The sequence below is a fragment of the Paenibacillus sp. 2TAB26 genome, assembly GCF_052115145.1.
GTDB lineage: Bacteria > Bacillota > Bacilli > Paenibacillales > Paenibacillaceae > Pristimantibacillus.
On the sequence record NZ_JBFRGC010000007.1, the window covers coordinates 57,129 to 114,799 of the forward strand.

The window sequence follows — 57,671 nt, forward strand, 5'->3', positions numbered from 1 at the left end:
GACACTGCTTATTGAACGTGATGAGGATGGGCAGGAGATGAACGATAATGATGAGGGGCTGCTTAAAGTAACATTTACGCCTATTCATCGTCGGGATAAGGGCATTACCGGAACGATTGCTGTCTTGCAGGATGTGACAGAACAAGAGAAACTTGAGCAATCGCGGCGTCAGTTTGTCGCGAATGTATCGCATGAGCTGCGTACACCGCTTACTACAATTAAGAGTTATGCAGAAGCACTTAATGACGGTGCACTGGATGAACGGGAGTTATCCGAGCGGTTTGTTGGCGTTATTCGCAATGAAACGGAGCGGATGATTCGGCTCGTCACAGATCTGCTGCATTTGTCGCGGCTCGATTCAAACCAAGCGCCGCTGCGCCGCAGACAGACAAATGTTCATGACATGCTTGATGAAGTGGCAGATCGTTTCTCATTTCAGCTTAGGCAGAAGTCGATTAAAGCCGCAGTGAGCGTTGATCAAGGGCTGGAGTCCGCTTGGCTGGATCGCGATCAGATTGATCAGGTGCTTGATAATTTATTCTCCAATGCAATCAAATATACGCTGGACGGTGGAACGATTGAATTAACGGCGAAGAAGCCGGCCGATTCGGCATCACTTTCAATTAGTGTGAAGGATACTGGCATTGGAATTCCGAAAAAGGATTTGAATCGTATTTTTGACCGCTTCTATCGTGTAGATAAAGCTCGCTCACGCAATATGGGCGGAACAGGCCTTGGGCTTTCGATTGCCCGGGAAATTGTGAAGGCACATAGCGGTACGATTTCACTTGATTCCGAGCTAAATGAAGGAACTACGGTTACATTTACTCTTCCACTTCTACAGGAAGGGGGCGAGCTGGCATGAAAGAAAAAATAAAGACAACAACGCTTATCCTGCTAGTCGTGCTTAGTCTCCTTCAAAGCTATTTGCTTGCATACAGCATGCCTGGTCTTGGCGCTACGGTAAGAAGCGATCAGGATTATGTTAATTCGGAGCCAATAGGAAAACCGACAAGCGTAGAGAGTGTTATTTTTCCAGAAGCGTTAGTTATCCACTTAGGCGGCAATAAGCATACCATCATCTATCCGGGGACACAGTTCTACGAGATGATTCTTAACCAGCGCATTCAGGGTAGAGAATTTAAAGGGTTCCAGCGAAGCCCTTCGGATGTGCTCAACTGGGAAGAAATTCGCAAAAATGATATCGGTATCGAGCTTCGCTTTGATAACGGCATTCCAGTAGAGCTGCTGCAGAAGCTGCTTAAGCTGGAAGGTGATTTGCTGTTCTTGAACGAAACGATTGACCGCATCTGGATCTTCAAGACGTCGGGCACCGAGGAAATTCGAACGTTCTTTTTTAGCGCTGATGGCGAGATGGTTTACGAGTCCGTTCGTGCGGATCTGACAGTACGCGATGTGCAGGACTATGTGGGGTTCGGTCAGTTCCAGCCTAAGTACACCATGACAGCAGACGGTCTTTATATACCGGTTGCGCCGATTCAGTCAACGGAAATCGTATTTCCTTACGAGACGTATTCGCCGGATTTGATGAAACGAAGCTTATTTTTCGATCAAAGCACAACAAGAGCAATTGAAGACCGAGGCGGTTCGCAAATTTATACAGACGGCAAGCGGGGATTGCAGGTAGAACAGAACGGCAAGTGGATCAGCTATACAGATCCAAGCGCTCCGCAAATTACGGAAAACTTGCTTAGCGACAATGTGTATGCCTCAGTAGATTTTGTCAATCAGCATGGCGGATGGGACGGCACACATCGTTTTGTGAATGCTATGCCAGGCAGCGAAGGCAAGGATATTAGATTTAAGCAATATGTCGAGCAGTATCCTGTTATGGACACGAAGCCGTTCCGCTATGGGTACATGAGATTGAGGCTTCAGCAAGGTGTCGTAACCGAATATTCGAGAACACTTATTACGCTTGGAGCGCAGTCGGAATCGAGGAATGTTCGTTGGTTGTCAGGCGGGGAAGAGCTGGAGAAAACGCTCAGTAATTACGATAGACGCAGTGAAGTGACAGCATTGTTCCCAGCGCTGCAAGCAGCTCCGATCGATGAGAACAGACTTCGGTTCATACCGGTATGGGCTGTTCGCTTGAAAGACGGTACGGAAGAAATATTGGTAGAGGCTTATCGAAGTGGATTTACACCGCCTGAGCAGAAGGATGAGGACGCTGTGCAAGGTGAGGCTGATGGCAATTCAGATAAGCCAAATGATACGACAGCTACAGCAGCTAATGCTGCAGGAGCCGTAAGCTTATCAGCAGGTGCGAGCCAGATTCGTTCGCTTAATGGACCATAGAAATAGGATACGAAAACAGGAGGTGAAGGCGATTGGATTGGGGACGAGCGAAAAACGTGCTTATTATTTCGTTTTTGCTGCTCAATGTATTACTTGGTTATCAGCTATGGCTGGATATCAGGGAACAGTTGAACATTAATGTAAATACGGCGGAGCTGCCGCAGGATAAGTTACTGCTCATGCAGCAGAAGCGTATTTCGTTAGAAGCCAATCTGTCGCTGGAAACACCTGAGCTCAAGGACTTAACTTATTTGCTCCACTCTGACAGCCGCAAAAATGCGGAGCCAGTTATATTGAAAGAGCCGGTGGATAGTACGATCATCTATTCCAAAAAAGAATTAATAAAGACACTGGGAGATCGTATTCCTGAGCTTGATCAATATGCATTTGATTTGCTGAACAGCAGTGTAGGCGAGTCTGTTTTTTATCGAGTAGTAGAAGGACGTCCGATGTTTGATGTGAAGCTGAAGCTTTTTATTAAAGATCAGAAGATTACTTCTTTTTTGCAGGATCGCGTAGAGCTGCTTGGATCAGGTGAAGCCAAGCAGGTACTGCCAGCTGCCAAGGTGGTAGCGAGCTTGATTGAAACTTATTTACCCGATGGTGCGGTCATTACCGATATCCAGCTTGGCTATAAAGGACAAATCTTTGATTCGGAGCGTCAAGTGTCGGTGCCGTCATGGCGTGTTATGCTGGAGGACGGCCATCTGTTTTACGTGCATGCCATCAGCGGCGAGGTTGCAACGGATGATGAGCAAGGGGAAGCGGCAGCGAACGGTTTACGTTAACGGGAGCAGGAGAAGGGACAGGAAAAAGCAATTATGGGACTTCGATTTACAGTACTAGGAAGCGGATCGACCGGCAATGCAACCATCGTGCAGGGGAATGACAAGATGGTCATTGTAGATGCCGGTATGAGCGCGAAGAAGCTGGATGAACTCATGCGCGAGCGCGGAGTAATGGGTCATCAATTGGACGGGCTGTTCGTCACACATGAGCATTCCGATCATATTAAGGGATTGGGAGCTTTTGCAAGGAAATATGATTTGCCCATTTATGCAAATGAGGCAACGTGGGCTGCAATGGAGAGGCATGTTGGCACGATTGCTCCAGAGAAGCGAGTGTTTATGGAAACAGGTGAAGAGGTCAACCTCGGTTCAATGGCCATTCAATCGTACCCGATCTCTCATGACGCGGCAGAGCCTGTAGGTTATTGCTTTGTAGAGAATGGCGAGAAGCTGAGCCTAGCTACTGACCTTGGGTATGTAAGTGAAAAGGTCAAACGTCAAATTATTGATTCCGATGTGCTTGTGCTTGAGGCCAATCACGATACGGAAATGCTTCGCATGGGGCGTTACCCGTGGAATACGAAGCGCCGGATATTGAGCGATGTTGGCCATTTATCCAATGTGGCTGCAGGCGAAGCGCTGCTAGAGCTTATGACAGATCGAACGAAACGCGTTTATTTGGCTCATTTGAGCCTTGACCATAATTTAATGGATTTGGCAATGCTGACCGTGAATACTATATTAGAGGACCATGGAATATTTTATAAGAAAGAAGAACACCCTCTACGCGCAACCTATCACGACCGACCTACGTCATGGGATGTAGTGAAGCAGAAATAAGGGATTCCAGCTGTGCATCAAGCGCATCCGCTTTAGCACTTAGCTCTTCTCTAGTAAGTATGCCCTTATCTATAAACAATTCTAGCATCGCACTTAAGGTGAGAACGGTACGGTAGTGATCATCCTTTAAATCTGCTAGCTTTGCAGCAAGCTGAACATGTTCCCAAGCGACAGGCGTTTTGGATTTCATATATCATTTCTCCTTTATTGGAACGACTTTTGAAGCGCAACAAAAAACTTCTGATAAGCATCGCATGATTCTATTATTATTTTAGTCATTTCTTCCGAAAACATTCCTAGATTCAAAAAAATAGTCTTGATGTCCGAGGCATTGAGAGGGGCGATAGTAATGAGCTTATTCGACGACGATTTTTATTCAACCAAAGTATCCAAGCGTGCTGCTCGCGAGAGTAAGAAAGGAGACTTTGCATTTCGATATAAGAGCGGTGGACGCAAGTGGTCCAACGTTCGTATTGCATTTGTATCTTCTATCACGAGCGCGGTAGCTGCAACGTTGTTGTTCGGTGCTGTGTTTGGCGGCGGAGGCAGTGGTACGACCAGCGGCGGCGGTGCTGCACCTGTAACGGGTGGTATACAAGTGATTGATCCGCTTGAGCGTCCTATACAGGCTTCAGCGAAAGTAAGACCGGCCGTCGTAAGCGTCATTAATCAGCAAATGTTCTCTCTTGGCATTGGAAAAGACAAATCGCAGCCGGAAAAAGAAGCAGGCAAAGGTACACTTCGTGAAGCGGGTGTTGGCTCAGGTGTAATCATTAGCAAGAAAGATGGCAAAGCGATTATTATTACGAATTACCACGTCATTGATCAGGCACAAGCGGTAAAGGTTGTACTGATGAATGGAGAAGCGCGAGAGGCACGTATTGTCGGTAAAGATCAAATTACGGATCTTGCTGTGCTGGAAATTGACGCAAAAGGAATCGAAGTCGTTGCAGAAATTGGCGATTCGTCGGCGCTTCGCCCTGCTGAATATATTATTGCGATCGGCAACCCGCTCGGACTCGGAGAGTCTGTCACAACGGGCAGCGTGAGCAAGACAAGACAAATTGTACCGGTATCACTTAATCAAGATGGTGTGTACGACTGGGAACAAGAGGTTATTCAGATTGATGCATCCATAAACCAAGGAAACAGCGGCGGACCGCTGATCGATTTAAATGGACGTGTAGTTGGCATCAACAGTATGAAAATAGCTGATCTTGGCGTAGAGGGCATTGGCTTTGCTATCCCAATCAATCTGGCTATGCCGATTGTTGAAAGCTTAATTAAGCTGGGCCATGTGCCGCGACCATATCTTGGCGTATACACGATGGATTTGGAGCAATATTGGGAGCAGCAGGACTTTGAGGATGCGTACAGCAACCCTGGCGAAGGCGGGATTTTGCCGGAGGGCGATGTTCCTCATGACGAAGAAGAGGCTGACCCAGGTGAAGATCAGATTCTTGAGGGCGGACAGAAGCTTACGCTGCCAGACGAGGTTTACGATGGTGTAATCGTGCTTGAAGCGGTTGGCCCTGCTAAGGATGCAGGTTTGCTGTTCAATGACGTGATCGTTAAGCTGGATCGTCATCCGATCAGCAGTACGATGGACCTTCGCAAATACTTGTACCAACAGAAGAAGATTGGTGACGAGATTGAGATTAGCTTTTACCGTGATGGGAAGCTGAAGGTTACGAAGTTTAAGCTGGCTGAGAAGACAGATGAGGAATAAGTTCGAGTGCATAAGCTGGATAAAGTTTAGTTAGTTGAAGCTTATTGAGCTGGAATTTTAGGATTAGCTCGAAGGAGCCGCGGTATGCAAATGGTAACCCATTTGTGTGCTGCGGTTTTTTTTGTGCGTGGATGTGGGGAGCATACTGGTAAGGGGATCGTGCGGAGATAATACGAAAATTGTCGTCTTCACATGGAGAGGCGTTTTCTGATATGCTGTGTATAGACAATAAGGACGACCATCAACTAGGGATAGGAAGCGTGCAGACGATGTATTGTGTATGTAAAGAGCATATTGAGAAAGCATTGGACCGTTTTGTAGATGAGTATGAGGATGCACCAGACGTAGTAGATCTGAAGGAAACACAATTCGCAGATTGGGATCCACCGCGCAAATGTGATTTTTGTGAAGAACCAGCTACTTTTTTGGTGGTTTAACTGACCGTAGAGCAGGATCTATAGGGTTATGTCCGTATAGCGTGAAGGTATGAAGAAAGACTCGAATATTGAGGAATAAAGGCTCTCATGTTCGGAGAGCATATCGGACTGAAGGGAATATCCGAGATATAGAGGATTTAAAGGACAAAAGCGCAGCGGACTGAAAAATAGATCCGAGATGATAAAGGGAAGTGTAAGGATTGCATATACAGATAGCTGCTGTTGGTAAGCTGAAGGAAAAGTACTTAGTGCTTGGCATAGCGGAATATGCCAAGCGGTTAGGGCCTTACGTGAAGCTTACGCTCACGGAAGTGCCCGATGAGAAGGCGCCGGAGACGATGAGTGCGGCGGAGGAAGCGATTGTGCGCGAGCGAGAGGGCGAGAGGCTTCTAGCGCAGCTGAAGCCTGATGCGCATGTTGTCGCGCTCGCGCTGGATGGCGAGCTCTGGTCAAGCGAGGATCTCGCGGGCCAGCTCGATAAATTAGCCACGTATGGGCGAAGCCACGTGGCTTTTGTTATTGGCGGGAGTACGGGATTGTCTCCCGCTGTGATGAAGCGCGCCCAGCAGAAGCTGAGCTTTGGGCGCATGACCTTGCCGCACCAGCTGATGCGTCTGGTGCTGATTGAGCAGATTTATCGCGGAGTGAAGATAAATCGGGGGGAACCGTATCATAAGTAAGCACAAAGTCGTCGTTAATTGAAGCGTCAAAGAACAATTCAATGTCTTTGACGCTTCTTTCGTCGGGGTTGTTCCCAACGTTAACAGTGATCTTGTTTATGATTGAGTGAAGTAAGTCTTTGTTGAAATATAGGTTTTGGGAAGAAAAGCATAGACGCATGACTTATATTGGGATTGTTTTCCCAGATGAATATAAATTAAACAATAGAGTATATCTCAAGGATATACTCTCCGAAAAGGATGGAGTTATGTATCGCATACTACAGTCTCAAATTGAAGTAGAGGACTAAAGTGTAAATATATCAATATAAAATTGAAAGAAGGATGAGCATAATGGATTTTGAAGGTTTGTTTATTAAGAAAATAACAGTAGAAAATAACTTCAGTTATAAGTCTCTATACAATGATGATAGAGGAGCAGTTTATAAAGACGAATATAAGTCATTGATAAGAGAAGCTATGACGAAAGGCATCATCACTGTTGAAAAATTTTTGATTGCTGAGGATGTTCAGGATGAATTATACCAAATTAGTGAGGATTCGAAGGGCTTAAAATATACTCTGGTTGAGTTGCTGAAAGATTACCATAGTGAGTCCAACTTTGTAATTTCTCCGCTGATATACTTATTGAAGAAATTAGACCCTAATTTCTCTCTAGCTATAAAAGAAGAAAAATTAGAAGTAGTCTCGGATGTGATTAGTATTGAAATTAGACCAAGAATTGATGGCATGAACGCAACACCTAGAATATACTTCCCAAAAGAGAAAGTTGCTATTGCAGTAACAAATGATAATATCGAAAACTTAGGAGATATATTGGCAGTAGAAGGTGTGAGTGTATATATAATTGGCACGGATGACCGTTCAAACGTTATTTATGCTTTTAAGGTGAATAGGGCTAGTAAATATTTTGAGGTGGCTAAAGGATATAAGCAAAGTGTAGTAACGGAGTTATTTAGTAAGGTAAGGGATATAGAAATATAAAGGGGAATATGAATATGGCTATCAACATCTTTGTAAGTAGACCTAATGCATTAGATAACAATCAAAGGTCTACTGTTCAAATACTACAAGAGTTACTAGAAACAAGAGGTATGAGTGCAAGAACAATAGGTGCAACAGATTTCCCGAATGTTTCTCCAATGAAGGCAGTTGAGCATTTAATGAAAGAATGTTCTGGAGCAGTAATTTTAGGTTTCCCACAATTAATAGTACAGAAGGGTATCTCTAAACCTAATACCCAACAGGAAACAAGCATTAAGAATAAATTTCTACCAACCCCTTGGAACCATATTGAATCTTCAATGGCTTTTATGTTACAGCTACCTATGTTGGTGATACGGAACCAAGGGGTTGAGGGCGGAATTTTTGATGTTGGAACAACGGGACACTTTATACATACATTTGACTTAAATAATCAAGACTGGGTAAAGGAGCATAGCTTCCTTCAGCCTTTTAACGAATGGCACAAGGAAGTTCTAAGGAAGTAGATAAAGTGAACATAGGTGGAAGAGGTTGAACATGGAAAAGCTATGGTCGTTGTATGAAGATATACTGAATAAGTATGGTTTAGTAATAACTGATGATATAAAAATACAATTTAAAGAGAAACTATGGGGTGCTGCGTACGAATATCATCCACAGTTAGTAGTTTGGAGCAATGGTAAGAATGACTTATTACTCGATTCAATAAAAACCAAGGAATTACCGTTTGATTTATTTCTATTTACATTAATGCGGTTTGGAAACTATCACGAACAATTCATTTATGCACGGCAAGTGACTGCACATCGAATTGTTGAATCCTTTCATTCTTTTTTGATTCTATTAAAAGAAGAGAAGTATTCATCTTTAGGTGGACTGTTACGAATGTTCTTAGAAAGCATAGCGATGTTCGAAAAAGCACTAAGGAAAACTCAATTTAATATTTCTAAAATTGAAAAATCTTTAAGTAGGGCAATTAATCAGAGGGGAAATTCAGATACAATTGATCTAGGCAGGAATCATCTATTAGAAGCCCAAAACCATTTTACTGAATTTGAAAATGATCTGAATAAAATAGTCACTGAAACCTATGTTGACTGGAAGCAATATAGTTTAAACGGGGACTTACAGGAATATCAAGTAAAAGAAGGTTTTTTTGACCCTAGCCCTCAAATGGGATACAGCGAGACAATAATTAAAATGGAAACAAAGTTAAAGCCTCATAAGGGAGAATCATGGGGGATGTTGTATACCTTCCTCTGTGATTTTACTCATCCGTCTGTTGGATCCAGAATTAGCGGTCTTGATTTTAATCGCTCAAAGATACATAAAAATGGTGATCTCTGGACCAGAGAAATGTACTTTAATAGTGTTTCAGTAGAAAATGAACTACTTTCTAGTGTAACGAAGGATCTCGTTTATTTTTCATATGACTTGCTAAAGCTTTATCTTGATATAAACAAGCAATTTGAGGGACTTTACAAACGAGTGAAAAACAGTTCGCAATTATTAGTCAGGAATACACTCTTTTATAAAAACAAACAAAATTCAAAAACTTATACTATGTTGAAGAAAAGAGTTAATCCATATAATAAATGTATTTGTTTTGGCGACAGCAGGTTTAAATTTTGTTGTGGCAATGAGGAGAATTGGTAGGATCTTTTTAACGATATGCCAGATGAAATTAATTAGTTATAAATTGAAGATACAAAACCACCCCCATGTTCGGGAGTGGTTTTGTCCTTAAATGCGAATATATATTTTGTGGTCAAACAGTACTTTGTGCTTAGATACATTACGCTGAACCGTATCACAAGTAGGGCGAATTGCTTAGGTATAGTTTATCGGAGGGCAAAAATTAATTGTAAGTAAATTGTCTTTTTACATCAACCGGTAAATTCGAATTACATTAAATTACCCAAATATGGTAATATAGATATACAATAAACCCGCGAAAGGTAGGTATAAAGGCATGGCAATAAGAGGAAGGAATTTTGCATTGCGGAATAGTCAAGGACAGTTCGAGTCTTTTTCCGCACACAACTTTACTGGAAAAAATGTATGCATCTTTTTATCGCATATTAGTGTTGATAAAGCTGCAGTAACCCAAATAGGAGACTATATACAGGATGCTGGCTTTAACATTTACTTGGATATTAATGATGAAAACCTTCAAAGAGCAGTAGCTGAAAACGATGCAGCTAGAATAACAGCTGCTATTGAGAAAGGTGTGTCAAATTCTAGTCATATGATGTGCATTGTTAGTGAAGCCACTAAAGATTCATGGTGGGTACCATACGAAGTTGGTTATGGAAAAAAGAGCAACAAGGAACTGTCTACCCTTGCACTTCGGAATGTAACCAGTCTTCCAGATTATTTGAAGATAACATATAAAATCGAAGGTGTTATTGGATTAAATAAATACCTCAATTCAATTAGGAAAGGATCAACTTCTTATGAGTATCTCACTGAATCTACAAACTATTATCACAGCTTAAACCCTTATTTAAAAACTGATAGGTAATGTTTACAAGAGGCAAGATATACAGGAGATAATTAAAACTGTTGTTAATTGGGCTGCTCCTACTTTAACTATTTAATCTGTCTAATTAAGAAATTATTCGAATTCATACTGATCTACTTGCATTTTTCAACAAATCAAAACTTATGCGTAACTTTGTCAATAAGATATTTGGTACTAGGAGTGAAGTTTATGAGTTATAAGCATCGAGTTTTTATTAGCTTCCATCATGGGGAAGAGAAAGACCCTTACAGCGGAGTACATTACAAAAACAAATTTATAAATATATTTCAAGATTATTCTGAAGTTATTATTTCACGTTCTGTAATGGAAGGTGATATTGATACTTCATTAAAAACAGAGTCAATTAGGCAGAAAATTAGAGATGAGTATTTGCGAAATACAACAGTTACAGTTGTTTTAATTGGTCCTGAAACATGGAAAAGGAAACATGTTGATTGGGAGATATCTTCAAGCCTTAGACATACTCAGTATAATAAAAGATCGGGTTTAATAGGTATTCTATTACCTACATATCCTGGGTATGCTGAAAATAAATATAATCCGTACACTATTCCACCGAGATTATATGATAATTTGGAGAATGGTTTTGCAAAGCTATACCTTTGGAATACTAAGCCTTCTTCAATACAAAAATGGGTACATGAGGCATATTTAAGAAAAGATCAAATTGAACCAGATAATTCTTACCCCAATTTTGTGAACAATAAATCTGCGGACAGGTGGAGTTATTAATGAGTAATAATATTATAGCTCCACTTAACATTTACATTATGTGGCATCCTGCTTTTGGTGATGGCATTAATTATGCACGTTCATTTTATACGCTTTTTAATCGAGACATTAATGACCCCCTCTCACGTGGAATCGGTATACCCCTTTATTTCAGAACAGGAAATGACCCGCTGGATATTGATATTTTAAAATCGGAACATACTGCCATAGTTTTATTAGTAAACGATGAAATGGTAATTGATGATACGTGGAAGGAATATATTAATGGGATTGCAGATAAGATACAAAATTCTAAGTCAATAATTTACCCAGTAGCCCTTACAGAAAACTCCTTTAATGTATCAAGTAGATTACCACAAAAAAACTTTATACGTCTATTCGCTGAAATAGAAGAACCACTGAGATATTTACAAAGTAGGATTACACATGAATTATGCCGATTACTATTTGACAGAGAACGTATTAATGATATTTCGGATAATGTTACCTTGCAAAGTCCTCCTCCGCTTAAATTGTTTATTAGCCACGCTAAGGAAGATGGTGTAGAAATTGCAAAACGACTAAGTGATTTTATACAAAGTAGCACCCCTTTAAAGACCTTTTTTGATGCTAATGATATTGCAATAGGTTATGATTTTCCTCAAGAAATAGAAGCTAATATTCAAAAATCTGTTTTGCTTGTTATTCACTCGGATAAATACTCCTCTAGGGAATGGTGTCGAAAAGAAGTTATTATTGCTAAAAGGTATAATAGGCCAATTATTATAATCAACTTTTTTGATGAAGGGGAAGATCGAAGTTTCCCTTATATGGCGAATCTAAAAAATATAAGAATAAAAAATATTTCAGATAACATGTTACAGGAATTTGAAAGAATACTTCATGTAACATTAAAGGAAACTCTGAGATTTAAGTACCATCAACTATATATAAAATATTTAGCATTGAAGTATAGATTGGATATTAGTGAACACGCAATTATGTCATACCCTCCTGAATTGTTGTCACTAGTGTTCATGAAGGATATTAAGCATAATCTTACAGTTTATCCAGACCCCCCTCTCGGCGATGAAGAAATTCAACTAATAAATTCTGCGAATAACGAATTACAATTCATAACACCAACATTTATTCCGCTTATTAACAAAATTGAAGAAGAAGAATTTCAACAAATCAATTTTCTAAGTGGAAAGACGGTCGGTTTATCGATATCAGAATCACAAGATATTAATAAATTTGGTTTAGAAAACTATCATTTACAAGATACATTGGTTGAGTTTACAAGATATCTGCTGGTAAGTGGAGCAACACTAGCTTATGGAGGAGATATTAATTACGATCCGCAATCAAATTTCACCAACATATTATTCGATCTTGCGAGAAATTATCTCAAGGAAAATAAGAGGCCGTCGGAGAAAATTTTTAACTACGTTTGTTACCCACTATATACTACGATTCCAGTTGGGTTAAAGGCTAAGTTAAATGAGATTGCAACTTTCATCGATGTTGTGCCTACTTTCAAAGTTCCAGATGACCCATCAATTGTATTGGCGGCTAAAGAAGTTGAGAATCAATATATTTGGGCAAAAAGTCTCACAGAAATGCGAGAAAAAATGAATAACAATATTCACGCTAGAATTATCGTTGGAGGGAAAGCAACAGGGTATAGAGGTATCCTTCCCGGATTAGTAGAAGAAGTTTATATAGGAATGAAAAATAACAAACCAATATATCTTATCGGAGCATTGGGAGGCGTGGCTAATAATATCATTGATGCCATAAAAGGCCTGGTTCCATATGAACTTACAGAAGAATATCAGACAGCAAATTCAAAATATCCATTATTAAAAGACTATTACAATTCAAGAACGAAAGATGAAGGCCTAGAAGCAATAGACTACAATAACATAATTACCTTCTTTAATGAACGAGGTATTGACGGGTTAAATAACGGATTAAGTTTGGCTGAGAACGAAATCCTTTTTAATACGACAAACACAACTGAAATGATAAGCCTTGTACTCAAGGGATTAAGGTCTAAATAAATCAGAAGTTTGTTGGCCTTAAACGAAAATAAACTGTGAAGAGGATGTTAGATGCGAAAAGACTTTATAATTGAGTTTGATTACTTTAAAAATAGAAATAAAACTATTAGTTTGCTCAATAAAATTGCACTTAGCCACAGCAGGGACGTATTAACAGGATTCAGTATATTCATTAATAACATACCGTCTAGTCTTGAATTTTATGTATTTTTATCTTATGAGTGTAATCCCAATAATGAAATAGAAGAAATGAAGGACCACCTTTTTTCAGTTGGTCTGTACAGGCCTGATATTTCTTTGGATACACTATTTAAAAGAATGAGTGATAGGGGGTTCAATAGTTACTCTGTCGACCCGAAAATGGATTCCATAATAAGGGAAAAAGGATTCCTATACAAGAAAGAAAAAGATGTTCCAACGTATCAGTTTTTTACGGAAAAATATAAAACCCGATTAGAAGGTGAAGGGTACAAGGCCTTCGAAAAATTGGGTAAAGGAACAAGTATATTTTTAAGTCACTCTTCAATACAAAAAGAAAGAGTGGAGGATTTGATTCCATATCTAAACTCAAAAAATGAACTAGTATGGATCGATAAATATCGGTTAAAACCAACTGAGGATTCAGTTATTGTAAAAAGGGAGATTGCTACGGGTTTAAACCTGGCGAATAAAGTTTTGTTTTATGTAACTGATGATTTCCTTAAATCTAACTGGTGTAATTATGAATTGGAATTGGCAGTTCGTATTAAAAAGGAAAAAACTGATTATTCTTTATATTTTATTATTGATTCTAATATAAATGAGCAATTCTTAAACCGTTACGCTAGTTTATTAACGAATATTTGTCAAAATAATATTGAAGTATTACGAGATAATGAAAGTTTGGAAAATGTTATTACAAATATATTGGATTAGTTCTTAGATTTGAATCATTAAGGTCGATAATATAAGTGACGAACGAAAGTTGTCTTATTTCATAAGACTTAGGTATAATTCACTTGCTGCTCAAAAAGAATAAACCCTCCGTTATTGACCCAATTTATTAATATTTTGCCACAGCAGAGCACCATGGAAAACAATTTATAGCAGGAGGAAGAAATGTATTTTTTCATTAGTTTTGCAAGCGAAGACGGTAGAGTTAAGGAAAAAGTATGCAGTATTCTTTACAATCTCAATATAAAATACTGGGTAGATAACTCAGAAATAGAAATTGGAGATAATATTGAGAGAAGAATCAACAACGCAATAAAGGATACATCAGCAGCAATTGTTATTATTTCTAATAAATATTTCAAGAATAACGAAGCATATCCATGGTGTAGACATGAACTTTCAATGATGATTGATAAATCTGCCAATAATGATTATTTAATATTACCGATATTCCTTGAAGCAATCGATGATATTCGGAAAGATCTCAGTACTGAAGACAAAGAACTACTTAATAAGTTGTCTAAGTATCATGGTTTAAAGGCATATGAATTTATGGGTGATTTAGCATACAAGCATCTTAAAGAGTATTTAATAAATAAAATACAAAACCATAATGGGATTATAGAAGATGAAAACGGATATTTCATTTTCTGGGGCACGGAATATGGGCAATTAAGTTACAATATCAATACTCCTATGAATTATCTTTTTATAGATACTGTTCACTCTGACAAAGGTAGAGGGTATGTTGTAATAGGTAAATTTGAACTTCATTCACATCTTAAACAAGACGAAAACTACAACAAAGAATATCATAAAACTGCAATGAGTCTATTTAAGAAATACATAAATAAGAATAAAAAGACGTTTCATATTACTTTTTCAGACAAAAGTGTTCATAGGAAAGAATTTAAAATATCTGCTAATAACGAAGTAATTTTCTGTAGTTTTACAGGTAGAGTAAATGGGATATATCCATTCGGCATGGACATTAGTATTAACTACGCTGAAACTTTAGTTAAGATGAATAGTTGAGTATTGAAAAGTGAAAAAACCTATGAGGTGTGCTGAATTATCAGGACTCATTTAAGCCCCAAAATTTTTGATGAATAGGGTGTGCTGAATGCCGAATAACCGGCTAAAAACCGCATGAAAATTGGGTTTTGGGCGTTTCATGTCGAGTTCATGTGCAAAGGAAAGCACGAAAGTACCGCAAAACCTTTGCAGATGGAGTGACAAACGTGTTCAAGCCGACCGCACATCTTGAAAATCAACTGATTCTGCCAAGCGATTTCTTTCTCCCCTTCGGCGGGAAGCTCAATGAAGAAAATTGCTGGGTTCAGTTGGCGCGGCTCGTGCCGTGGGCAGTAGCCGAGAACAGATATGGACAGTTCTTCAAAGACACGTTCATCGTTCAGCAAGCCCTAAATAGAAATTTAACCAAACACTGATGACGAGACTACTGCTAGGGAAATGTATGCTGAATTCTATATCACAGAAGGGATTCTCGGTTAGTTATATCATAACCAGTTTTATGGTGTATTTGGTCAAGTTTGAGCTTGCCGGATCGACCTACTGATTACATAAAGTAGAAAGGCGGCTATCATTTTTTGGACGTGCGGGATGGAGTAGCCTTTGATGCTCCATCCTTTTCATATTGATTTCGCCTTTGGAGTGATACGGAGAGCCTTATCATAAGTAAGGCGAATTATTTTAAACAAATTTCTTGTTTGATACTGAATAGCACAATTGGGTTAGGGTGAGACTTAACATAGATAATACTCAAACAGATCAAAAAGCCGATTCTTCCTTCTGGGAGAATCGATTTTTCGTTATAGAGGCTTGTTGGAATTACGTGAAAAGAACGACAAAAAGGGCAAGAGGAATTGTCCTTGTTTATCCTATAACATTCAAACTAAATTGAAATAGGGTGGGAAAATGGATAAGGAATATAAATTAGCTAGCCAACTATTAACACTGCTTGATACGGAACAAAGATGGTTTACCTTGGCCGAAGTTGAGAAAAGTCTAGGAATCTCAGATAAAACCATACGTAAGATGGTTGAAGAGATAAGCAAGCAGCTGCCACCTGCTATTACCATTGAGGTGACAAGAGGAAAGGGAGTATTTCTTCGACGTGATGGACGAGGGAAGACGATTAGTGAAGTGGTTTCTTTTATGCTCAGACAAACCACCTTTTATCGGCTGATGAATCTATTGTTCACCACTGACGGACGATTCTCAGTGGAGGAGCTAGCTGGTGAAATGTTTATGAGCACCTCGTCTTTGAAGAAGTTGATTGTGTATTTAAATAATAATGATCTAAAACCGTATAAGCTGCACATTACTTATTCCAGCCCTAAGATCAAAGGGAATGAAATGAATATACGGTATTTTTATTGGAAGTTGTATTGTGATGCCTATGACTTTACTGGATGGCCCTTTGAGAATATTGACTTTGCTTATATTAATGAGTTAATCACAAATATAGAGAATGAGAAAAATATAGTTTATTTTATCAATTCCAAAAGGAAATTATCCTTTTTGCTGGCGATTGTAGTAGATAGAGTGACAAGAGGGAAATGTGTAAAAGTCGACGAGGTCAGATATCCCTGGGAAAAAGGGATGTTTTATTTGCCGGTCAAAGCTCTTGCGAAGAGTCTAGAAGAACAGCTTTCTATAGCATTTCCTGAAAGTGAAATATTCTTTATGCAATCACGAGTGAGACTCAGCCAATACCATTATTACGAAGGATCGGAAATGACACCGATAAAAGAATTCGAATTATACAAGGATAAAGAAGAGTATCAAATGGGTAATCTGCTTTTTACATCACTGGCAAAGGTATATCCGAATATGGATATGGAAGAACGATTTACATTGGAGGTATATGACTTCATTGACAAGCTTTTAATGGATAATGCCATTCCTGAATGGATGATGATTTCAAAAAGCAATTTATCGACATATGTTCAAAAAGAGTGCCAGCAGATATATCAACAATTGCAAGACTGCATGAAAACGTGGAATGAAGCTTATCCTTCTGTCCTGTATAATGATTTCCATTTAACAAAACTAACCTTAATTGTTCGTTCAAGCTTGCGTTATAAAAGAAAAAAGGCCTTCTTAGTGATCGGTGAAGAATTTTCGATTCGCCATTACATAGCGGATTTGATTAAAAAGGAAATTGGGGATCAGTTGATCGTTAATACTTCCATTATGAAAGGACTAACCGACGAAATGGTGCAGCAGCATCAAATTGATTTCGTCATTAGTAACTTCCCGGTTTCATTAAAGACAGTACCTGTTGTTACTATTTCTACGATTCCATCTAAAAGAGACCTGGACAATATTCGTAAAGAATTACTTTTATAATTTGACCAATTATTTTCCGTACCCTACGTAAGATTTTGGTCTAGTTTGCGATGATAAAAAACCTTATGCTCAAAGCAGGTTCTAAACGATTAAGGCTGACCTTCCTTAACGAAATTCGTTTGGAAAATACTAAAGCATCTATTTTCCCGTCGGTAAATGGAAGCGATTTCGGAAAATCTGAGTGCAGTATTCAGATGATTGGAGGAAACCATATGAGCAGGCATTTAGGTGCAAAAAAAGGAGAAATAGCAGAACGTGTTTTGCTTCCAGGAGATCCTTTGCGTGCAAAATTTGTAGCAGAGAATTTTTTAGAGGAAGCCTATTGCTATAACGAAGTAAGAGGTATGTATGGATACACTGGGTTATACAAAGGTGTGCCAGTGTCGGTTCAGGGGACAGGGATGGGTAACCCATCGATGAGCATATATGCAACGGAACTGATCATCGATTACGAAGTGAAGAAATTGATTCGCATTGGCACATGTGGCGCGATGCAAGAAGAAGTAAATATCCGTGATATTGTATTAGCCCAAGCCGTGTCTTCAGACAGCAATCTGACGGAGAAAATTTTCCATGGCTGCAACTATGCGCCTACGGCGGATTTCTCATTGTTAATGAAAGCATATCAGCACACAAAAGGTAAGCAAGCGAAAGTCTTTGTTGGCAACATTTATAATTCGGATGAATTTTATCGTGAAACGTTGGATCGACTTCACAAATTTATGGACTTTGGCGTATTAGCAGTAGAAATGGAAAGCACATCGCTCTATACGTTGGCTGCTAAATATGGTGTAAAAGCACTGTCCATTTTGACCGTGGGCAGTCAATTATTAACGCAGGAGCACTTAACTCATCAAGAAAGTGAACAGTCCTTTTATGAAATGGTAGAAGTAGCTCTTAATACAATCATTGATGACACTAGTTTATAGGTTTAAGGGTTAGGAAAAGAGAGTGAGAAAGAAATGAGAGTAATTCTGTCCGGATTGCAGTGGATGATTTTTATGATCGCAGGCGCAATTGCTGCACCAATTGCTATCGCAGATTTATATAACTTAACACCCATTGAGACTGCTGGACTCATCCAGAGTACCATTATTACTTTGGGGATAGCGGGCTTTTTACAAGGCTTGATTGGTCATAAACTTCCTATTCATGAAGGTCCGGCGGGGTTATGGTGGAGCATTTTTACCATTTACGCGAGTTTAGTGGGGGTATTATATTCTTCTAACATTGATGCTCTGCAAGCTTTAAGTGGAGGAATGATCATTAGCGGTGCCTTATTTATCCTCATTTCAGCCTTTAAGCTAATGGATAAAATAGCCCGATTATTTACACCAACCATCACTTTTATATATTTACTGTTATTGATCTTTCAATTAAGCGGTTCTTTTATGAAAGGGATGATGGGAATTACATCTAGCCATACGACGTTAGATGTTAAAGTGTTTTTGCTTAGTGTGATTGTGGTTTGTATTACCTTTTGGTTAGGGAGCTGCCGCTTTGCGTTACTTCGACAATTTTCGGTGATCATTAGTATATTGTTAGGCTGGCTATTATTTATAGTTTTTGGTAACACACCGGTTTTTTCACAAGCAGAAAACCTAGTTAATCTACCCGAAATGTTGCCATTTGGATGGCCGCGATTTGATGGTGGGACCATTACTACAGCGTTGTTATTAACACTGCTGTTAATAACCAATGCGATTGCTTCCATCCGGTTGATGGAAACCGTGATAGAGCAAAAGCAATCCACCGATCATCGCCGTTATTGGCGTGCTGGAATTATATCCGGGATTACACATTTTATTGGCGGCACCTTAGGGGCGATTGGCTCGGTGCCTATTTCGGGAGCAGCGGGATATGTTGAACAGACAGGTATGAGAGAGCGTAGGCCGTTCTTAATAGGGTGCAGCTTAGTGATCGTTATATCATTGTTTCCGCCAATTATGAATGTCATATCTGGCATTCCAGCTCCGATTGGCTATGCTGTTACATTCGTTATTTTTGTGAAGATGGTTGGAATATCGTTGAGGGAATTGCGAAAGGTCATTCATGAAGAGCGACCTTTTATTGTTAGTGGAGTTTCCCTGCTAGTGGGTGTGGGTTTAATGTTTATCCCTTCATCAGCCACAATCCATTTATCTCCGATCGTGATCGCCATTTTAAATAATGGGTTAATATGCGGAAGCCTGTTAGCGATTATTATGGAACAGGGGTTCATGTGGAGGGAAAAACAGCGGAGTAAGGTAAGACAATAAACAAAAATTTGGAGGGGTAAAGATGCATTATCTCATCTCTGTTGCTGGTCTAATTCTTGTTCTAATACTGGCATGGCTTGCAAGTAATGATAAGAAAAAGATTAAATATCGACCAATTATTGTCATGATTTTGGTTCAGATTGTTTTGGGAATACTTCTACTAAAAACGAGTATCGGAGAATTATTAATTAAGGGCTTTGCCAATAGTTTTGATAAATTACTGGGATATGCAAATGAAGGGATTAACTTTATTTTTGGTGGAATGGCAAACGAAGGGGCACACACGTTTTTCCTCTTTGTATTGATGCCTATCGTATTTATGTCAGCGATTATCGGGATTCTGCAACATTATAAAATACTGCCGTTTATTATAAAGTATATTGGTCTGGTCCTAAGTAAAATAAATGGTATGGGAAAATTGGAATCCTATAATGCGGTTGCGGCTGCCATTGTCGGACAAAATGAAGTGTTTATTTCGGTGAAAAATCAACTCGGATTATTGTCTAAGCAGCGTCTGTACACATTATGTGCATCAGCAATGTCGACGGTATCCATGTCAATCGTTGGTTCCTATATGACGATGCTGGAGCCTAGATATGTTGTAGCTGCATTAATACTAAACCTATTTGGCGGTTTTATTATTGCATCCATCATCAACCCATATGAGGTTAAACCTGAAGAGGATATTGTTGAAGTTCAAGAACAAGAAAAACAAACGTTTTTCGAAATGCTGGGTGAGTATATCATGGATGGCTTTAAGGTAGCCGTCGTGGTTGGGGTTATGTTGGTTGGTTTCGTTGGGTTAATTGCTTTAATTAACGGCGTTTTCGCTGGAATATTCGGTATCTCGTTCCAAGAAGCATTAGGTTATGTCTTTGCACCAATCGCATTTGTTATGGGTGTGCCATGGTCTGAGGCTGTTAGTGCAGGCAGTATCATGGCGACCAAATTAGTGGCGAATGAATTTGTGGCTATGCTTGATTTTGTGAAAATTCAAGACGGCTTTAGTGATCGTACGACAGCCATCGTCTCTGTATTTCTAATCTCATTTGCTAACTTTGGATCCATTGGTACAATCGTGGGTGCCGTAAAAGGCTTGAATGAAAAACAAGGGAATGTGGTTGCTCGGTTTGGATTGAAATTGCTATATGGTGCGACACTTGTAAGCGTTTTATCAGCCATCGTTATCGGAATTATATTTTAGTTGAGTACAGCTAAAATAGAAGGAGCATTAACATGAAACAAACACCACGGTTTAAGCGGATTTTCGTCATCATTATGGATTCTGTAGGCATCGGTGAAGCTCCGGATGCTTAAAAGTTTGGGGATACAGGATCACATACATTACGGCATATTGCAGAAAGAATGAATGGGCTGCATGTTCCTGTTTTATCTAAGTTAGGGTTAAGCCATATTGACCAAATACCCGGAGTGCCCAAAGTAGAGCAGCCTTTAGCGTATTTCACCAAAATGCAGGAGGCGTCGAATGGGAAGGATACAATGACTGGTCACTGGGAGATTATGGGCATAAAAATCGATGTTCCTTTCAGAGTATTCCATGAAGGATTTCCAAACGAATTAATTAACGAATTAGAACAAAAAACGGGACGAAAGGTTATTGGGAATAAGCCAGCTAGCGGTACAGCTATTCTGGATGAACTTGGGCAAGAGCATATGAACACTGGCGCGCTCATTATCTATACTTCAGCAGATTCAGTAATTCAGATTGCCGCTCATGAAGAAGTTGTTCCTTTGGAAGAACTATATCAAATCTGTGAGATAGCTAGAGAGATTACGCTACGTGAGGAATACATGTTAGGCAGAGTGATCGCCAGGCCATTCCTCGGAGAGTCTGGTCAATTCCAGAGAACATCGAACCGTCATGATTATGCCTTGAAGCCTTATGGAAGAACCGTGATGAATGAGCTCAAGGATGCTGGGTTCGATGTATTAGCGATTGGCAAAATCTCAGATATATATGATGGTGAAGGTGTCACCAAGTCTTTGCGCACAGTATCAAACATGGATGGCATGGATAAACTCATGGAGACCATTCATACTGATTTTACAGGACTTAGTTTTTTGAATCTTGTTGACTTTGATGCACTTTATGGACATCGTAGAGACCCGATCGGTTATGGGAAAGCGCTAGAACAATTTGATGATCGATTAAATGAAGTGCTTGCCGAGCTGAACGAAGATGATCTTCTCATGATTACAGCAGACCATGGCAATGATCCCATTCATGCGGGTACAGATCATACCCGTGAATATGTTCCTTTACTCCTCTACAGCAAGAGTTTCACTGCGCAAAAAGAGTTACCTGTAAGTAAGACATTTTCGGATATTGGGGCAACGGTTGCAGATAACTTTAATGTGAAAATGCCTCAGTTTGGACAAAGCCTCTTACAGAAGCTTAAATAAACTTGATTTGAATTGCCAATGTACTGGTTAGTTGAGAAAACGAGGGCCAATAATAATAGTGTACCTAGAGAAGGTAACGTCATAATAAGTGAAGCATGCCAAAATGGCTCCTTTCAACATTGACCTAAATAGCTTGAAAGGAAATGGGAAATGACCAATTGAAGATGGAATGGGTGAAAGTCGGCGGCACAGAGAGCGGCAACAACATTACCAGAGATGTTAATCACTTCACAAAATACGCTATATTTGCGGTGGCCGAATCTGCCACCCGGCAACAGTGGGCTTCAGCGATGCCGTCGCACAATGGGGGAGGCCTGTATCAAGCAAGCGGCAAGCGTCGTCAGATGCTGGAACAAAAGTACTAAAAACAATTTATTTGAGGAGTCTAACCAGCATCCTTGTCCTGGATTAACTTCGTACCGATGGGAATAGGGATGAAATTGGGTGCTTCCGGGCATATTAGGGAAAAACATCGAGGGGAGTGCTGCATGATGGCAAGAAGAAGGAGAAAATATGCGGTGCCAGGGGTCGAACAGGGAATGCAAGCTTTCAAAGCAGATGTAATGAAACGCGAAGGATATGCCGTGAATCCGAATCAACCGGACGACGTGAAATACGAATTGGCAAAGGAGCTTGGTGTACCACTGCACCCAGGAAACAATGGTCAACTGACTACGGAATCAGCAGGCCAAGTTGGCGGCAAAATTGGCGGTTCCATGGTTAGGGAAATGATCCGCCTCGCCCAGGAGCAAATAGCAAATAGGGAGTAATCCTGAAGTGTTCTGAGATTATGGATGAAGTTCGCTGAGCACTGACTTGATATTAAACCCAGTGGTTTTAAAGACGATAACTTACCCCTTCTCCCAAAAAGGGGTTTTTGTTATCTCCAAGTATTTTTTTGAATTACATCTAAATGGGCAGACGCTAACAATGATAAAATTGAAAAGTGAGCTAACGATACGATCGAATCACCTCTATTTGTTGAGATCGCTGGTCTTGTTTTGGGCAATGCCTATTAACATATGCTACACTGATAATAAATATAATCAGAGGTAGGACTCTTTTAAATTTACGATATTAATTTATTACGCAAAGATAACTTTTAACACAGATCTTAATTGATGAAAAGGAAGAGATTCAGTGGGAAGAAAACAATCTTTTACTGAGACAGAACTGCTGGATACGACAAAAAAATTAGTGCTTGAGCATGGCTACGACGGTTTTCATCTCAAGCTGCTCTCACAGCATCTGTCCGGAGCCCGGAGCACTATTTATCAATATTACTCTAATAAAGAAGAGATAGTTGCTGCTTGTATGAAGCGCGTAATAGCAAAGGTATTAGAAAATTGTTCAGCAATTGATGAGACTGATCCTATGGACGCTCTCGAGCAGTTACTTCTCATTTATGTAGAAGAATCTACGCTCCATCAACTTCTGGGGGATTCTAGTAAAATTAATACTGCTAATTCTTCTGCAGCAGCGCGAGATCTTGAATTTATTGAGGAAGCACATATGACCCTTAAAATTCAATTATCACGCTTGTTTGAACGCGCACAAAAGGGCAAAGGTCTACGGCAAGATATCCCATTGCCTGTACTTATTGGTGTTTTTTTTAACTTAATTAATACACCTAATATGCTGAATATCCCTATTCCTGATTGGGGAAAGCTGTTGTTTCAAATGTGGATCGGGGGAGCTAAGAGCTAGCCTTAGTCTCGGAATTAATTTGACACAAGTGTCATTTATAATGTTTAATTAATGAGACAAGCGCGATTGTGTTATAAATTTGACACAAGTGTCAGAAAATAGAGATAAGGAGTTGAAAAGAAAATGTTTTTAGCTATGAAGGAATTGATGCATAGTAAAATGAGATTTTTAATGATCGTCATTATTTTTGTACTGATAGCCTGGTTGGTATTCATCTTATCAGGTTTGGGGAATGGACTATCTACGCTAGCTGCGTCAACATTTAAGACAATGAAGGCTGATTATGTCGTATTTGAAGAAGGGTCGCAGTCTTCAATGAGCAAGTCGTTACTGTCTGATCAATTGATTAAGGAAGTGGAGCTGCTACCAAATGTGAGTGCTGCCGCACCCATGGGAACAACGATGGCAACGGCGCTTAAGGAGCAAAGCACCAAGAATGAAGATAAGATGGACATAGCGATTATAGGAATTATTCCAGGAAGCTTCTTGGAACCGGCTATCGTAGAAGGGGAAAGCCTATCTTCCGGGAATCCTACAGGTGTCGTGGTGAATTCAACCATGAAGGACGAGGGCTATAATATTGGTGACACTTTTCAGTTAGATGGAACGACGGAATCATTGACAATTATCGGATATGTCGAGAACCAGACCTATAACCACGTTGCATCAGTATTTACTCCAATGGCTGAATGGCGGAAGATTACCTTCGCGGCTCCGGGTTCGGATAAAGGAGTTGCAGAGCCCGTTAATGCGATTATGTTACAAGGCAAGGATATCGATCCAGATTTAATTAATAGTAAGCTATCGAATACGGATACGGTTACCCGAGCGGCAGCCGTTCAAGGAATGCCAGGGTACAAAGAAGAGAACGGTACTATTTTAATGATGCTTGCATTTTTACTCGCTATTTCCGCATTCGTGCTTGGGGTGTTCTTTTATGTAATTACGATGCAGAAGACCAATCAATTCGGCATTATGAAAGCTATTGGTGCTAGTAACAGATTTTTGGGCAAAGCTATTGTATCACAAGTGTTCGTGCTTTCGCTGACTAGTATTGTAGTTGGAATCTTACTGACTTATGGAACAGCTGCCATTATGCCGAAGGGTATGCCATTCAAGCTGGAAACTAGTCTTGTCGTCACGTATTCTGTTATCTTGCTAATTATCGCTATGTTAAGTTCGATCGTATCTGTTCGCAAGATTACAAAGATTGATCCGCTCAAAGCGCTCGGGAGGGTTGAATAATGACTAAGGGATTGCAAATGAGTGAAGTCACAAAATATTATGCTGAAGGAGGCAATCGAATCGCGGCACTCGATCATGTGTCAATATCAGTGGAGCCGGGTGAGTTTGTTGCTGTAGTTGGACCGTCCGGGTCTGGTAAAAGTACGTTCTTATCTATTGCTGGAGCGCTGCTTAGGTCCTCCGTAGGAGAGATTAAGCTGAATGGCTATAATATCTCTACGCTTACTGCGAAAGAACTATCTAATATTAGGTTACGAGAAATCGGATTTATTATGCAATCATCGAATTTGGTTCCCTATTTAGATGTTCTTGATCAATTGCTAATAGTAAAAAGGATGTCGGGAAAGGTTAAAAGGGAGGATAAGGAATTCGCCACGAAGTTGCTGGAAGAGCTGGGTCTGGGTTCGAAGTTAAAAAGCCCTCCGGAAGAGCTATCAGGCGGTGAGAAGCAACGGACAGCGATTGCTCGTGCTTTAATGAATAATCCCAACATCATCTTGGCGGATGAGCCGACAGCAAGTTTGGATACCAAACGTGCCCATGAGGTGGTCAGTCTAATTGCGCATGAGGTGAAGTTGCGCCAGAAAGCGGCGATTATGGTTACCCATGATGAGCGTATGCTCGAATATTGCGACAAGGTATACCGAATGGAAGATGGGAAATTGTCATTAGCCGAATCGTCAAAATCAGGGGAAGCCCATGTTTGAGTTCTTTTCTTTTCCTTCATCTTACAGCACTTTCCTTCTGGATAGGGGCACACGATTTCGGATGCCTTTTGATGCCGCCCAACAGATGGTATGGTGATCCATATTCTAAGTAAGGTGAAAAATTTTGTTGTGGAAAGTCGGATATTATTGTAAGAATACGGAATATATCGATAGAGGGTATCCCAAAAGTCATAAAATGACAGAGGGACACCCTCTTTTATTTTTAAAGAGGGGCGAAGCACACAGGGAAGGAGCTGGAGATTGTGCTGAACGGGCAAGGCTATATCTCTAACATTGCAACCGTCAATTCCAAAATTCAGGTGAAAAGTAGGTAGACTCAGGACAAGCGATCACTATAATGGAAATAAGATACATTTATAGAACCAATCTATTGAATATAAACAAAAATCAGACTGAGTAAGAAAGCGATTAGAGGGGGCGATCTCGTGGGAAGATCATTTGCGAATTTGCATATTAAGTCGAAAAACCTTGAAAAGACTGTCGATGCATTAAGAGAGCTAAGTGAAGGGCATGCCACAGTATTAGGCGAGCCAAATAATGAGGCTCAAGAGATCAAAGTCGTCATGTACATAAGCAAAAGCAACGAAAACTGGATTAGCGTACTGCACGATTATTTTGTATGGGGTACGGTGAAGGAGGTTGGAAAAACGTTGTCCCGGCTTATCGAAGAGCCAGTGATGACCGCCGGATATATGAATGAGGAATTATTTGAGTTGTCGTTTTTCGAGAATGGAGAGATTAGGGCCGAAAAAATCTTTTGTGAGCAATGGATGAGGGATGAATATGAACAACTCAAAGAAGAGCGTATTAATGATGACTACCTGCGGAAAGCGTTGGATATTCGTAATGAGGATTTTGACGACTTCATTAGCATTACGAGTCCAGTACAAGCCGTAGATAAGCTGTCAGAACTCGTGAAAATGTCTTTATGGAGTGATTCGGAGTGGATACCGCACGAAGAATCTCTCAGAAAACAATTTGGGACATATGAATTTTGAAAAGCATTTTCATGAAGTACGTCCGACTGCCTACAGAGGCAGACTTAATAGTCCAAATAGGGGGGAGTATTTATGTACATTGTATCTCGGCCAAAACCGCTGTCAGATGGTCAAAACCAAGCACTTGCGAAGGAAGACGCCGCTGTTTATCCACCTGGCTACCTCCGGTTTTTGCGGCGATTTGGCGAAGGGACTTACAGAGGGTGGTTGAATGTTCAGCTGCCGGATATGGAGGTGCTTAAACCCTTTGCTGAGTATGGGTTATGGGAGCATGACGAAGACAGCCCCATTACTGAGCAACAGATTGGTGAGTGTACCGTTATAGGTACAACTTTAGACGGTGATTTTCTGGCCGTGCATCCCCAGACAGCTTTACTTCTCTGGCTGCCTCGGCATGCGGAGCACGTTAAGGCGATTTCACTGCAGGAACGGGAGCAGGAAGACGAAGGGATGTACGCCTTGGTGCTGGACGAAATATATCGTCAGGTGTATGGAATCAGTCAAGAGGAGGCTGTCTATTATGAACCGTGGACGGGCACTCGGAGCCATCTCTTTTTACGTTTGCCACAAGGGCAGAACCGACTTTCGTTGCCCGATCTGGCCGGAATGTGCCAAGCAGATTTTCCACCGGATTTGTCCATTGAGACCCCATATGCATGCTTCCTGTTCTACCGGCAACTAGGTGGCTATGTACGATTGAATTATGCCTACCAACAAGAGGTGGCTGTTTTCTATGAACAGGATGTACAACATGCGTTTGCCGTTATGAAGCAGTGGCTCTTGTCAAAAGGGTGCGAAGCAATTTCAGAAAATAACAGTTGAACTAGGTGTAGGAGCGATTAATGAATGATAAATCTAAAAGATATTGGGAAGTTCGAGGATCTGCCGGAAATTGCGATGCACATTTACAAAGGAAATATTCCTGCTTTGCAAGCTGCAATTACAGCAGGCTGGGATATTGAAGCTGGCATCATACTTAGCAAGCATACCACGTTAAGTCCGCTTGATCTGGCGCTTATATTGCAGCAAATGGATGTTGTAAAGCTGCTGGTAGCGCATGGGATCAACCTGAATGTCAATCATAATCCGGCCTTTTTGCGAGCAGTTCGCTATTGCAAGGAAGACATCATTCGCTACATTGCAGCGCAAGGAGCCAAGCTGGACAAGCTCAATCAAATCGGGTCTGGCGCTTATTCACAGGCCTACTATGGCAACAAAAACAATATCCGGCTCATTCATGAGCTGGGATTAGATATAAAGTTGCATGGCGGTGCTGTATTGCGTCAAGCTGTATCGGATCATGACTATAAGACACTCACCTATTTGCTCGATCATGGGGTGGACATCAACTATAATAAACCGGATATGGTCTATCCTTATCAAGCGACTCCGTTAACCGTTGCCGCGCGCATGAGTAATTTGGCCATGGTCAAATTTTTGATTGAACGCGGTGCGGACGTGACTTTTGCGGAAAAGGACGGTGAGCGCCCGTATACGATTGCGGTCAGCAATAAGAATACAATCTTGGCTGACTATTTGAAATCGCTGGAGCCGGCAGAGCTTCATAATATGGAAAATAAAAAGTTTGAGCTAAAAAAATATAAACTGACCGATGAACTGGTCAGCTTTCTTACTGGAGACAAGCTGCGCCTTGAGCTAGCGCAAAATGAATATAAAATCGGGTATATCGATTTTTTTACATTAACTGATACGATTGAGATGAAAGTTGGCAGGCAAAAGCTGTTGCGTCTGTCAGCCGATATCGACAATTACTCTGCTCTGCAGCTAGTGTGGAATCCGAAGAAAAAAGGCTTGGTAGGCTGTTATGACGTGGAGCACCAGGAGTATGCGGATTTGTGCAGCTTTACAGAGTTCCTCGTGCAGCCTGAAATGTACCTCATTAAGTTTCTTGAGGGAGAGTTATAGCTATTTGTCACACTAGTAGAGGAGAAAGTGTACAAAGGAGATTAACTTATGAAGGATGCGTTAATGGAAAGATTAAAGAATTTCCTTCATCGGGAGGATAATAGCACACTAGTAGGCATTCCGGCGAGCCAAGAGGAAATTGCTAAGGCACAGCAATGGCTGAATGTAAGCTTTCATGAAGATTACGTACATTTTATAAGGACGTTTGGCGGAGCATATGCAGGTCTTGCGGTACATGCATTCTCTAACGGTTCTAGTCTCGGAAATGAAACGGTTATTGATTTGACGCTGGAGTTTCGAGAGCAATATAAGGAGCTTCCCTGCGCAGAGGTTTTACGAACTAGTTATGTCATTTCTATGGATGGCTCCGGCGACCCAATTATCATCGATCGGTCAGGAAAGGTACTCATCTGTTATCACGATACCGGGGAGATCAAGTTAGTAGCGGATTCATTTGAGTTGCTGGTCGAGGAAAACTTTTATGAGTGGTGATTAAGAGAAGCATAGTAATAGCGCTCGCTGTATTAAACCTATAGTCTCGAACCACCTGTTTAATTACGAGGGTGGTTCTTTTTTTTGTTTGAGGTGCATCATCATATGCTGCCGTATCTTCGCGACCATTGGACAAACGTGCTTTTTTTTCCTTGTCCACATTTATACCTTACCAAAATCTATTAATTTGCATTTAATGAACGATACCAATATCAAGGAGGTTTTGGAGATGGGAAATAGAAGACCTACGGGTTACGACCCTGTTCAGATATTTAACTCCACATCGTTTAATGCGTTTGGAAAAGTTGAATATGCATCCATCTTTTGTAGTGACGACAATTATGCGGTTCAGCGTGATGAGACTTGGACGGCTTCTAGCCGTGGAGTTTGCTTGGTGACTAGAATCACCGCAACGGTTAGAACACCGAGTGGAAATATTGAGGCGGAGCCGTATACTTCTTCCGGCACTTCTTTCAGCAAGTTTGCCATTATACAGGTAGGGGTAAATAAGTTCCAAGTGACGCGTGTTGTAAGTACAAGTAGACGCAAGTAAAATCCCAAACGGGGCATGATCAAGAATAGGTTATAAAAATGAAAAGACGACAAGCCAAGGATAAAAGGCTGGTCGTCTTTTTTTCGCTCTAATGTTTCTTATACCATGATATTCTGCGCTGCATCGAGGAATCTTTCAAGAGCCGAAAAGGGCGCAAGTCCGGTTGATAATTGCCTTCAATGATCCAAATTCGATGCTTTCTGTCGATGCCTATATCGAACCCGACTTGTCTAAGCTTGGGGTAACACTCTCCAAGTCTTTTGGCAGCCAATAGTGCGATCCGTTCCGCTTTGACAAGCAAGCTCCGATCTCCGATTCGGGCTAATTTTAGCGCTTCAAGCACTGGAATGGTGCGGCTAGTCACATTTGTGACTAGATATCCTTGCGCCGCTACTTTTGCGTATGAGCCTGTCACGTTCCAGGGTGATGAAGAGCCTTTTTTCCGCTGTGTAATTATGCGAATGTCGAATGGCTTGTGTCCTATTTGAGCAAGCTGCAGACGTCTTTGGACAATATATCCATGAGCACTGTTTTTTTTACGGAGCCATTTGAGTATTTTATCAGTGTTTCTCATGGTGACTGCATTCTGCTCGTTATGAATACGATAGCCATTCGCACCGTTCCGTTTGATGAACACGATATCCCTTCCGTAACTCCCGTTGCGAGGTTTCAGTACAACGCTTTGATATTGAAGCAGCATTTTCGACAAGGTGTTCTTCTTAAGCAACTGTGTTTGTGGCAACCGTCCGACGAGAGAGGATCTGCTGCGAAAGATGCGATATTGCACCCATTTGTCTCTTTTGATTAACATTATAATCACAGCCTTTTTCAATCTTATACGGTAATTCTAAGTCAAATTAGTGATCAGCATAAGTGACGATTCGTCCATATTTATAAACCGAAGCAGGTAAAGAAGGCTTTTGAACCCGTACCGCATATCATTTCTGTTTTCTCTGCTTTGCGTGGTAAAATGGTGGGGATAAGGAATGATTGCCACCCCCATGATCCGGACGAACTGGTCGCCAACAGAGAAAAGGCAGTCGGTGAAGAACTAGCTCTGTAGAAGTTGTAGTGAATCTGAATTGTTCATGTGTATTTGCTCCGTTCGATTGAAATGAAAAGAAGCTGCATTCTTGGCCAACCGGGTCTTTCGGACAGCTTCTGAAATGTATATAGTACTGCTAAATCGTTATCAGCAAAATTCGCATAATAGATGATACGGTTCACCGTATCATCTATTATGCGAATTTTATAAATCACTGAGTTCTTCATTTATAATATTAATATACCGATATGAAAGAAGAGGTGACTTGTAATGGAGATTCGATATTTCAAACGTACGGAAACAGAACAATTACAAAATGCAATTCATACCATTTGGTCCCCAAATCACATTCTAAGCCGAAACGAACAGTTGCTGAACTATATGTTCTATGAAAATCCAGGGAAGCATCATTGGGTTGAAACGGAGTATTACAGTTTCTTAGGTGCATGGAAAGACAACAAAATAATTGGGTTACTCGGCGTGATGCCATTTGAAGTAAATAATAAAGGGGTTGCGGGAATTGGGTGCAGTTTAACGAATTGGATTGTTCCCCCCGAGTATAGGAGTACTGGTGCTGGTTATGCCTTGTTTCATACGGTCAAAGAACGTAACCCTGAATTAATTCTATCTTTAGGCATTAATAGTACCGTAACCAAGTTATATAAAAAAATGGGGTGGAATATCCTCCAGGACGTTCCTAGATGGATAGGGGTCGTGAACAAACCAATAACAATTGAAAAGATGTTGAACGGAAACGAACGGCCGCTAAGATATTGGAATGAGCTAAAGACAATTCCGTCCAACAGTGACTACCATATTTCTGATCTAGTAGAAGAAGAGTGGGATCGTTTCTATGAACAATTCTTTGCTCCCAAAACGATCGGCTTTGCAAGAAACTATCAATTTATTAAATGGAGATATATCAACCATCCCATTTTTGAATATAAAATATTAACTTGCAAAGATAGCCATAATCACATAATGGGAATAGCCATTATTCGAATCGAATCCTTACTAAACATTGGCGAGAAAATTGGAAGAATCGTCGAATTCATCGCAGCGGATCAGGACAGTTCCATCTGTCTCGCGAACGCTGTCGCAGGTCTGGCGCGAGATTGTTTGTTCTTAGATTTTTATTGTTTTTCATCCATTAGTACTTGGGGGTTGGAAGCGATCGGATTTAAACGGATACTTGAGAGCGAGAATGATTCTGTCGTGGTCCCGACTAGATTCCAGCCAATCGATTTAACGATAACAAACATGATGGCAGCCTTTTCGGTACAGCCGGATATAAAAAATAAAATTAATCTAGCCGAAGAATCCTGCTTTTATATAACTAAAGGGGATTCGGACCAAGATCGACCTAACTAATATCTATTAGGGGGAGCTATGTTAGATATTGCAGTTATGTACCATTATGTAAGGTCTCAAGATTGGAAAGGCATTGTCCCTTTAGAACCTGAAATATTTGAAAAACAAATCGATATTTTGAGTAAATCTTACGAGATTGTGAGTCCAGAAGTATTGAATAAACCAAAGGGATTGAAACCAAGATGCGTCTTAACATTTGACGATGGAACTAAAGATCAGTATACGAATGCCTTTCAAATTATGAAAAGAAAAGGCGTTCCTGGCTATTTTACAGCAATGTCCGGACCGTTAGTGGATAAAGTGATCCCCATTTTCAATCTGGTACATATCGTACTTTCACTACACCCAGATGAAGAAATCTGGGAAGAATTAAAGACTACATATGATGTAGCAGGGGTTCCGCAATTATCGGGTATCTATCACTATGAGAAAGATATCTTTAGAAGGTATAACAAATACGCTCTTAACTTTTTTCTATCTCAGGAACAAACAAGAAGTTTTTTGCAAGAAAAGGCACTTAAGCTTTACGGTACGAGTGAAAATTTGATTAATCAATACTACGTAAACAAAAGTGAGTTTTTGGATATGAAAAGTCAAGGTATGACGATCGGCGTCCATTGCGGACACCATATCCCTTATTCTGGCGATGCAAATAAATTCTATGAAATGGAAATTGAGCCGTGTGGTAGGTTTCTCAGTAATGAACTCCACATTACTCCAGAATGGTATACGCCTGCATTTGGAGGAGGCGAACATTATAAAGCCATGTTCCGCGAATTGGAGCCCATTTTGAGAGAGCGTGGTTATAAAGCAGGATTTGCAACCACTCCAGGAAAAAACGATGGCTTGTCTCATTTCTGGTTGAATCGCTACGATTGTATTCATTTACCACCATTTGGATCTATTGAAGATTAAACGGTACTTCAATAAGGAGGAGAGGCAATGATAATTATAAAAGGTATTGAATACTATCTTCCTGAACAAGTAGAATCGAACGATCACGGTGATAAGATAACGTCCAAAATTGGTATATATGAAAGGCACATAGCAGGGCCTGATGAATATGCGTCCGACTTGGCAATTGCAGCTGCCAATCAATTATTTGATAAGCACGAAATCAAAAGGGAAGATATTGATTTCTTGCTTTATTGTACGCAATCACCTGATTATTATTTGCCAACCACTGCATGCGTGATACAAAACAAACTATCGCTGCCAACCTCTGTTGGAGCTCTTGATATAAATTTAGGGTGCTCCGGATATATATATGGGTTATCATTGGCAAAAGGGTTAATCGAAACCGGACAAGCCAATAATGTTCTTTTTATTACAGCGGAAACGTACAGTAAATTTATTCATCCAATGGACAGAAGCGTAAAACCTCTTTTTGGTGATGGGGCTGCAGCCACATTATTATCAGCTGGCCCAAGTCAATATGGAGTACAATCCTTGGTGTTCGGAACAGACGGTAGGGGAAGCAATAATCTAATCGTTCCTGCAGGAGGGCTAAGAAATCCGTTGTCAGAAGCTAATTTTCAAGAAGAAACAGATGCGTTCGGTAACGTTAGATCGAAAAGTAACTTGTATATGAACGGACCTGAAATATTCAATTTTACTTTGAATGAGGTTCCGGCATCTATTAACAAATTATTAGATAAAGAAGGCAGTACTTTAGAGGACTTTGATTTCTTTATTTTTCATCAAGCTAATCAACACATGTTGGAATATCTAAGGAAAAAGCTGAAGATAGATCCCAATAAATTTTCAGTACAATTTAGCGATTGCGGGAATACAGTGTCATCAACTATTCCAATTGCTTTAAAAAGGGAACTTGAGAACGGGAAAATTAAAACTGGAGATAAAGTTATGCTGGTGGGATTTGGAGTCGGTTATTCGTGGGCGGCGGCATCATTGATCTGGCATGACTAATAACATTTCGGGGGGATTTACAAGATGACTATTGAAAATTTCAAAGCAGTTTTTGAGACGGACATTGTTATGGTTGAACCAGGTAATATTAATAAAGATACTGAGCTTCAAGAGTTGGCTGATTGGGACTCCATGGCGTATATTTCACTAAATGCCTGTTTGGACGAGAATTATGGATTTACTTTAACTGCTATTGAACTTCAAGGTTTAAAGGTATTTGGAGATATTGTAGAACATATTATGAAACACAGTTCATGAATGGAGTTTATTGGAATGGGTGCTAAAAATGAATCCTTATAGCCTAGAAGATAAAGTAATTGTCATTTTTGGTGCATCATCGGGAATTGGCAAAGCAACTTCCAAATTTCTTAGCACATTGGGAGCTAGGTTAATTTTGGCGGGACGAAATGAAGAAAAATTACAAGATACGCTTAACGAGATGGAACATAGTCAACATCATCTTATTAAGAAAATTGATTTACAGAACGAGAGTCAGGTTCAAAACTGGATGAAGGAAACCGTGGCTCACTATGGGGCAAAACTGGACGGCATGGTTTATTCTGCGGGAATTCATCATTTTACACCTCTGAGAAGTATTAATCATAATTATATAGATGAAATGTGGAACGTGAATGTGAGGAGCTTGATCTCCGTATTAGGTAGCTTTTCTAACAGAAATATTTCTAATGACGGAAGCTCGGTCGTATTACTTTCTTCCATCTCAGCGATTGTAGGGGAAAAAGGCATTATAGGGTATTCGGCTGCCAAGGGAGCAATTAATTCGATTGTGAAATCAGCGGCTGTTGAATTAGCACAGCGAAAAATAAGAGTAAACAGCATACTCCCGGGTATGGTTGAAACTGAGATGAGTAAACAGATCCAGTTTAACTTAAGTGAAGAACAATATTCGCAAGTCAAAGAAAAGCATTTACTTGGAGTAGGTAACCCCGATGATATTGCCTTCAGTATTGGGTATTTGCTCGCTCCCGCGTCAAGGTGGAWAACTGGAACAAATGTTGTGATTGATGGTGGGTACTCTTTATAGTGAAATTTGCGTCATTTGTGATAAGGGTAACCTGATCATTAATGACGCAATTTTTTTAATACAGGGCGTAGAATTCTTATTAAATACTGATTATTCGAAGCTGTTGCCTTATAGGCGACATATGATCATCTTGTCAAATGCTTCACGGTTTAGTGCGATAGAATCTTGGTTAGTATTGTCAATAGAAGGGTCACATCCGATCATTCGGATGCCGCGGTTCACCTGATGTTCAGTCTGAACAAGGGAGACTTCATTTTGGCGGAGATCAAACAGTTCGAGGTGGCGCTGCGGCTCTAAAACTGATTTCATGGAAGCGGCAGGGTTATTGCTATCCAGTTATGCAGAGAAGGCATCAATAAGGGTGCCTTTGGCTTTCACTTTATGATACGGTGAACCTTATCATAAATAATGACAAGTTTTGTTGGAAATAATGTTATAAAAGGAGAGATGGACATGTCTTATATCGTTGATTTTAAAAATGTGTCTACGGTTGGTTTAGAGTCTTCACCTGTAGCAGAAGCGCTTGCTGGTTTGCGCGCTAATGAAGCCCGTTACTTTATGAATAAATACAAACATGAGTTTACCGTTGTGCCAGCTAGCGAAAGTCAGGATACACTTGATTATGTGAACCAAGTTTTGAAAGAGCGTGATATTGCGTTTGCGGCCAAGCCTTTAGAAACGTCGCGTTTTCAAGTGGAGGATATTAAATTTGCTTACGTCTTTTATGAAGACGGTCTTGGAATCAATGTCATGTATAYGGTCGATGACGCTAAGAAGCGGGCCGTTGGCTTTAAGCTTTCCGAGGGGATGGAGATACCAAAGGAGTTAGAAGAAAAGTTTAAGTTTGCGAGGCAGAAGTCTAAACTAGCTGGAACAATACGAGGTTCGTTTTTTGTAATTAAAAAAGAATATTAAATAAGCAACAGCGAAAATTTGGACTGTAGAGGGCTTGAGGCCTGTAAGCTCGATGATTAATAAGAATTTCTAGCCCTTAATTAACTTAAGGGCTTTTTTATATGCAGAAAACAACAACCTTTTCCATATCATGGTATAATTTTACTAATAGTCCTTATGTAATTTGATATAAAGGACGTAGTAGAAATGGGTACTGAAGATATACGTTCTTTTTATAGAGTAAGAAAAAATAAATGTTTGTGCGGAAAGGAACTTGTATGAATTATAACGAGGTTGTTTCAATCAGTGATACCTATTTGCTTACAGTAGTATCGGAGCTGTTCGGATTAGAAGGCTATGAAATTCAGCTGATTCCGGCACATGCTGGAGGAAGGAATGTCGTATATACCTGTGTGAAAGAGGGCGCCGACGCCAAAATACTTAGAATCGCTTTTTTACCTGACAGGAGCCGGGAAGATTTTCTGGGAGAAGTTGAGTATGTTAGATATTTATTCGAGCATGGGGGAAGTGTCTCAAATGTAATCAGCTCCCAGAAGGGGAATCTGCTGGAGGAGATTACACATAATAACCACACCTTTTTTGTCTGTCTGTTTGAAAAGGCTAAGGGAAAAATGCTTGTAGAAAATAATTATCAGTACCGAGAAGGAGCTCCAATTACCGAATATTATTATAATTGCGGCAAAGTTCTGGGAAAACTGCATCAAATATCAAAAAGGTATATGCCTGTCCATCGCCGGCATAGTTTTTTTGACAAATACAATGCTGAATATATTGATAAACGGATACCAGACTCCTTACCTCTGCTTAAAGAGAAGCTGGTAGAGCTCCTTAATACCTTAAAAGGATTAGACAGCAACCAGGATACTTTCGGAATGCTCCATTTTGATTACAACGATGGGAATTATTCCATCGATTTTGATACCGGACAAATAACCGTATATGATTTCGATAATTCATGTTTCGGTTGGTATATGTTTGACTTGGCAGGCCTTTGGACAAGCGGAGTGGGCTGGATACAATTTGAGCCAGACGCCGGTAAACGTAAAAAGTTTATGGATGATTATTTTGAAACAGTCCTCGCAGGATACAGATCCGAGACCAAGCTCGAAGATTCGACGTTGGATAAGGTGCCTTTATTTATCAAAGCAAATCTCTTGGAAAATATTATTGACGCATTCGAGGTCATGCAGAACAACGGTGAGGAACCAAAGTGTGATGAGGAGCTGTCGTATCTTATAAAATGTTTGGAAGACGATATCCCGTACAAAGGGTTTTTTCATGAAATGTACTCTTGCGAAGCACCCTTTGAGTATGAGGAACGAAATATTTAGTTTTTACAAAGTGAAATGAGGTTCAATTACGCGATGAAAAGAGGCTGCCACTATGGCAAAATGGGATAACATGCTGTCTATGCTGTGGATGCTGCGATCCGGAAGGAAGCTCACCGCCGCGCAGATTGCAGACAGTTTGGAGATCAGCGTCCGCACCGTGTACCGGTATATCGACGCACTATGCGCCAGCGGAGTGCCGGTCGTCGCGGAATCGGGCCATGACGGCGGCATTCGCATTATGGAAAGCTTCAAGGAGACACCATTGTTCTTCAATCCCTTAGAGCTGAAGGCGCTTGTAGACGCGTTTAAATTTACGCAAGGCGCTGGCTATCCGTATACAGAACAGCTGGAAAGCGCGTTGAAGAAGGTGGAGAACGGGCTGCGCGAAGATCAGCTTCACGATCTAACCCGTCAGACGAGCGGCATGGATGTGATTGCTCCGTCGCGTCCACCTTCCGTCGTTCCGTTGTTGCGAGACCTGGAGCAGGCGGCGGATGACGGACAAACAATGCGCATCACCTATCGCAAACCAAATACGGAACAGGCCGACGAACGTAACATCGATCCCTACGGGCTGGCTTATGTCCGAAACGAATGGTACGCTGTCGCGTTCTGCCATCGGTCGCAAGCGGCTCGGACGTTCCGCGTGGATCGTATCGCACGGCTGGAGCCGACCGATATGCGGTTCGAAAAACCGGAGCACTTCTCTGCGTCCGCCTATTTCCATGACCAGTCCAAGCGGGAACGAGAAGCGGACGGACCGTTGACAGTCATTCGCATCGAGGGGGACCCCGTCACGTTGAACGCAGTTTGCGGCCACTGGCATATGCGCCACTATTTGACGGAACGGACCGACCGAGAGGCGCAGTTCCTGCTCGATACCCCAACAATGAACAAGTACCTTCCAATGTATTTGATGACGTTTGGCACGGCCATTCGCATCCGGGAACCGCTGGATCTGAAATATCGCATTCAGGAATTAGCGATAGGAATCGCAAATCATTATGCAGACGATTCCAATTGTACTTCGCTGACAACAGTTGTCAGCGAACCCGGTGTATGATAGTGGAAAGGCTGCAGCAGCCAAACGACGATGAATAAAGGAAGGTGGATTTATCCATGCTTAAACAATCTCATCAATTGTACGATTATCACGTTTGGGCGAACGAGCGTTTATTCGGACATCTAGAGCAGCTTCCGAAGAATGTGTTCCATGCGGAAGTAACGAGCGTTTTCCCGTCCGTGTCACAAACGTTCGGGCATATGTACTTGTTCGAACAGCTTTATCTGTGTGTGCTCGCGGGAGTTCCGAACGAGAACATTTTTCCGAGGATGTCGGTCTGGGCGGAGCAAGCGCAAGGCAAAACAGTGGACGAGACACGGCAGCTGTTCGCCGGCGTCGCCGAACAGTACCGAGATTTGCTGCAGCGAACGCCAGACCCGGACAAGGAGATGACAATCGAGCATCCGAACTACGGTCGTCTCAATACGCGGTTCTCTGAGATTCTGCAGCATGTGGTCAATCACGGGACGTATCATCGGGGCAATGTGACTGCGATGCTGAGGCAGCAAGGATATGCGGGGTTCCCGACCGATTATTTGTTTTATTTGCTGAACCAACAGGAAAGTCAGAAGTAAATCGAGCGGAACGAGCAGCGGCGATATTCGTTTGAAGCAGGGCGAAAATTAAAAAAACACTCAAAAATACGCTTGGAACCCCAAGCGTATTTTTCTATTACAATTGCATAAAATAGCGCCGCGGCGGAGTTTTCGCCATTAGACAAAATAATAACATGTGTTTAAAATCAGCGACGCAAAAAAGATTGGGAGAGAAATACAATTCCACTTGCACCTTACGTAACGTAATGTTTTACAATAGAGCTACCGGTATATAGCTAGCGCCAAAGATCGGAGATGGTTAATGAAGAAACATTGGAAGGTCGGGGACCTCGCCAACCTGACGGGGCTGACCGTAAGAACACTGCGCTTTTATGATCAAATCGGTTTGTTATCGCCATCCGACCAGACAGAATCGGGTCATCGGCTATATAGTGAATCGAACTTATCACGCTTGCATCAGATATTATCGCTTAAGGAGCTGGGGTTATCTCTCGAGGAGATTAAGCAGGCCTTAAGTGGCGGGCAGATCAGCCCGCTTGAAATCGTCAACCTGCAGATCAATCAAATCAAAGAACAGATCAAACGACAGCAGAAACTATTGGAGCAGCTCAGACATGTATCCAAGCTAATGCAAGGTCAAGCGGAATTAACGGTTGAAGATTTCACGAGCCTCTTGCAAGCGATGAAAATGGAATTCGAGAAACCGGTCATTGAACGGCAAACGAGTTGGGAGCGACATTTGAACCTGTTAGGAGACTTTCTTGCCAAAGAGAGCGGAAGTCCAAAACATAAGGAGGAAAATCAATGAACGAACGATTTGTCAAACATGGAACTTTTGTCGTCGAGCGGACTTATACTGCTTCACCGGAGAGGGTTTATCACGCATGGGCCGATCCAATTGCCAAAGCGAAGTGGTTTTCGAAGCCAGAGATCTTCGATTTTCAGGTCGGCGGGCGTGAGTACAGCAGCGGCGGGCCGCCGGAAGGGCCGGTCTTTACCTTCGATGCCTACTATCAGGAGCTTGTTCCAGAGCAGCGCATTGTTTACACGTACACGCTGGATTCAGGAAGCACGCGCATCTCCGTCTCGATTACAACGATAGAGCTTATTAAAGTGGAGGACGGTACAAAGCTTATTTTCACGGAGCAAGGTGCGTTCTTTGACGGACACGATACGCTAGAAATACGGGAGCATGGTACAAACATCATGTTGGACGCACTTGGAAAAACAGTAGACGGGGAGTAGGAACATGACAAAAATTGAAAATGAACTTATGACTACTCGCGAATACAATTTCCCGCGGGAGCTCGTGTTTCGAGCTTGGACAACCCCCGATTTGATAACCCAGTGGTGGGGGCCGCAAGGCTTCACGAATACGAATCAAGTGTGTGATATCAGGCCGGGAGGCACATGGCGGTTCATCATGCATGGACCGGATGGAGTGGATTATCCTAACCATAACGTCTTTGTTGAAATCGTACCGTCAGAGCGGATTGTGATTGATCATGTGTCCGGTCACGAATTTCGGATAACGGCTACCTTCGAGAGCATTGAAGGCAGCACCAGAGTCACCTTCCGTCAACGTTTCAAGGATAAAGAAGAGTTTGAAAAATCTAAGCCAATCTGCATAGAAGCTAATGAGCAGTTGCTTGACCGGCTTGGCAAGGTGCTGGCGGAATTGGTCTATTAAAGGACTGCCACTTACGTGATGACTCCAAAATTGTTGCCGTTCACGTTCTCTGATGGGAATCGGACGGCGATTTTTACGTAAGGAGGATGACCGACTCTGGCATGGTAACATTGACGAGCCGAGCGTCTGCTTGATTAGCGTCGAACCCGACAAAGCACCAGCATTAACCTAGAGTTTCCCCAGCATCATTCACGGCTTCAAGAACTTAGTACTTCTGGACGAGGAAGGCCAACCGCAAAGATTTGTTGAATCCGTGCTCCTCCAATTATTAGCAGATACATCTGTCAAATTGAATGAGGAGATTATTGGAAAAATAAATTTAATCTTTGTCTCGAAATGAATGGATAAAGCTCTTGCAAAATGAAGTAAGAATTCATTAGAACACTAACAAAGGAGCATGCTGCGGCTGCTCCTTTTATAATTTTCGACGATTGATCCGTTAAGCTGAGCTGTGCTCTAAGTAGGTCGAATTTCTATGTTTCATGGTAGGTGGCCAATAGAAGTCGAGTATAGAGGAAAACAAAGATTCTCCAAGATATTTTCCACTGCGGTCGTGCATATAAATTTCAACAGTTTATCAACTGTTTGATGGTCCTGCATTTCTCGTGCTGATGCGGAAGAGGGATGAATTTTTGTGCTTCCGGGCAAGTTAGAGAGAAAATATCGAGGGGAGTGTTGTATGATGGCAAGAAGAAGGAGAAAATATGCGGTGCCTGGGGTTGAACAGGGGATGCAAGCTTTCAAAGCAGATGTAATGAAACGCGAAGGCTATGCCGTGAATCCGAATCAACCGGACGACGTAAAATACGAAGTGGCGAAGGAGCTTGGAGTGCCTTTGCATCCAGGAAACAATGGTCATTTGACTACGGAATCAGTGGGCCATGTCGGTGGCAAAATTGGCGGTTCCATGGTTCGGGAAATGATCCGTCTCGCCCAAGAGCAGATTGCGAACAGGGAGCAGTCCTGAAGAATTATGAGTGCATGGATACACGGTTGCCGGGTTGGGATCTAGAATGATAAAAAAGGCACCCATTGGATGCCTTTTTTCAAAAAAAATGAGTGATACAGCGAACAGTACTCAGATATAATTGACGTTCGTTGCATGCTTTTCCTCTAAGGGCATCCAGCCAACCGCAATCTCCAAGTGACAGATAATCCGGTTCTATAAAAGAGATTGCTCCATCTCTCTCATTGGCCTCCAATGAGAGAGATGGCTGCAAAGTGAACAGGCGAGGGGAAGACTCACCCTCGCCTGTTAAAGAAACTATCAAATGACCTCGCGTGCTACTCCTAGCAGGCCAGTAAAGAATTGTCTAGCCAGGATTCTCCGGTTTACTCCGGTGTTCCTTGAGTTACCCCATGAATATAGGTGAGCCAAGGAGTGTCCAGCGCGCCTTGTCCTGGATTATAGGTAAAGAAGTATTCGACGGTATCCCCGGACTGCAGGTTGTTTACAGGGTAAGTATAGTTGCCGTTTCCTGCTGAGGTCATAGCTACGTTTTGCTGTGCACCGTTATTTATCTTATAGTGCAAATCGGCAAAGGTTGCGCCATTCACATAAAACGTCAAGTTATTGCCCGCTTTTTTCAGGCCCCGCACCGCATCGCCAATGACGATAACGGTTGATGGCGCAGGTACAACCGTGATGGTAGAGCTGGCTGTTTTGTTGCCGTCAGCCGTTGTTGCCGTAACCGTTGTTGTTCCTGGAGCGAGCCCTGTCACCACACCGTTCTGATTTACGGAAGCGATGCTGGCGCCCGAAACGCTCCAAGTGACCTGTTTATTTGTTGCATTAGAGGGTGCAACATTGGCGTTTAACTGTACACTCTGCCCTACTTGCAGCTGTGCAGTGCTCTGGTTTAAAGTTACACCGGTAACAGGCACGTTCGTAGGATTTTGGCCACCGTTTTCTTTATAAACCCGTACATAATCCACCTGCATCGTCGCAGGAATATCAGATGGACTTGGTGCTAAACCGCCATCAAAATGACCGCCGATCGCGAGATTCATAATGATGTAGAAAGGCTGATCGAATGGAGCGTTCGGATTGTTCGGTGCAGCTACGGAGTACCATTGGTCTCTGGAGACTTTAAAGAAGAATTCCCCATCCACGTACCATTTAATGTTATCCTCTTCCCAGATCATCGTATACACATGATAATCATTGGCAAAGGTTTGCCCTTCCGAGAAGTGATATTCCCCAGCAATATATCGATTCACTGGCCATTGTCCGCCAAAGTGCACGGCACCGCTAGTTGTGCCAGGCAAACGTCCTTTGGCTTCCATAATATCAATTTCACCAGATGCGGCCCATGCACCGTAAGCTGAATCTTTTGGAAGCATCCAGAGCGCAGGCCATACACCATTGCCTGTAGGCAGCTTCGCGCGAATATCCACTCTGCCGTACTGGAAGGATAGATGATCTTTGGTATTTATTTTGCCTGAGGAATATAGAGCATATCGGCTTGGATCCTGCGGGAACGATTTTGGATCGTTCAACGCCCGGATATTCAGCTTTCCGTCCTGTACAAATACATTTTGTGTACTATTGGTATAGTGCTCCAGTTCTGCATTGCCCCAGCCCCAGCTGTTGGGATCGTTACCGATATAATAGCCGGTTTCATAGTTCCACTTGTTCGTATCGAGCACTGTACCGCTAAACTCATCCTGCCAGATGAGATTCATGCCCGCAATGGCTGGGTCGCTTGGCGTTCCGATTGCCACATCGTCATGATCGGATACATCTGGACGTGGAGCATCTGGATTGCCGATAAAGGTATAGTTAACGAAGTTGCTGCCAACACTTCCGCCTGCCTGCCCATTCAATGGGTAGCCGATTCGAATTTGCATATTCACCTGGACGGGCTGGAACCAAAGGCCATAGATATAGTCGGCCCAATATCCCCACTGATTGGCATCGGACATGTTATTGTAACCATTGCCGGAATATGAAAATCCGCTCTGGCTGGAGTTCGCCATATCCACCCATTGCCCGTTGATGTTAATTTGGTAGACGAATTTTCCAAGCTCAGTACCTATTGGCGCGCCACCATCGATTTTAGGCAGCGGTATGCCGATGACGCCTTTCGCATCTGCTGTATAGGTTGTTCCATCGTAGGGAGTAATGACATATGAATTTCGTACGGGTTGATTAAAGGTTATGGTATAAATGACGTTAGCCGAAGAGGTTTTTGATTCAAGTTTTACGTTGATTGATTCTGTTACCGTAAACCAGAAGCCGCCGCCTCCTTCGGTAAACTGACCGAAGTTGCTATCATAGATCCAACCACTGGCAGCATTATTGTTGATATCAATCCAAGTGCTGCTGTTTACGGGTTTTACAAACACCTTCAAATCATCAGCTACAGCTTCATAAATAATGGCTGGATTATTGTTGAAGGTAGGATAAGTAAAGCCTGCACCTCCTGTAAAGCCTGCAGTAATTTGTGGCCCTTGGGTAGGGGTCATAGCCGTAATTGTTGTTTTGTTTATATTTTGAAATACAAGCGTGTAGTTAAGGGTCGTTCCATTAGCTTTAGAATACAGCTGAATTTCTGTTGTTGCGGACAGAGTGAACCAGTAGCCATACGTTCCGCTGTCGTTCCAATGCCCCCAGTTTTGGTTATAGACGTAGCCGCTGGCACTGTCAATATTGACCCAGTTGCCCCCTACTTTCACTTTTACGCCTACGTCATCGGAAACATCGTTCCATGTGGCGGAGCCCCCGTTAAATATAGGCATGACGAAACCGTAGCTCGCTTGCCCAACCCCTGATTTTGAAATGACAGGTCCATCTGCTGCTGAAAAGTAAGCCATAGAGATAACGGTGGTGCCTGCTGCATCGACGGTTTGAATTTTCGAAAATGGCAATAGCCCAACGCTCGCCATCATCGCTACCRCTAAGAACAAGCTCAGTACCTTCTGCTTAAACCGTTTCTGTGAATGGTGAAGTACCTTCATTATTGTCCTCCTTCAATAAAATATGGTTACCCCTGCGGCTCCTTTTATTTTGAGGCAGTTGATTGTGTAAGTACTCGGAGGAAACCGCTTACATTGGAGTGCACCTTTATTCTATCGAATACAATTAACAGCTGGAAAGGTCCATTTGTTTTTGTTATGACCCAATTTTTTGGATTTTGATTATTTTGGAAGGCTCATAGTGCTTTTCCCTGATGTTTTCCTTCTCTTTCAAGCTTCCGCCGCATCAGCTGCCGGTACTCCGTGGGCTGCATATTCATAACATCGCGAAATGCCCTTGTAAAGCTTTTGTAGCTTTCATAGCCAACCATGGTGGCTACCTCGATAATTTTATGATCGGTTTCGGCTAGTAAGCGGCGGGCCTTATCTAATCGCACATCGCGCAGGTATTCTGCAAAACCTTTGCCAATATTCTTTTTAAACAGGTTGGAAAAATAGGCGTAATTAAGCGACACATGGTTGGAAACCATCGCGAGGTCCAGCGGCTTATGATAACACTCGTGTATAAAACGAATGGCTTCATTTAAGTCCTGCGTTTTGCGATAGCTGCACTTGTAATCATAATAAAACTGATTCAGCCGAAGCAGCTGCTGCTGCAGCGCCTGAATATAATCTCGAATGCCCGGATAATCGAATAGATTCCGCAAGCATTCAATATCAAGCGCCTCTTCCCCCATGTAGGGACGGATCACCCGCTCATACTCCTCCAGCATCTGCACCGTTGCGCTGCATAACTGCTGCGTGTACCGTATATGGTAACGCTGCAGCACATTTTTGTGGAATAGCGTAGAAATGCCTTGGGCAATCTTCCCGCTGTTTTTGGTGCCAATAAGCTGAAACAGAGCATATAGCTCTTCATAGGGAATTTCCCATTGCGACTCCAGCCTTTCCATATGCGCGGGTAGGATGCACCTCTTATCAGGGAATAAATAGCTATGGCGATATAGTTCAAGCACCTGTGTATAGCTTCCTGGCAGCCCTTTTAAACCTTGCTGCGGTCCTGTCATAGCCGCTGTGGCATTAATCTGACTTGCCTTAAGTGCAGCAGGCAAAGCATTCGTATCTGTGGCCGCATCAACCGCAAGAATCAGGTATGGGCGGTGCTGCAGGCATATATATCCTTGACTGCCATAGACACGGTAAGCAATAGATTCGATGCTATGGGCACTGTCTGCAACCGGTTGGTTGATCCACAGTTCTTCCCGCAGCAGGCACAGACGGTAATTGTGCCAGAGTTTTGGGTTTTGCTGCTGAACCTGCCGAATCCATGCCTCATCGTTCACTGCGCCTTGCATAAACATGCAAAGCTCTTTACGGTCTGTCTCCTCAGCGCGGCGGGACATATGCTCCATATTGCGGGAAAGGGCTTGCCGCGCCTTTATTTCCTGACCAATATGCTCTACTGCGGTAAGCAGATCCTCCCGTTTTACCGGCTTGAGCAGGTAGCCTTTTGCCCCAAGCCCAATGGCTTTCTGAGCATAAGCAAAATCACTATAGCCGCTAATTATGAGGTAATCCACGTTGAGGTGCTCTTCTTTGGTTTGCTCCATTAGCGCCAGTCCGTCCATATCCGGCATCATAATATCGGTAATCACCAGATGAATGTTATGCTGACGCAATAAGTGCAGCGCCTCAATTCCGTTAGCGGCACAATAAATAGCATCAAGCTGCAGTGGAAATTGGCGCAGCATGGCCTGCAGGCCATCGCGTATGTGCTTTTGATCATCTACAATTAGAATATTGATCATGCCCTACCATCCTCCAAGATTCACATTTTCCCAAGGCAAACGTAAGGTTACACAGGTATAAGCGCCCTGTACACTGTCAATTGAAAGACCGCAGCCCTTGCCATAATGAAGCTGCAGGCGCTTATGCACGTTTTCGAGGCCGAGGCCGTTTTTGCTGGTCACAATTGGCGTATCTGAATCGCCGCTCAGCACAGCTTGCAGGCTAGCCAGCATCTTCGGATCAACACCCGCACCGTCATCGCGTATCTCAATTCGTAATAGGCTGTCATTCTCCACTTGTACGGTCATTTGTATGTGTACACTGCCGCCTAAAGGTGCCGCATGATGAACCGCATTTTCAACGATGGGCTGCATGCACATTTTAGGAATAGCATAGTGAAGCACCTCCTGCGGGAGATCCGCCGTCAATACAATGCTGCCGCCTTCCATAAAATTAATGAATTTGATATAGCTTTCGATGTTGGCGAGCTCCTCACTGAGGGCAACGGTGTCGCTTCGCCACTGCATGCTGTAGCGGAGTTGTGAGCCTAACGATACGAGCGCATCGGCGATTGCAGGCTGCTGCTGAACCTCCGCCAGCATCCGAATGGATTCCAGCGCGTTATACAAGAAGTGTGAATTAATCTGCGAATGGAGCGAGTGCAGCTGTGCGTTTTTGGCAATGAGCTGCTTATCCACCACCTGTGTCATCAGACGACTAATTTCGTCCAGCATTTTGTTGTAGCTGATGGCTACTTCATCGATTTCATCACCGGTCTCGTGTTCATCTAGGCCGATATTAATCTTCGCATCCAATTGCCCTTTTCGCACCTGACGCATAGAAGATAATACGCTGTCCAATCGGCGGAAAATGCGCCGGGTCGTATGCGAAACGAGCAGCATAATCAGCAGCAGCACACATAAAGCAATCACTACCACAAAGGCATACCAGCTGCGCGGACCCTTCATCAGTGCTTGATGGGAAGCAATATCCACAACATAAGCGTTCAGTGGAGCAATATAACGATAAAGCGCGTAGTAGGTTTGATCTCCTACTTGGACCTTCATGGGGCTATCCTGTTGAAGTACGTCCAGCTGCCGGTGAATGCTGCCAAGGATACTGTTCAGCCCCTCCCCAGCGGTTTGAGAAAATAGATGCTGCGGATTGTATATATTTTTTGAAGGGTTGGTTCCGTCCATGACAACCGAGAAGAAGTCCCCTCCTCTCTCCTCCAGCAGGTCGTTGAAAAATACGCTGTGCTCGGCACGAATTTCCATAATGGTAGGAAACTTGTTCTGTTGACCCTGAAGCCGTACCAATCGATAATAGGCTAGCGTATGCTCGCCATCCTTAAAAGCAAACAGGCGGTATGCTGCGCCGCCTTCATCTCGAAGGGTCTCCCAATAATCCTGCGGCCAAAACTTGTCATAATGATAGATTTCGGGCCAAATTTCGAACAGGTTAGGGTTATCGACATAAAAGCTGAGCTCACTGATCATCTCATGGCTTTCAATGATATTATGCATCTGCTCAAATTGATTTTGTTTAAATTTCACGAGGCGGAGGCCATCCCCGCGCATATTGGAGTGGATAAAATCCACGAATGCCTTTTGAGTCAACGCTGTCGAGGAAGCGTTTTCAAACATGTCCATTTTGCTGCGCAGCTGTTCGTTCAGCCGTGCGACATGGCTGCTGCCGGTGGCCATAGCGTCTTTGTATAACTGGGCTTCCTGTATACGGATAAATAAAAAGGACACCAAAATGGCAGGGATCGCAATGACTAGGCTAAAGGCTAGAAACAGCTTTTGGGATATGCGGGCATTGCGGTAAAGCTTTCTCATTTTGGTCAGCATATACTTCATTTAATGGCCCTCCCTACCTCCGTAATATACCATATATTACAAACCGGCTGGTAGGTAACAAGGCGTTACTTACAAATGTGTAAGTAAAGTCGGAAATACCGGCCGCCATTTCGGCAGCCGGCAGTAAATAGCGTATAGATGTAATTACTCCGCCATTTTTGCTTTTCGTACATCCAGCTCGGCTTGGCGATATTCCATCACCTTGTCGAAACCGTAACTCACGCGGCGGGCAAGAAAATTATCAAAGATTTTATCAAAAGCTGCTTCATCCTTAGCCGTAATCAGCTCAGGCAGCACTTCCTCCCAATTTTGAGAGATGCGTGACCAGGCTACCGCTACCTCAGAATCACCCAGTGGATCTAAGCCTTTGTAGATGCCGCTGTCAATATCGGCCTGCGCATTGGCGAAGTCCTCCATTTGCTTAATGACGGGAGCTTTCTCCGGTCTCCATTGGTTGATAATAACAGGGTTCCGCATCATCCAGTAGGTATCCATAATGCCGTATTCCTTTTCAAACTTTTCAATATCAGTTTCAAGCAATTTCACCATTTCAGCCTTCAGCTGCGGCTTGCCGCTCACCATTTCCCACGTCTCGCCTTCCTTGCCAAGGAATAAATCTCGTTGGCCTTCTTCGCTAGCTAGATACGTCAGGAAGCGGATAGCACGTTCAGGATTTTTAGTCGATTTACTAATCATTGTAACCATCCAGCCGTCCATGTTGCCAGGGAACAGCTTCGCATAATCACCCTTGCTGTTCTGCGGTCCATCTACTGCAATGTAGTTGGAATCCGGGTTCCCGCTAGCGGCCAGCATCGGATTGACAGCCGACATTCCCGTCCATTCGCGAATCATCATGAAGTAGCGGGCGTTGTTCGTTTTTTCCTCTACTTGCGTATCGGAGTCCACTAGGAAATCTACATTAATCAGTCCGCGCTCGTATGCTGTGCGGAAGGTTTTCAGCCAAGTGAGGTAATCTGGATCGGTAATGCGGTCGTAGACTTTGCCGTCTTTTTCATGCGGAACAGCGAGTAGATTTTGCAGGTATTCACTCATCCCATAAGGAACATTCCCCTGTGCAAAGAAGGGACTAATCGGTTGGCCTTTATACTCGGGATACTTATCCTTGAGCAGCTGCAGTGCATTTAGAAAGCCCTCCGGCGTGCTCAAATCTGGTTTGCCCATCTCCTCGTACAGATCTTTTCTCACCAAAAAGGTTTGATTGGCGGCTGTCATGCCTGTTTCATGCATGAGATTAGGGCTATAGGAGTCATTCGGAATGCCATACGTATTGCCATTTTCTTGACGATACCACTTCAGTGTGCCGTCTCCCGCCACCTTGAAGAAGTAGGGATCATACTGCTCTGCCAATTCATTTAAAGCATAAACATGGTCGCCTTCCCATAGTTTCTTGACAGCGTTTTCCCAAGAGCCCATAGAAATTAAGTCTGGCAGCTTGCCAGAGGTCATCATCAAGGTAATATGCTCATTCGCTTCACCAGAAGGAACTTCGAGCTTAATATTGACGCCTGTTTTTTCGGTTACGTACTTGGAAGTCAAGCTCTCTCCCCAGCTGTGGGCATACCAGGATGCGCCTACGAACCACGAGAGTTCGACTGGGCTGGTATCCAGCTGCCAAGCAGGCTGTTCGGGGCTCGGCGTTGATTCGCCTTGTGGCTGCTCGGTACTTTCCGCAGGGGTTGATGTCGGCTTATTTTCGTTATTCTCCGATTTGGTACATGCGGCCAAGCTTAATGTAAGTATTACGGCTAAAACAATTACCATGCTTAGCTTGATGAGGTTGTGCTTCATGATATGAACACCCTTTCTTTACTGTTTTTTTATAGGTCCCATACGCCTCGCTAACGATCGCTTAGAGAAACGCACAGCACTTACCCTTTAATCGCGCCAATCATTACGCCTTTGACCAGATAGCGCTGAATAAAGGGATAGAACACGAGAATTGGCAGCGTTGCCACCATCATCGATGCAAATTTGATGGAGTTGCCAGGCAGTCTTGCGCCGAATTGAGCCATGGCTTGCTGCTGCATGAAGGACATGGAGTTCTCCGCAATGATTTTGTACAGTATGGTTTGCATAGGCAGCTGATCCTGCGAGCGGATGTAGATCACACCCTGGTAATAATCATTCCAGTGATAGACGGCTGAGAAAAGCGATATGGTAGCCAGTACGGCCATGCTGTTAGGCAATACGATTCGAAACAGAACGCCATAATCAGAAGCACCATCTACCTTTGCGGATTCCTCTAAGCTGTCGGGAATGGTGCGGAAGAAGCTCATGAATATAACCATATTGAAAAAAGTGTACATAGCCGGGATGATGAATACCCAAAAGCTGTCGTAAAGGCCCAGCTTGGTCATCAGAATAAAGGAAGGGATTAAGCCGCCTGAAAACAACATCGTAATCAAGGCGATTTTGAGATAGATTTTGCGGCCGATTAAGTTGGATTTGCTCATTCCATAAGCTACAATGGCGGTAAATAACACATGTACCGCTGTTCCTATCACCGTGCGCAGCGTAGTAATGTAGAAGCCGTGCATTAGACTTTTATCATTGAATACAACACTGTAGCTGGCTAGTGAAAATTCCTCTGGAAACCAGTTTACGGTGCCCAGCATGGCTTGCTCCGGTGCATTAAGCGAATTTATAAATACAAACCACATCGGGTACAGCGTTATGAAGCAAACTGCCAGCATCAGCAGCGCATTGCACACCTCAAATACTCCAATTCGCCGCAATCTTCTGCGTCTTTCCATGTATCTGCCCTCTCTTTCTTAAAAAATGCTGTCGCCAGTTAATTTCTTGGATGTGTAATTGGCTAAAAATAATAGTCCTAACGCCACAATGGAGCGGACAAACAAGACGGCTGTTGAGAAGGAATGGCGCCCAGATACCAAGCCCATATTATAGATGTATAAATCCAGGCTTTCGGCCATCTTCATGTTCATGTTGTTCTTCAACATAAAGATCTGTTCAAAGTTGCTGCCTAGTATCCCGCTGACAGCGAGGATGAACAAAATTGCGATGGTAGGACGTATGCTCTGAATGGTAATATGCCACATCCGCTGCCAACGGTTGGCGCCATCGAGCTCCGCTGCCTCGTATAGCCCTGGATCAATGCCAGCGATTGCTGCGATATAAATGATGGCACTCCAGCCCGTTTCCTTCAGCGTATCGGAGAAATAGGTAATCCACCAAAAATATTTAGCGTCACTATTAAACAGAATTTCGCGATCCTGCAGTCCGAGCGCCATCATCAGTTGATTGATTACACCGCCCTCGCCCAGCCAATTGAGCATAATGCCGCCAAAAATGGTCCAGGCAATAAAGTGTGGCAGGTATGAAATGGTTTGTACTGTGCGCTTAAATCGAATCGTCCGTATTTCATTAAGCATCAGGGCGAAAAAGATGGGAATGGGAAAGCCTAGCAGCAGCTTGATGCTGCTCATCCCTAGAGTATTGCGGATCGAGCGCCAAAAACGATCATCCGTAATAAAATCTTGAAAGTGTTTCAGCCCTACAAAGGGTGATTGCAGCATGGGCTTGGCGATACTGAAGTCCATAAATGCAATAATCAGCCAAAACATTGGAATATAACAAAAGATGAACATCCATATAATTCCTGGTATTACCATGCTTTGCAATTGCCACTGCCTAAAAAAAGTTTTTATTTGTCCCGTCCTGTATTGAAACATGTTCTGCACCCCCTTCCTTTTCATCGTATGAAAATAGACCTAGGAAAAAAAGGCCATGATTTTTGACCCTATCCCATTTTTTTGGATTTGTTTGACTGGGCGTCAAAATTAAGTATGCTGTGAATAAATGAAGGGAGTGTGCATGGGATGGGCAAGCTTTTATGGGAGCAGGATTTTTTAAATAGAAACACCGATTTGAGCGCATGGAACATTCGCCTTGGCAACGATTTGCTTGATAACGATGGCAAACCAATAGATCCGGGCTGGGGCAATGGGGAACAGCAGTTTTATACCGAACATGCTAGCAATCTATATATCGATGAATTGGGGCTAAACCTATGCGCGCGACGTGAAGCCATTGAAAAAGACGGTCGGCAATTTGCGTACACCTCGGCCCGTATAGATACAAAAGACCACCTCTCCTTTTGCTATGGAAAGCTTATCGTTCGCGCAAAGCTGCCAGTGGGACAGGGGTTATGGCCTGCCATATGGCTGCTCCCGCAGCATCAGGCTTACGGTCCTTGGCCTGCCTCTGGCGAGATTGACATTATGGAAGCTAAAGGCCGCTTGCCGAGGCAAGTATCCGGAACGCTGCACTACGGGAAGGATTGGGACCATAAGGTTACCGATGAGTTCTCCTACCAGCTTGAACAGGGAACCATTAACGAATTCCGTGATTATTCATTGGAATGGGATGCTGGCTCCATAAGGTGGCTGGTAGATGGGCATTGCTTCGCCGAGCGCCCTATGGAGCCGGGCATTATGCCCTTTGACGAGCCTTTTTATTTGGTGCTTAACCTTGCTGTTGGGGGCTGGTATGACAATGTGGCGGTGGATGAAACAGCGCTGCCAGCGGTCATGACAGTTTCAAACATATGGTTATATCAAAGTTGAAAAAATAGCTGCTTGGGGTCGTTTTTGGGGGAAGAAGAGTAGACGGAGTTACAACTGTAAAGCCAAGAATAATAGGGCATACCCGTATTGGGGATGCCCTATTTTCACTATAGTCTGGATGGGGGGAACCTTATTGGCGTATACTTTGAACGGTTTGAATTCAGCAAAGACGCATTCTCATTCGTTTAAAGTGTCAGCCCACCATCGACCAGTACGATGGAGCCCGTCATGTAGCTGGAGCGATCGGAAGCAAGGAATGTGACGACCTCCGCCAGCTCGTCCGGCTTAGCATAGCGGCCCATACGCATATTTCCGACTTCCTCTGGCACATATCCACCGGACATGAAAGCCTGTTCTACGCTCTTCGTCAGAGCCGTTTCCACACCACCTGGACAAATGCCGTTGATACGGATACCKTTTTTCACATACTCGATTGCCGCACCTTTCGTCAGGCCGACAACCGCATGCTTGCTTGCGGAATAAGCGGATGCGCTGTGCTCACTTTTGACCCCAGCTGTCGAAGCGGTATTAATGATCGTTCCGCTTTCTTGCTCCTCCATTACCTTTAATACATATTTCATGCCGAGGAAGACGCCCCGGACATTAACGTTCATAATTCGGTCGAACTCGTTCTCATCAATATCCGCGAGCTTCGAGAACTTCTGTACAACGCCGGCATTGTTGAAGAAAATATCGATACGCCCGTAAGTATCGACGGCTGCTTTTACATAACGCTGAACATCCTCGCTTTTTGACACGTCGGCCGGTACGAAGATGGCTTCGCCGCCCTGTTCCTGAATCATTCGAACCGTCTCTTGACCGGATTCCTGATTAAAATCAACAGCGACAATCGTTGCGCCGTTGCTGGCCATTTTCAAGCTGCTTGCACGGCCGATGCCGCTCCCTGCTCCAGTAACGATAGCTATTTTATTTTCCAACATATGAGTTCATCCCTTTCGAGTGTAATAGCAAAGGATCTTTGCTTTCTTCATTGTAATGCGCTTTCATTTTTGAAAATTGTATTTTTCAACGATTTGTAGTACTTTCTTATCATCTACTTTTTTAACCTTAATCGTACCCAATGGAGGTTCGTATGAATAAGCTCTCTGAGCTGGTTGTTTTTGGCCAGCTTCTCTCTGATGTGATTGAAATCCCTGTATTTATCATTCATCCGGGTCGGACAATTGAAGCGGAGTTTGTAGACCGTTCGCTTCACTCTAATCCTTACTTTACATCCATTCGTGAACAGGTAGCCGGCTACGCTTATGCGCTTTATGCTGCAGAGCAGCCGGTTCATTTTACCCGATCACGTCTCCAATATTTTTTTGTGAATGCGATGGATGAGAACCAGCTTACTGGTACGCTTGTCGTTGGTCCGTACATGAATGAGAAGCCGCAAGAGGGTGAATGGAACGAGACCATAAGCTCCCTCCCCATTGATAACCGGAGGCATTTGCTGGAGTTGTACGAAGAGATTGCGCTGCTCTCCACGGAGCGCATAGCCGCATGTAGCCGAATGATTTATTATGTACTTCGCAGGCAGCTCGTTGATTCGTCGATCAGTCTTCTAGCGGATGCAATGTCGATGCAGGAACCGGTTGTGGAGAAGAAAGAGCCGGATGCTGAGCTGTCGCGAAGACGTCGCAGCGGTATGCTGCACGCCAACCTGTCGCATGAGCGTGTCATGCTGCATTATGTGCGTAGCGGAGAGCGGGAGAGAATAAGAACATTCGTCATGGAATCCATTATTGCCGAGGACGAGTTTGGCGTGCTGGCCAAGCGGAGCAGGATTCGAAGCGAGAAGAACCTGATGATTACGGGAATCGCCCTGATTTGCCGAGCTGCAATTGAAGGAGGAATGCACGAGGAGGATGCGTTTACGCTGAGTGATTTCTATATTCAGCAGCTGGAAGAGAAGGATACGCTGCAAGCAATAAGCGCCATCATGACCGAGGTGCTGTTCGACTTCGTTGACCGGGTCTCGGAGGTTCGCCGGGGTCACTACTCACCCGCAATACAGGATAGTCTTCACGAAATCGCTAACCATTTATACGGTGACATTACTCTTGAACGGCTAGCCGAGAGTGCGAATCTTAGCCCCAACTACTTGTCGAGCTTGTTCAAGAAGGAGGTTGGACTGACTATTTCCGAGTATGTCCAGCGTGAACGGATTGAGGAAGCGAAGAGGCTGCTCACACTGACCGATTACCCGATTACCGATATCGCAGCATGGCTGAACTTCAACGATCAAAGCTATTTCAACAAGGTATTTAAAAAGTGGAATGGAATGTCGCCGAAGGCATATCGGAAGAGCGAAAGGCGTCCGGCGCAAAAATATTCGGAATGAAGTGTAAAAAAACACTTACATCGGGGATAAATATTTTGTTATAATACCAAACAGACCAGTCGGTATGGTTTTGGGGGAGGTGTTTTAAATTGCATACAAAATCGCTAATCATTGAGAAGGCTACCGTCCTATTTCAGCAAAAGGGATACAAAAGTGTAGGTCTGAATGAACTTTTAAAAGTCTGCAACGTTACAAAAGGAGCGCTGTATCATCATTTTCCAAATGGTAAAGAAGAGCTGTTAATTGCTTGTTTGCAAGCTTTAAACGAAGCCATTACGACAGATATCGAAAATATTTTTAGAAGGTATCCATCAACCATAGAAGCCACACAAGGCATGATCGAAAAACTAATTCACAACTTAGAAACAGAAGGTACGATTACCGGTTATACATTTAGCAGTATTGTCAGTGAAATGGCCACAGTGAGTGAGCCTGTCCGCAAAGCATGCAGTGTGCTGTATGAAAATATTCAATATATTTACTATGTGAAACTTATAGCTGAAGGTTATTCTGATGAATCAGCTGCTGCTATTGCCTTGATGATGACTGCTACAATCGAAGGTGCTATGCTGCTTTGTTTAACGCAAAAATCATCAGCTCCCTTAAAAACGATCGCTAAAATGTTGCCAAATGTATTGAAGACCTTTAATACAGAAAATTAGTTATGTTGACTGTATCTGATCTGTATTTATCGAATGATTAAACAAAGAAATGTCTTTTGAAAGGAAGAAAAGAATGAACTTAGAAACAAGATTGCCGAGAAACGGAAAAGAGGGAGCATTGTATGGTGCAATTATTTGTACATTGACCGTTCTGTTTATGACGTCATTAAATATAATTTTAGCTTCCCGAGAATTTAATGGAGAAGTTGCCTTCATGATTCTTAAAACGTTACCAATCATGTGGATTATTGTCATGATTTTGGAACCTGTGTTTATTGGCCGTATCGCCGAAAAATTGGTTGATAAATTTACTGAACCTACGGACAGCTTTAATACCAAAATTATGTTCCGTATCTTATTTACTGTACTAGGAATGTCAGCTTGTATGACGCTTATTGGTCATATTGTAGGAAACGGTTTAAGTTCAGAAATTTTTAGCAACTTCTTAACCAACTGGCCAAGAAACTTCTTAATAGTACTAATTGCAGAGAGCTTAGTCATTCAACCCATTGCGCGATTAGCGATGGTAAAACTACATGCTGTCCAAGACAAAAAGGTGATGGAGTGTTGATGTGTTCGCAACCATATCGCATTTAAAGCAACAATACTGAAAACATAAATAAGCTCTCAGTCGAACGAATCAGTTCTACTGAGAGCTTATTTATGTTTTCGGAGAAGTTATTCCAGATCTACGAGCTGGTCCGTATTTTGATGCAAACGGAATAGCTGAGAAAGCTGCTTGGCGAGAAAAAGCGGCGTATAAGGCATATCATTGCGAAGCCAGCAGACAATTGTACCAATAAAGGCGGAGGAGCCGTACCAGATTGCAATATCTTTGGATACGATTACGGCCGGTTTAGATGAGTTGTTGTTTTGGTACTCTCTTCTGCTGGTGATAAGATCAACAATTAAATTCGAAAGCTTATCCGTGAAGATTGGTATGCGCTGCGAAGCGAGCAGAACCTTATAAAACTTAGAGTTCTCAGCAATATGCTCGAGCACTTTAAGCAGAATGGACCAATCCAAATCAGTAGAACGAGGCTGATTTCGAATGTCATGAAGAATAGTATGTATTTCATTAATCATGTCGTCTGATAATCTCTCAAGCATTTCCGGAATATCTCGGTAATGAAGATAGAAAGTAACACGATTGATGGTCGCGCGTTCCGCAATACGATTCACCGTTATTTTTTCTAGATCCGTCTCCTGCAGCAAATCTACAAAGGCATCTCGAATCAATTGACGCGTGCGAAGTACACGTGGATCCATTCGCGGTGATGTTGTTGACATAGGTACTCATTTCCTTTCCCTACAAATGATTTAAACGACAAGAATAGTTATTTATGTAGTTTATTCTCGGTATAGACGACAGAATCTAATGATCTGTAAACTAATAAACATTTTCAAAAAATCTGTAGTTTGTAAATTAGGCGCGATGTAATTATAATCTTTTACATTGAGTTTATTATACTACAAAGTGTTTATTAAATTCACGAACAATTTGAAGGGATTGAACATCATGAGTACAAGTTTAGCTTTTGACAGTAATTCAATTAAGAAAGGTCCCTTATTGTTTGTCATGATACTGGGTGCGTTCATCGCAGTTCTGAATCAGACGATAATGAGCGTTGCGCTGCCAGAGTTGATGATTGACTTTAGCATTGAGGCGTCAACAGCGCAGTGGCTGACAACCGGATACATGCTGGTTAACGGGGTACTTATTCCAATCACTGCATTCTTAATGCAGCGTTTTACGACCCGTGAGCTGTTTCAGTCTTCCATGATCATTTTTCTCGTTGGTAC

Annotated in this window: 57 protein-coding genes and 3 pseudogenes (2 of these 60 cut by a window edge); 50 read left to right on the top strand and 10 right to left on the bottom strand. The window is 42.5% G+C overall.

Annotated features, from left to right (window positions below):
• The 4 genes in view from walK to AB4Z50_RS09085 are tightly spaced (at most 33 nt apart) and all read left to right on the top strand, a layout consistent with a single transcriptional unit that may run on beyond the window.
• Positions 1-865 carry the 3' portion of a cell wall metabolism sensor histidine kinase WalK gene (gene walK / locus AB4Z50_RS09070; protein ID WP_076266553.1) on the top strand. It extends 986 nt beyond the left edge of the window, so only the last 865 of its 1,851 coding nucleotides appear in the window; the start codon falls outside the window, past its left edge; the stop codon is at positions 863-865.
• Positions 862-2,319 (top strand): YycH family regulatory protein, encoded by a 1,458-nt coding sequence (locus tag AB4Z50_RS09075; RefSeq protein ID WP_441878119.1) that lies wholly within the window; start codon positions 862-864, stop codon positions 2,317-2,319. Before walK ends, AB4Z50_RS09075 begins: the two co-directional genes overlap by 4 nt.
• A 32-nt stretch (positions 2,320-2,351) precedes the next feature.
• Complete coding sequence (gene yycI, locus AB4Z50_RS09080; RefSeq protein WP_441878121.1) at positions 2,352-3,107, top strand: two-component system regulatory protein YycI; 756 nt, start codon at positions 2,352-2,354, stop codon at positions 3,105-3,107.
• A 33-nt stretch (positions 3,108-3,140) separates the two neighbouring features.
• Positions 3,141-3,947 (top strand): MBL fold metallo-hydrolase, encoded by an 807-nt coding sequence (locus AB4Z50_RS09085; protein WP_076266550.1) that lies wholly within the window; start codon positions 3,141-3,143, stop codon positions 3,945-3,947.
• Here AB4Z50_RS09085 and AB4Z50_RS09090 read toward each other — a convergent pair.
• Positions 3,916-4,137, bottom strand: a complete 222-nt coding sequence (locus AB4Z50_RS09090; protein WP_076266549.1) for a hypothetical protein — start codon at positions 4,135-4,137, stop codon at positions 3,916-3,918. The two genes, AB4Z50_RS09085 and AB4Z50_RS09090, sit on opposite strands and share 32 nt — an antisense overlap.
• Positions 4,138-4,296: 159 nt before the next feature.
• Between AB4Z50_RS09090 and AB4Z50_RS09095 the strand changes: the two genes are divergently transcribed.
• From AB4Z50_RS09095 to AB4Z50_RS09225, 27 genes and pseudogenes are all read left to right on the top strand, one after another.
• On the top strand, positions 4,297-5,676 hold the full coding sequence (locus AB4Z50_RS09095) for a S1C family serine protease (RefSeq protein WP_441878124.1): 1,380 nt from the start codon (positions 4,297-4,299) through the stop codon (positions 5,674-5,676).
• Positions 5,677-5,945: 269 nt separating this feature from the next.
• Positions 5,946-6,113 (top strand): CxxH/CxxC protein, encoded by a 168-nt coding sequence (locus AB4Z50_RS09100; RefSeq protein ID WP_063847536.1) that lies wholly within the window; start codon positions 5,946-5,948, stop codon positions 6,111-6,113.
• 200 nt (positions 6,114-6,313) lie between these two features.
• Positions 6,314-6,793, top strand: a complete 480-nt coding sequence (gene rlmH, locus AB4Z50_RS09105; RefSeq protein WP_339205773.1) for a 23S rRNA (pseudouridine(1915)-N(3))-methyltransferase RlmH — start codon at positions 6,314-6,316, stop codon at positions 6,791-6,793.
• A gap of 333 nt (positions 6,794-7,126) precedes the next feature.
• On the top strand, positions 7,127-7,777 hold the full coding sequence (locus AB4Z50_RS09110) for a hypothetical protein (protein ID WP_441878126.1): 651 nt from the start codon (positions 7,127-7,129) through the stop codon (positions 7,775-7,777).
• Positions 7,778-7,791: 14 nt separating this feature from the next.
• Entirely contained in the window at positions 7,792-8,283 is a 492-nt protein-coding gene (locus AB4Z50_RS09115; protein ID WP_441878128.1) for a hypothetical protein, read from the top strand.
• Between the two features lie 31 nt (positions 8,284-8,314).
• Positions 8,315-9,433 (top strand): hypothetical protein, encoded by a 1,119-nt coding sequence (locus AB4Z50_RS09120; protein ID WP_441878130.1) that lies wholly within the window; start codon positions 8,315-8,317, stop codon positions 9,431-9,433.
• 316 nt (positions 9,434-9,749) lie between these two features.
• Positions 9,750-10,301, top strand: coding sequence for a toll/interleukin-1 receptor domain-containing protein (locus tag AB4Z50_RS09125; RefSeq protein WP_441878132.1), 552 nt, complete (start codon positions 9,750-9,752; stop codon positions 10,299-10,301).
• A gap of 189 nt (positions 10,302-10,490) precedes the next feature.
• Positions 10,491-11,054, top strand: coding sequence for a TIR domain-containing protein (locus AB4Z50_RS09130; RefSeq protein WP_441878134.1), 564 nt, complete (start codon positions 10,491-10,493; stop codon positions 11,052-11,054).
• Complete coding sequence (locus tag AB4Z50_RS09135; RefSeq protein ID WP_441878136.1) at positions 11,054-13,099, top strand: TIR domain-containing protein; 2,046 nt, start codon at positions 11,054-11,056, stop codon at positions 13,097-13,099. Before AB4Z50_RS09130 ends, AB4Z50_RS09135 begins: the two co-directional genes overlap by 1 nt.
• 51 nt (positions 13,100-13,150) lie before the next feature.
• Entirely contained in the window at positions 13,151-14,014 is an 864-nt protein-coding gene (locus AB4Z50_RS09140) for a toll/interleukin-1 receptor domain-containing protein (RefSeq protein WP_441878138.1), read from the top strand.
• A 183-nt stretch (positions 14,015-14,197) separates the two neighbouring features.
• Positions 14,198-15,067 (top strand): toll/interleukin-1 receptor domain-containing protein, encoded by an 870-nt coding sequence (locus AB4Z50_RS09145; RefSeq protein WP_441878140.1) that lies wholly within the window; start codon positions 14,198-14,200, stop codon positions 15,065-15,067.
• 206 nt (positions 15,068-15,273) lie between these two features.
• A pseudogene (locus tag AB4Z50_RS09150) lies at positions 15,274-15,462 on the top strand (IS5/IS1182 family transposase); the annotation flags it as partial.
• A 508-nt stretch (positions 15,463-15,970) separates the two neighbouring features.
• On the top strand, positions 15,971-17,407 hold the full coding sequence (locus AB4Z50_RS09155) for a helix-turn-helix domain-containing protein (RefSeq protein ID WP_441878142.1): 1,437 nt from the start codon (positions 15,971-15,973) through the stop codon (positions 17,405-17,407).
• A 212-nt stretch (positions 17,408-17,619) separates the two neighbouring features.
• Positions 17,620-18,336: a purine-nucleoside phosphorylase gene (gene deoD / locus AB4Z50_RS09160; protein ID WP_441878482.1), complete on the top strand. Its 717-nt coding sequence runs from the start codon at positions 17,620-17,622 to the stop codon at positions 18,334-18,336.
• A gap of 33 nt (positions 18,337-18,369) precedes the next feature.
• Entirely contained in the window at positions 18,370-19,665 is a 1,296-nt protein-coding gene (locus tag AB4Z50_RS09165) for a purine/pyrimidine permease (protein ID WP_441878144.1), read from the top strand.
• A 22-nt stretch (positions 19,666-19,687) separates the two neighbouring features.
• On the top strand, positions 19,688-20,869 hold the full coding sequence (locus AB4Z50_RS09170; RefSeq protein WP_441878146.1) for a NupC/NupG family nucleoside CNT transporter: 1,182 nt from the start codon (positions 19,688-19,690) through the stop codon (positions 20,867-20,869).
• Positions 20,870-20,901: 32 nt separating this feature from the next.
• Positions 20,902-22,089, top strand: a pseudogene (deoB, locus tag AB4Z50_RS09175) (phosphopentomutase).
• A 164-nt stretch (positions 22,090-22,253) separates the two neighbouring features.
• Entirely contained in the window at positions 22,254-22,454 is a 201-nt protein-coding gene (locus tag AB4Z50_RS09180; RefSeq protein ID WP_441878148.1) for a hypothetical protein, read from the top strand.
• 123 nt (positions 22,455-22,577) lie between these two features.
• Complete coding sequence (locus AB4Z50_RS09185) at positions 22,578-22,859, top strand: alpha/beta-type small acid-soluble spore protein (RefSeq protein WP_441878150.1); 282 nt, start codon at positions 22,578-22,580, stop codon at positions 22,857-22,859.
• Between the two features lie 370 nt (positions 22,860-23,229).
• Positions 23,230-23,796: a TetR/AcrR family transcriptional regulator gene (locus tag AB4Z50_RS09190; RefSeq protein ID WP_441878152.1), complete on the top strand. Its 567-nt coding sequence runs from the start codon at positions 23,230-23,232 to the stop codon at positions 23,794-23,796.
• A 123-nt stretch (positions 23,797-23,919) separates the two neighbouring features.
• Complete coding sequence (locus AB4Z50_RS09195) at positions 23,920-25,041, top strand: ABC transporter permease (RefSeq protein WP_441878154.1); 1,122 nt, start codon at positions 23,920-23,922, stop codon at positions 25,039-25,041.
• Positions 25,041-25,748, top strand: a complete 708-nt coding sequence (locus tag AB4Z50_RS09200; protein ID WP_441878156.1) for an ABC transporter ATP-binding protein — start codon at positions 25,041-25,043, stop codon at positions 25,746-25,748. The genes AB4Z50_RS09195 and AB4Z50_RS09200 overlap by 1 nt, the downstream gene beginning before the upstream one ends.
• Before the next feature lie 446 nt (positions 25,749-26,194).
• Positions 26,195-26,767, top strand: a complete 573-nt coding sequence (locus tag AB4Z50_RS09205; RefSeq protein WP_441878158.1) for a hypothetical protein — start codon at positions 26,195-26,197, stop codon at positions 26,765-26,767.
• Positions 26,768-26,839: 72 nt separating this feature from the next.
• Entirely contained in the window at positions 26,840-27,589 is a 750-nt protein-coding gene (locus AB4Z50_RS09210; RefSeq protein ID WP_441878160.1) for a hypothetical protein, read from the top strand.
• Between the two features lie 24 nt (positions 27,590-27,613).
• On the top strand, positions 27,614-28,693 hold the full coding sequence (locus tag AB4Z50_RS09215) for an ankyrin repeat domain-containing protein (protein WP_441878162.1): 1,080 nt from the start codon (positions 27,614-27,616) through the stop codon (positions 28,691-28,693).
• A gap of 48 nt (positions 28,694-28,741) precedes the next feature.
• Complete coding sequence (locus tag AB4Z50_RS09220) at positions 28,742-29,185, top strand: SMI1/KNR4 family protein (protein WP_441878164.1); 444 nt, start codon at positions 28,742-28,744, stop codon at positions 29,183-29,185.
• Between the two features lie 229 nt (positions 29,186-29,414).
• On the top strand, positions 29,415-29,738 hold the full coding sequence (locus AB4Z50_RS09225; RefSeq protein WP_076266536.1) for a hypothetical protein: 324 nt from the start codon (positions 29,415-29,417) through the stop codon (positions 29,736-29,738).
• Between the two features lie 88 nt (positions 29,739-29,826).
• On the opposite strand, the gene AB4Z50_RS09230 is transcribed toward AB4Z50_RS09225, so the two are convergent.
• A complete protein-coding gene (locus AB4Z50_RS09230) occupies positions 29,827-30,549 on the bottom strand; it encodes a YheC/YheD family protein (RefSeq protein WP_441878166.1) in 723 nt (240 codons plus the stop codon).
• A gap of 504 nt (positions 30,550-31,053) precedes the next feature.
• Between AB4Z50_RS09230 and AB4Z50_RS09235 the strand changes: the two genes are divergently transcribed.
• The 14 genes and pseudogenes from AB4Z50_RS09235 (at position 31,054) to AB4Z50_RS09300 (ending at position 41,651) form a co-directional block, all read left to right on the top strand.
• Positions 31,054-32,154 carry a GNAT family N-acetyltransferase gene (locus tag AB4Z50_RS09235; RefSeq protein ID WP_441878168.1) on the top strand — a complete coding sequence of 367 codons (1,101 nt, stop codon included), beginning with the start codon at positions 31,054-31,056 and terminating at the stop codon, positions 32,152-32,154.
• A gap of 18 nt (positions 32,155-32,172) precedes the next feature.
• Positions 32,173-33,069: a polysaccharide deacetylase family protein gene (locus AB4Z50_RS09240; protein ID WP_441878170.1), complete on the top strand. Its 897-nt coding sequence runs from the start codon at positions 32,173-32,175 to the stop codon at positions 33,067-33,069.
• Between the two features lie 27 nt (positions 33,070-33,096).
• Positions 33,097-34,083: a 3-oxoacyl-ACP synthase III family protein gene (locus tag AB4Z50_RS09245; RefSeq protein ID WP_441878172.1), complete on the top strand. Its 987-nt coding sequence runs from the start codon at positions 33,097-33,099 to the stop codon at positions 34,081-34,083.
• Positions 34,084-34,107: 24 nt separating this feature from the next.
• Positions 34,108-34,341 carry a hypothetical protein gene (locus AB4Z50_RS09250; protein WP_441878174.1) on the top strand — a complete coding sequence of 78 codons (234 nt, stop codon included), beginning with the start codon at positions 34,108-34,110 and terminating at the stop codon, positions 34,339-34,341.
• Between the two features lie 28 nt (positions 34,342-34,369).
• Complete coding sequence (locus AB4Z50_RS09255; protein WP_441878176.1) at positions 34,370-35,128, top strand: SDR family NAD(P)-dependent oxidoreductase; 759 nt, start codon at positions 34,370-34,372, stop codon at positions 35,126-35,128.
• Between the two features lie 453 nt (positions 35,129-35,581).
• On the top strand, positions 35,582-36,043 hold the full coding sequence (locus AB4Z50_RS09260; protein ID WP_441878178.1) for a phage tail protein: 462 nt from the start codon (positions 35,582-35,584) through the stop codon (positions 36,041-36,043).
• A gap of 257 nt (positions 36,044-36,300) precedes the next feature.
• Entirely contained in the window at positions 36,301-37,374 is a 1,074-nt protein-coding gene (locus tag AB4Z50_RS09265; protein ID WP_441878180.1) for a phosphotransferase enzyme family protein, read from the top strand.
• Between the two features lie 52 nt (positions 37,375-37,426).
• Positions 37,427-38,437: a helix-turn-helix transcriptional regulator gene (locus AB4Z50_RS09270; RefSeq protein ID WP_441878182.1), complete on the top strand. Its 1,011-nt coding sequence runs from the start codon at positions 37,427-37,429 to the stop codon at positions 38,435-38,437.
• Positions 38,438-38,493: 56 nt separating this feature from the next.
• Positions 38,494-39,012, top strand: a complete 519-nt coding sequence (locus AB4Z50_RS09275) for a DinB family protein (RefSeq protein ID WP_441878184.1) — start codon at positions 38,494-38,496, stop codon at positions 39,010-39,012.
• A gap of 283 nt (positions 39,013-39,295) precedes the next feature.
• A complete protein-coding gene (locus AB4Z50_RS09280) occupies positions 39,296-39,802 on the top strand; it encodes a MerR family transcriptional regulator (protein ID WP_441878186.1) in 507 nt (168 codons plus the stop codon).
• Positions 39,799-40,239 (top strand): SRPBCC family protein, encoded by a 441-nt coding sequence (locus AB4Z50_RS09285; RefSeq protein ID WP_441878188.1) that lies wholly within the window; start codon positions 39,799-39,801, stop codon positions 40,237-40,239. Before AB4Z50_RS09280 ends, AB4Z50_RS09285 begins: the two co-directional genes overlap by 4 nt.
• Positions 40,240-40,243: 4 nt before the next feature.
• On the top strand, positions 40,244-40,684 hold the full coding sequence (locus tag AB4Z50_RS09290) for an SRPBCC family protein (protein ID WP_441878190.1): 441 nt from the start codon (positions 40,244-40,246) through the stop codon (positions 40,682-40,684).
• A gap of 109 nt (positions 40,685-40,793) precedes the next feature.
• Positions 40,794-40,925: pseudogene (locus AB4Z50_RS09295) on the top strand (tryptophan synthase subunit beta); the annotation flags it as partial.
• A gap of 438 nt (positions 40,926-41,363) precedes the next feature.
• Entirely contained in the window at positions 41,364-41,651 is a 288-nt protein-coding gene (locus tag AB4Z50_RS09300) for an alpha/beta-type small acid-soluble spore protein (protein WP_430056352.1), read from the top strand.
• Positions 41,652-42,016: 365 nt separating this feature from the next.
• Here the strand turns inward: AB4Z50_RS09300 and AB4Z50_RS09305 are convergent, their stop codons facing one another.
• From AB4Z50_RS09305 to AB4Z50_RS09330, 6 genes are all read right to left on the bottom strand, one after another.
• Entirely contained in the window at positions 42,017-44,644 is a 2,628-nt protein-coding gene (locus tag AB4Z50_RS09305) for a family 16 glycosylhydrolase (protein WP_441878193.1), read from the bottom strand.
• 194 nt (positions 44,645-44,838) lie between these two features.
• Positions 44,839-46,410, bottom strand: a complete 1,572-nt coding sequence (locus AB4Z50_RS09310; protein ID WP_441878195.1) for a response regulator transcription factor — start codon at positions 46,408-46,410, stop codon at positions 44,839-44,841.
• 3 nt (positions 46,411-46,413) lie between these two features.
• Entirely contained in the window at positions 46,414-48,252 is a 1,839-nt protein-coding gene (locus AB4Z50_RS09315; RefSeq protein WP_441878197.1) for a sensor histidine kinase, read from the bottom strand.
• A 144-nt stretch (positions 48,253-48,396) separates the two neighbouring features.
• A complete protein-coding gene (locus AB4Z50_RS09320; RefSeq protein ID WP_441878199.1) occupies positions 48,397-50,061 on the bottom strand; it encodes an extracellular solute-binding protein in 1,665 nt (554 codons plus the stop codon).
• A gap of 80 nt (positions 50,062-50,141) precedes the next feature.
• Positions 50,142-51,026, bottom strand: coding sequence for a carbohydrate ABC transporter permease (locus tag AB4Z50_RS09325; RefSeq protein ID WP_441878201.1), 885 nt, complete (start codon positions 51,024-51,026; stop codon positions 50,142-50,144).
• An 18-nt stretch (positions 51,027-51,044) separates the two neighbouring features.
• Entirely contained in the window at positions 51,045-51,965 is a 921-nt protein-coding gene (locus AB4Z50_RS09330) for an ABC transporter permease (protein ID WP_141500841.1), read from the bottom strand.
• Positions 51,966-52,112: 147 nt separating this feature from the next.
• Between AB4Z50_RS09330 and AB4Z50_RS09335 the strand changes: the two genes are divergently transcribed.
• Entirely contained in the window at positions 52,113-52,859 is a 747-nt protein-coding gene (locus AB4Z50_RS09335; protein ID WP_441878203.1) for a glycoside hydrolase family 16 protein, read from the top strand.
• A gap of 185 nt (positions 52,860-53,044) precedes the next feature.
• On the opposite strand, the gene AB4Z50_RS09340 is transcribed toward AB4Z50_RS09335, so the two are convergent.
• Positions 53,045-53,800, bottom strand: a complete 756-nt coding sequence (locus AB4Z50_RS09340) for an SDR family NAD(P)-dependent oxidoreductase (protein WP_441878205.1) — start codon at positions 53,798-53,800, stop codon at positions 53,045-53,047.
• 152 nt (positions 53,801-53,952) lie between these two features.
• Here AB4Z50_RS09340 and AB4Z50_RS09345 point away from each other — a divergent pair, with 152 nt between their 5' ends.
• The 3 genes from AB4Z50_RS09345 to AB4Z50_RS09355 all read left to right on the top strand — a co-directional run bounded on the left by AB4Z50_RS09345 (position 53,953) and on the right by AB4Z50_RS09355 (position 56,439).
• On the top strand, positions 53,953-55,206 hold the full coding sequence (locus tag AB4Z50_RS09345; protein WP_441878207.1) for a helix-turn-helix domain-containing protein: 1,254 nt from the start codon (positions 53,953-53,955) through the stop codon (positions 55,204-55,206).
• An 89-nt stretch (positions 55,207-55,295) separates the two neighbouring features.
• The gene (locus AB4Z50_RS09350; RefSeq protein ID WP_441878209.1) at positions 55,296-55,868 is read left to right on the top strand and encodes a TetR/AcrR family transcriptional regulator; all 573 of its coding nucleotides are present in this window, start codon (positions 55,296-55,298) and stop codon (positions 55,866-55,868) included.
• Positions 55,869-55,941: 73 nt separating this feature from the next.
• On the top strand, positions 55,942-56,439 hold the full coding sequence (locus AB4Z50_RS09355; RefSeq protein WP_441878211.1) for a DUF2798 domain-containing protein: 498 nt from the start codon (positions 55,942-55,944) through the stop codon (positions 56,437-56,439).
• A 107-nt stretch (positions 56,440-56,546) separates the two neighbouring features.
• Here the strand turns inward: AB4Z50_RS09355 and AB4Z50_RS09360 are convergent, their stop codons facing one another.
• The gene (locus tag AB4Z50_RS09360) at positions 56,547-57,158 is read right to left on the bottom strand and encodes a TetR/AcrR family transcriptional regulator (RefSeq protein WP_441878213.1); all 612 of its coding nucleotides are present in this window, start codon (positions 57,156-57,158) and stop codon (positions 56,547-56,549) included.
• 229 nt (positions 57,159-57,387) lie between these two features.
• Between AB4Z50_RS09360 and AB4Z50_RS09365 the strand changes: the two genes are divergently transcribed.
• Positions 57,388-57,671, top strand: the start of a protein-coding gene (locus AB4Z50_RS09365; protein ID WP_441878215.1) for a DHA2 family efflux MFS transporter permease subunit. Its footprint extends 1,216 nt past the window's final position; 284 of the gene's 1,500 nt are visible here — the first part of the coding sequence; it begins with the start codon at positions 57,388-57,390; its stop codon lies beyond the right edge, outside the window.

Coding starts and splice junctions, on each gene's coding strand:
- AB4Z50_RS09310 (WP_441878195.1), bottom strand. CDS start 46,410: ATGATCAATATTCTAATTGTAGATGATCAAAAGCACATACGCGATGGC.
- AB4Z50_RS09215 (WP_441878162.1), top strand. CDS start 27,614: ATGATAAATCTAAAAGATATTGGGAAGTTCGAGGATCTGCCGGAAATT.
- AB4Z50_RS09085 (WP_076266550.1), top strand. CDS start 3,141: ATGGGACTTCGATTTACAGTACTAGGAAGCGGATCGACCGGCAATGCA.
- AB4Z50_RS09180 (WP_441878148.1), top strand. CDS start 22,254: ATGGAATGGGTGAAAGTCGGCGGCACAGAGAGCGGCAACAACATTACC.
- AB4Z50_RS09355 (WP_441878211.1), top strand. CDS start 55,942: ATGAACTTAGAAACAAGATTGCCGAGAAACGGAAAAGAGGGAGCATTG.
- AB4Z50_RS09245 (WP_441878172.1), top strand. CDS start 33,097: ATGATAATTATAAAAGGTATTGAATACTATCTTCCTGAACAAGTAGAA.
- AB4Z50_RS09125 (WP_441878132.1), top strand. CDS start 9,750: ATGGCAATAAGAGGAAGGAATTTTGCATTGCGGAATAGTCAAGGACAG.
- AB4Z50_RS09140 (WP_441878138.1), top strand. CDS start 13,151: ATGCGAAAAGACTTTATAATTGAGTTTGATTACTTTAAAAATAGAAAT.
- AB4Z50_RS09170 (WP_441878146.1), top strand. CDS start 19,688: ATGCATTATCTCATCTCTGTTGCTGGTCTAATTCTTGTTCTAATACTG.
- AB4Z50_RS09210 (WP_441878160.1), top strand. CDS start 26,840: ATGTACATTGTATCTCGGCCAAAACCGCTGTCAGATGGTCAAAACCAA.
- AB4Z50_RS09155 (WP_441878142.1), top strand. CDS start 15,971: ATGGATAAGGAATATAAATTAGCTAGCCAACTATTAACACTGCTTGAT.
- AB4Z50_RS09090 (WP_076266549.1), bottom strand. CDS start 4,137: ATGAAATCCAAAACGCCTGTCGCTTGGGAACATGTTCAGCTTGCTGCA.
- AB4Z50_RS09145 (WP_441878140.1), top strand. CDS start 14,198: ATGTATTTTTTCATTAGTTTTGCAAGCGAAGACGGTAGAGTTAAGGAA.
- AB4Z50_RS09235 (WP_441878168.1), top strand. CDS start 31,054: ATGGAGATTCGATATTTCAAACGTACGGAAACAGAACAATTACAAAAT.
- AB4Z50_RS09280 (WP_441878186.1), top strand. CDS start 39,296: ATGAAGAAACATTGGAAGGTCGGGGACCTCGCCAACCTGACGGGGCTG.
- AB4Z50_RS09110 (WP_441878126.1), top strand. CDS start 7,127: ATGGATTTTGAAGGTTTGTTTATTAAGAAAATAACAGTAGAAAATAAC.
- AB4Z50_RS09315 (WP_441878197.1), bottom strand. CDS start 48,252: ATGAAGTATATGCTGACCAAAATGAGAAAGCTTTACCGCAATGCCCGC.
- AB4Z50_RS09225 (WP_076266536.1), top strand. CDS start 29,415: ATGGGAAATAGAAGACCTACGGGTTACGACCCTGTTCAGATATTTAAC.
- AB4Z50_RS09135 (WP_441878136.1), top strand. CDS start 11,054: ATGAGTAATAATATTATAGCTCCACTTAACATTTACATTATGTGGCAT.
- AB4Z50_RS09195 (WP_441878154.1), top strand. CDS start 23,920: ATGTTTTTAGCTATGAAGGAATTGATGCATAGTAAAATGAGATTTTTA.
- AB4Z50_RS09270 (WP_441878182.1), top strand. CDS start 37,427: ATGGCAAAATGGGATAACATGCTGTCTATGCTGTGGATGCTGCGATCC.
- AB4Z50_RS09290 (WP_441878190.1), top strand. CDS start 40,244: ATGACAAAAATTGAAAATGAACTTATGACTACTCGCGAATACAATTTC.
- AB4Z50_RS09075 (WP_441878119.1), top strand. CDS start 862: ATGAAAGAAAAAATAAAGACAACAACGCTTATCCTGCTAGTCGTGCTT.
- AB4Z50_RS09095 (WP_441878124.1), top strand. CDS start 4,297: ATGAGCTTATTCGACGACGATTTTTATTCAACCAAAGTATCCAAGCGT.
- deoD (WP_441878482.1), top strand. CDS start 17,620: ATGAGCAGGCATTTAGGTGCAAAAAAAGGAGAAATAGCAGAACGTGTT.
- AB4Z50_RS09250 (WP_441878174.1), top strand. CDS start 34,108: ATGACTATTGAAAATTTCAAAGCAGTTTTTGAGACGGACATTGTTATG.
- AB4Z50_RS09100 (WP_063847536.1), top strand. CDS start 5,946: ATGTATTGTGTATGTAAAGAGCATATTGAGAAAGCATTGGACCGTTTT.
- AB4Z50_RS09360 (WP_441878213.1), bottom strand. CDS start 57,158: ATGTCAACAACATCACCGCGAATGGATCCACGTGTACTTCGCACGCGT.
- AB4Z50_RS09200 (WP_441878156.1), top strand. CDS start 25,041: ATGACTAAGGGATTGCAAATGAGTGAAGTCACAAAATATTATGCTGAA.
- AB4Z50_RS09240 (WP_441878170.1), top strand. CDS start 32,173: ATGTTAGATATTGCAGTTATGTACCATTATGTAAGGTCTCAAGATTGG.
- AB4Z50_RS09130 (WP_441878134.1), top strand. CDS start 10,491: ATGAGTTATAAGCATCGAGTTTTTATTAGCTTCCATCATGGGGAAGAG.
- AB4Z50_RS09335 (WP_441878203.1), top strand. CDS start 52,113: ATGGGCAAGCTTTTATGGGAGCAGGATTTTTTAAATAGAAACACCGAT.
- AB4Z50_RS09330 (WP_141500841.1), bottom strand. CDS start 51,965: ATGTTTCAATACAGGACGGGACAAATAAAAACTTTTTTTAGGCAGTGG.
- AB4Z50_RS09185 (WP_441878150.1), top strand. CDS start 22,578: ATGATGGCAAGAAGAAGGAGAAAATATGCGGTGCCAGGGGTCGAACAG.
- AB4Z50_RS09345 (WP_441878207.1), top strand. CDS start 53,953: ATGAATAAGCTCTCTGAGCTGGTTGTTTTTGGCCAGCTTCTCTCTGAT.
- AB4Z50_RS09285 (WP_441878188.1), top strand. CDS start 39,799: ATGAACGAACGATTTGTCAAACATGGAACTTTTGTCGTCGAGCGGACT.
- AB4Z50_RS09265 (WP_441878180.1), top strand. CDS start 36,301: ATGAATTATAACGAGGTTGTTTCAATCAGTGATACCTATTTGCTTACA.
- AB4Z50_RS09300 (WP_430056352.1), top strand. CDS start 41,364: ATGATGGCAAGAAGAAGGAGAAAATATGCGGTGCCTGGGGTTGAACAG.
- AB4Z50_RS09275 (WP_441878184.1), top strand. CDS start 38,494: ATGCTTAAACAATCTCATCAATTGTACGATTATCACGTTTGGGCGAAC.
- AB4Z50_RS09120 (WP_441878130.1), top strand. CDS start 8,315: ATGGAAAAGCTATGGTCGTTGTATGAAGATATACTGAATAAGTATGGT.
- AB4Z50_RS09230 (WP_441878166.1), bottom strand. CDS start 30,549: ATGTTAATCAAAAGAGACAAATGGGTGCAATATCGCATCTTTCGCAGC.
- AB4Z50_RS09325 (WP_441878201.1), bottom strand. CDS start 51,026: ATGGAAAGACGCAGAAGATTGCGGCGAATTGGAGTATTTGAGGTGTGC.
- AB4Z50_RS09165 (WP_441878144.1), top strand. CDS start 18,370: ATGAGAGTAATTCTGTCCGGATTGCAGTGGATGATTTTTATGATCGCA.
- AB4Z50_RS09220 (WP_441878164.1), top strand. CDS start 28,742: ATGAAGGATGCGTTAATGGAAAGATTAAAGAATTTCCTTCATCGGGAG.
- AB4Z50_RS09320 (WP_441878199.1), bottom strand. CDS start 50,061: ATGAAGCACAACCTCATCAAGCTAAGCATGGTAATTGTTTTAGCCGTA.
- AB4Z50_RS09115 (WP_441878128.1), top strand. CDS start 7,792: ATGGCTATCAACATCTTTGTAAGTAGACCTAATGCATTAGATAACAAT.